49 protein-coding genes are annotated in these 56683 nt (G+C 69.8%); 26 read left to right on the forward strand and 23 right to left on the reverse strand.

What is annotated here, in order from left to right:
• Nucleotides 1-217 precede the first annotated feature (217 nt).
• The 5 genes from J3S89_RS05875 (at nucleotide 218) to J3S89_RS05895 (ending at nucleotide 5961) form a co-directional block, all read left to right on the forward strand.
• Complete coding sequence (locus tag J3S89_RS05875) at nucleotides 218-1027, forward strand: class II glutamine amidotransferase (protein ID WP_217926536.1); 810 nt, start codon at nucleotides 218-220, stop codon at nucleotides 1025-1027.
• Between the two features lie 135 nt (nucleotides 1028-1162).
• Nucleotides 1163-2323, forward strand: coding sequence for a polyphosphate kinase 2 (ppk2, locus tag J3S89_RS05880; protein ID WP_230489251.1), 1161 nt, complete (start codon nucleotides 1163-1165; stop codon nucleotides 2321-2323).
• 104 nt (nucleotides 2324-2427) lie between these two features.
• Nucleotides 2428-3042 (forward strand): HAD family hydrolase, encoded by a 615-nt coding sequence (locus J3S89_RS05885; RefSeq protein ID WP_217926537.1) that lies wholly within the window; start codon nucleotides 2428-2430, stop codon nucleotides 3040-3042.
• 94 nt (nucleotides 3043-3136) lie between these two features.
• Entirely contained in the window at nucleotides 3137-4954 is a 1818-nt protein-coding gene (locus J3S89_RS05890; RefSeq protein ID WP_230489250.1) for a cation:proton antiporter domain-containing protein, read from the forward strand.
• 107 nt (nucleotides 4955-5061) lie between these two features.
• Nucleotides 5062-5961 (forward strand): PfkB family carbohydrate kinase, encoded by a 900-nt coding sequence (locus J3S89_RS05895; protein WP_217926538.1) that lies wholly within the window; start codon nucleotides 5062-5064, stop codon nucleotides 5959-5961.
• Nucleotides 5962-6056: 95 nt separating this feature from the next.
• Here the strand turns inward: J3S89_RS05895 and J3S89_RS05900 are convergent, their stop codons facing one another.
• From J3S89_RS05900 to J3S89_RS05910, 3 genes are all read right to left on the reverse strand, one after another.
• A complete protein-coding gene (locus J3S89_RS05900) occupies nucleotides 6057-6758 on the reverse strand; it encodes a cytochrome b/b6 domain-containing protein (RefSeq protein ID WP_217926539.1) in 702 nt (233 codons plus the stop codon).
• Nucleotides 6759-6766: 8 nt separating this feature from the next.
• A complete protein-coding gene (locus tag J3S89_RS05905) occupies nucleotides 6767-7204 on the reverse strand; it encodes a c-type cytochrome (RefSeq protein WP_217926540.1) in 438 nt (145 codons plus the stop codon).
• Nucleotides 7205-7333: 129 nt separating this feature from the next.
• Nucleotides 7334-8929, reverse strand: a complete 1596-nt coding sequence (locus J3S89_RS05910) for a peptide chain release factor 3 (protein ID WP_217926541.1) — start codon at nucleotides 8927-8929, stop codon at nucleotides 7334-7336.
• 141 nt (nucleotides 8930-9070) lie between these two features.
• On the opposite strand from J3S89_RS05910, the gene J3S89_RS05915 reads away from it, so the two are divergent.
• On the forward strand, nucleotides 9071-9865 hold the full coding sequence (locus tag J3S89_RS05915) for an ArsR/SmtB family transcription factor (protein WP_238483832.1): 795 nt from the start codon (nucleotides 9071-9073) through the stop codon (nucleotides 9863-9865).
• A gap of 35 nt (nucleotides 9866-9900) precedes the next feature.
• Here J3S89_RS05915 and rpoH read toward each other — a convergent pair whose 3' ends face one another.
• Entirely contained in the window at nucleotides 9901-10785 is an 885-nt protein-coding gene (rpoH, locus tag J3S89_RS05920) for an RNA polymerase sigma factor RpoH (RefSeq protein ID WP_217926542.1), read from the reverse strand.
• A gap of 200 nt (nucleotides 10786-10985) precedes the next feature.
• Nucleotides 10986-12074, reverse strand: a complete 1089-nt coding sequence (locus J3S89_RS05925) for an RluA family pseudouridine synthase (RefSeq protein WP_217926838.1) — start codon at nucleotides 12072-12074, stop codon at nucleotides 10986-10988.
• A gap of 110 nt (nucleotides 12075-12184) precedes the next feature.
• On the opposite strand from J3S89_RS05925, the gene J3S89_RS05930 reads away from it, so the two are divergent.
• Nucleotides 12185-12544: a DUF6476 family protein gene (locus tag J3S89_RS05930; RefSeq protein WP_217926543.1), complete on the forward strand. Its 360-nt coding sequence runs from the start codon at nucleotides 12185-12187 to the stop codon at nucleotides 12542-12544.
• On the opposite strand, the gene J3S89_RS05935 is transcribed toward J3S89_RS05930, so the two are convergent.
• Entirely contained in the window at nucleotides 12528-14576 is a 2049-nt protein-coding gene (locus tag J3S89_RS05935; protein ID WP_217926544.1) for an acyltransferase family protein, read from the reverse strand. The genes J3S89_RS05930 and J3S89_RS05935 overlap by 17 nt on opposite strands.
• Before the next feature lie 378 nt (nucleotides 14577-14954).
• On the reverse strand, nucleotides 14955-16856 hold the full coding sequence (locus J3S89_RS05940) for a propionyl-CoA synthetase (RefSeq protein WP_217926545.1): 1902 nt from the start codon (nucleotides 16854-16856) through the stop codon (nucleotides 14955-14957).
• 262 nt (nucleotides 16857-17118) lie between these two features.
• Between J3S89_RS05940 and J3S89_RS05945 the strand changes: the two genes are divergently transcribed.
• Nucleotides 17119-17880 carry a sulfite exporter TauE/SafE family protein gene (locus J3S89_RS05945; RefSeq protein ID WP_217926546.1) on the forward strand — a complete coding sequence of 254 codons (762 nt, stop codon included), beginning with the start codon at nucleotides 17119-17121 and terminating at the stop codon, nucleotides 17878-17880.
• 111 nt (nucleotides 17881-17991) lie between these two features.
• Here the strand turns inward: J3S89_RS05945 and J3S89_RS05950 are convergent, their stop codons facing one another.
• Nucleotides 17992-18171, reverse strand: coding sequence for a YdcH family protein (locus J3S89_RS05950; RefSeq protein WP_217926547.1), 180 nt, complete (start codon nucleotides 18169-18171; stop codon nucleotides 17992-17994).
• A gap of 322 nt (nucleotides 18172-18493) precedes the next feature.
• On the opposite strand from J3S89_RS05950, the gene J3S89_RS05955 reads away from it, so the two are divergent.
• From J3S89_RS05955 to J3S89_RS05980, 6 genes are all read left to right on the forward strand, one after another.
• Nucleotides 18494-18700 carry a YdcH family protein gene (locus J3S89_RS05955; protein ID WP_217926548.1) on the forward strand — a complete coding sequence of 69 codons (207 nt, stop codon included), beginning with the start codon at nucleotides 18494-18496 and terminating at the stop codon, nucleotides 18698-18700.
• Nucleotides 18701-18813: 113 nt separating this feature from the next.
• A complete protein-coding gene (gene purE, locus J3S89_RS05960; RefSeq protein WP_217926549.1) occupies nucleotides 18814-19311 on the forward strand; it encodes a 5-(carboxyamino)imidazole ribonucleotide mutase in 498 nt (165 codons plus the stop codon).
• Nucleotides 19304-20407, forward strand: a complete 1104-nt coding sequence (locus J3S89_RS05965) for a 5-(carboxyamino)imidazole ribonucleotide synthase (protein WP_217926550.1) — start codon at nucleotides 19304-19306, stop codon at nucleotides 20405-20407. The genes purE and J3S89_RS05965 overlap by 8 nt, the downstream gene beginning before the upstream one ends.
• A gap of 307 nt (nucleotides 20408-20714) precedes the next feature.
• Complete coding sequence (rpsU, locus tag J3S89_RS05970; RefSeq protein ID WP_217926551.1) at nucleotides 20715-20945, forward strand: 30S ribosomal protein S21; 231 nt, start codon at nucleotides 20715-20717, stop codon at nucleotides 20943-20945.
• A gap of 241 nt (nucleotides 20946-21186) precedes the next feature.
• The gene (locus J3S89_RS05975; RefSeq protein WP_217926552.1) at nucleotides 21187-22035 is read left to right on the forward strand and encodes a tetratricopeptide repeat protein; all 849 of its coding nucleotides are present in this window, start codon (nucleotides 21187-21189) and stop codon (nucleotides 22033-22035) included.
• A 252-nt stretch (nucleotides 22036-22287) separates the two neighbouring features.
• A complete protein-coding gene (locus tag J3S89_RS05980; protein ID WP_217926553.1) occupies nucleotides 22288-22557 on the forward strand; it encodes a bacteriocin in 270 nt (89 codons plus the stop codon).
• Nucleotides 22558-22709: 152 nt separating this feature from the next.
• Here J3S89_RS05980 and J3S89_RS05985 read toward each other — a convergent pair whose 3' ends face one another.
• The 8 genes from J3S89_RS05985 to J3S89_RS06020 form a co-directional block, all read right to left on the reverse strand.
• Entirely contained in the window at nucleotides 22710-24113 is a 1404-nt protein-coding gene (locus J3S89_RS05985; RefSeq protein ID WP_217926554.1) for an NAD(P)(+) transhydrogenase (Re/Si-specific) subunit beta, read from the reverse strand.
• A gap of 2 nt (nucleotides 24114-24115) precedes the next feature.
• Nucleotides 24116-24580 (reverse strand): proton-translocating transhydrogenase family protein, encoded by a 465-nt coding sequence (locus tag J3S89_RS05990; RefSeq protein ID WP_217926555.1) that lies wholly within the window; start codon nucleotides 24578-24580, stop codon nucleotides 24116-24118.
• A 29-nt stretch (nucleotides 24581-24609) separates the two neighbouring features.
• The gene (locus J3S89_RS05995; protein ID WP_217926556.1) at nucleotides 24610-25743 is read right to left on the reverse strand and encodes a Re/Si-specific NAD(P)(+) transhydrogenase subunit alpha; all 1134 of its coding nucleotides are present in this window, start codon (nucleotides 25741-25743) and stop codon (nucleotides 24610-24612) included.
• 244 nt (nucleotides 25744-25987) lie between these two features.
• Nucleotides 25988-26122: an aa3-type cytochrome c oxidase subunit IV gene (locus tag J3S89_RS06000; protein ID WP_217926557.1), complete on the reverse strand. Its 135-nt coding sequence runs from the start codon at nucleotides 26120-26122 to the stop codon at nucleotides 25988-25990.
• A 174-nt stretch (nucleotides 26123-26296) separates the two neighbouring features.
• On the reverse strand, nucleotides 26297-27661 hold the full coding sequence (locus tag J3S89_RS06005; RefSeq protein WP_217926558.1) for an ABC1 kinase family protein: 1365 nt from the start codon (nucleotides 27659-27661) through the stop codon (nucleotides 26297-26299).
• A 78-nt stretch (nucleotides 27662-27739) separates the two neighbouring features.
• Nucleotides 27740-28168 carry a type II toxin-antitoxin system death-on-curing family toxin gene (locus J3S89_RS06010; RefSeq protein WP_217926559.1) on the reverse strand — a complete coding sequence of 143 codons (429 nt, stop codon included), beginning with the start codon at nucleotides 28166-28168 and terminating at the stop codon, nucleotides 27740-27742.
• Nucleotides 28165-28389: an AbrB/MazE/SpoVT family DNA-binding domain-containing protein gene (locus J3S89_RS06015; protein WP_217926560.1), complete on the reverse strand. Its 225-nt coding sequence runs from the start codon at nucleotides 28387-28389 to the stop codon at nucleotides 28165-28167. The genes J3S89_RS06010 and J3S89_RS06015 overlap by 4 nt, the downstream gene beginning before the upstream one ends.
• A gap of 93 nt (nucleotides 28390-28482) precedes the next feature.
• Entirely contained in the window at nucleotides 28483-30330 is a 1848-nt protein-coding gene (locus J3S89_RS06020) for a M3 family oligoendopeptidase (protein ID WP_217926561.1), read from the reverse strand.
• 228 nt (nucleotides 30331-30558) lie between these two features.
• Between J3S89_RS06020 and J3S89_RS06025 the strand changes: the two genes are divergently transcribed.
• From J3S89_RS06025 to mepK, 3 genes are all read left to right on the forward strand, one after another.
• On the forward strand, nucleotides 30559-32130 hold the full coding sequence (locus J3S89_RS06025) for a sigma-54-dependent transcriptional regulator (protein ID WP_217926562.1): 1572 nt from the start codon (nucleotides 30559-30561) through the stop codon (nucleotides 32128-32130).
• 108 nt (nucleotides 32131-32238) lie between these two features.
• Complete coding sequence (locus J3S89_RS06030) at nucleotides 32239-34476, forward strand: L,D-transpeptidase family protein (RefSeq protein WP_217926563.1); 2238 nt, start codon at nucleotides 32239-32241, stop codon at nucleotides 34474-34476.
• Nucleotides 34477-34885: 409 nt separating this feature from the next.
• Nucleotides 34886-36793 (forward strand): peptidoglycan L,D-endopeptidase MepK, encoded by a 1908-nt coding sequence (mepK, locus tag J3S89_RS06035; RefSeq protein ID WP_217926564.1) that lies wholly within the window; start codon nucleotides 34886-34888, stop codon nucleotides 36791-36793.
• A gap of 82 nt (nucleotides 36794-36875) precedes the next feature.
• On the opposite strand, the gene J3S89_RS06040 is transcribed toward mepK, so the two are convergent.
• Together J3S89_RS06040 and J3S89_RS06045 are read right to left on the reverse strand one after the other, a co-directional pair.
• The gene (locus J3S89_RS06040) at nucleotides 36876-37139 is read right to left on the reverse strand and encodes a DUF2312 domain-containing protein (RefSeq protein ID WP_217926565.1); all 264 of its coding nucleotides are present in this window, start codon (nucleotides 37137-37139) and stop codon (nucleotides 36876-36878) included.
• 120 nt (nucleotides 37140-37259) lie between these two features.
• A complete protein-coding gene (locus J3S89_RS06045) occupies nucleotides 37260-38093 on the reverse strand; it encodes an N-formylglutamate amidohydrolase (RefSeq protein WP_217926566.1) in 834 nt (277 codons plus the stop codon).
• A gap of 101 nt (nucleotides 38094-38194) precedes the next feature.
• Between J3S89_RS06045 and J3S89_RS06050 the strand changes: the two genes are divergently transcribed.
• The 3 genes from J3S89_RS06050 to pyk all read left to right on the forward strand — a co-directional run bounded on the left by J3S89_RS06050 (nucleotide 38195) and on the right by pyk (nucleotide 41228).
• On the forward strand, nucleotides 38195-39121 hold the full coding sequence (locus tag J3S89_RS06050; RefSeq protein ID WP_217926567.1) for a DMT family transporter: 927 nt from the start codon (nucleotides 38195-38197) through the stop codon (nucleotides 39119-39121).
• A gap of 79 nt (nucleotides 39122-39200) precedes the next feature.
• Nucleotides 39201-39686 (forward strand): DUF1036 domain-containing protein, encoded by a 486-nt coding sequence (locus J3S89_RS06055; protein WP_217926568.1) that lies wholly within the window; start codon nucleotides 39201-39203, stop codon nucleotides 39684-39686.
• Between the two features lie 105 nt (nucleotides 39687-39791).
• Nucleotides 39792-41228, forward strand: coding sequence for a pyruvate kinase (pyk, locus tag J3S89_RS06060; protein ID WP_217926569.1), 1437 nt, complete (start codon nucleotides 39792-39794; stop codon nucleotides 41226-41228).
• A gap of 11 nt (nucleotides 41229-41239) precedes the next feature.
• On the opposite strand, the gene J3S89_RS06065 is transcribed toward pyk, so the two are convergent.
• The 3 genes from J3S89_RS06065 to ykgO form a co-directional block, all read right to left on the reverse strand.
• Nucleotides 41240-41608 (reverse strand): YbaN family protein, encoded by a 369-nt coding sequence (locus tag J3S89_RS06065; RefSeq protein WP_217926570.1) that lies wholly within the window; start codon nucleotides 41606-41608, stop codon nucleotides 41240-41242.
• Nucleotides 41605-42177 (reverse strand): tetratricopeptide repeat protein, encoded by a 573-nt coding sequence (locus J3S89_RS06070; protein WP_217926571.1) that lies wholly within the window; start codon nucleotides 42175-42177, stop codon nucleotides 41605-41607. Before J3S89_RS06070 ends, J3S89_RS06065 begins: the two co-directional genes overlap by 4 nt.
• 185 nt (nucleotides 42178-42362) lie before the next feature.
• Entirely contained in the window at nucleotides 42363-42488 is a 126-nt protein-coding gene (gene ykgO / locus J3S89_RS06075) for a type B 50S ribosomal protein L36 (RefSeq protein WP_217926572.1), read from the reverse strand.
• 604 nt (nucleotides 42489-43092) lie between these two features.
• Here ykgO and bcsA point away from each other — a divergent pair.
• From bcsA to bcsN, 5 genes are read left to right on the forward strand one after another with little or no spacing between them, the layout of a single operon-like run.
• Nucleotides 43093-45324 carry a UDP-forming cellulose synthase catalytic subunit gene (gene bcsA / locus J3S89_RS06080; protein WP_217926573.1) on the forward strand — a complete coding sequence of 744 codons (2232 nt, stop codon included), beginning with the start codon at nucleotides 43093-43095 and terminating at the stop codon, nucleotides 45322-45324.
• 44 nt (nucleotides 45325-45368) lie between these two features.
• On the forward strand, nucleotides 45369-47777 hold the full coding sequence (locus J3S89_RS06085) for a cellulose biosynthesis cyclic di-GMP-binding regulatory protein BcsB (RefSeq protein ID WP_217926574.1): 2409 nt from the start codon (nucleotides 45369-45371) through the stop codon (nucleotides 47775-47777).
• Nucleotides 47774-48913 (forward strand): family 8 glycosyl hydrolase, encoded by a 1140-nt coding sequence (locus tag J3S89_RS06090; RefSeq protein ID WP_217926575.1) that lies wholly within the window; start codon nucleotides 47774-47776, stop codon nucleotides 48911-48913. The genes J3S89_RS06085 and J3S89_RS06090 overlap by 4 nt, the downstream gene beginning before the upstream one ends.
• Complete coding sequence (locus J3S89_RS06095) at nucleotides 48904-50904, forward strand: hypothetical protein (protein WP_217926576.1); 2001 nt, start codon at nucleotides 48904-48906, stop codon at nucleotides 50902-50904. The genes J3S89_RS06090 and J3S89_RS06095 overlap by 10 nt, the downstream gene beginning before the upstream one ends.
• A gap of 1 nt (nucleotide 50905) precedes the next feature.
• Entirely contained in the window at nucleotides 50906-51868 is a 963-nt protein-coding gene (gene bcsN / locus J3S89_RS06100; RefSeq protein ID WP_217926577.1) for a cellulose biosynthesis protein BcsN, read from the forward strand.
• A gap of 208 nt (nucleotides 51869-52076) precedes the next feature.
• Here bcsN and J3S89_RS06105 read toward each other — a convergent pair whose 3' ends face one another.
• Nucleotides 52077-53219, reverse strand: coding sequence for a GNAT family N-acetyltransferase (locus J3S89_RS06105; RefSeq protein ID WP_217926578.1), 1143 nt, complete (start codon nucleotides 53217-53219; stop codon nucleotides 52077-52079).
• Nucleotides 53220-53298: 79 nt separating this feature from the next.
• Nucleotides 53299-54129 carry an IclR family transcriptional regulator gene (locus J3S89_RS06110; RefSeq protein ID WP_217926579.1) on the reverse strand — a complete coding sequence of 277 codons (831 nt, stop codon included), beginning with the start codon at nucleotides 54127-54129 and terminating at the stop codon, nucleotides 53299-53301.
• A 209-nt stretch (nucleotides 54130-54338) separates the two neighbouring features.
• Here J3S89_RS06110 and J3S89_RS06115 point away from each other — a divergent pair, with 209 nt between their 5' ends.
• On the forward strand, nucleotides 54339-56492 hold the full coding sequence (locus tag J3S89_RS06115) for a malate synthase G (protein ID WP_217926580.1): 2154 nt from the start codon (nucleotides 54339-54341) through the stop codon (nucleotides 56490-56492).
• Nucleotides 56493-56683 lie beyond the last annotated feature (191 nt).

Genomic DNA, 56683 nt, shown 5'->3' on the forward strand with positions numbered 1-56683 from the left:
GGGGAGAGAGGAGAACAATCTACAAGAAACAACTTTAGGATGCAATCACCGCCGATCGTACGGCGGCGCACCATGAAACCGCCGCAAAGAGATTCCATTTGCGCAAGGCGGCTCATCGTCGACGGGAATTTTCTCGTGGTTACTGTTTCGTAAACATCTGGTTCTCCATACTCTCCTTTCGACGCAATCCATCGGGCCAGCGAGGGCCACCCGTTCCATGTGTCGTATTCTCGCCTATACCGGCAGCCCGATCCTCCTCGAGGATCTGGTCTGTCGCCCCGAGCACTCCCTGGTGCATCAGGCGCTCTCCGCCCACGAGGGCAAGACGCCGACCAACGGCGACGGCTTCGGCATCGGCTGGTACGGGGAACGCCCCGTGCCCGGCTGTTACCGCGAGACCCTGCCGGCGTGGTCGGACGAGAACCTGCGATCGATCTGCGCCCAGGTGCGCTCGCCGCTGTTCTTCGCCCATGTCCGCGCCTCCACCGAGGCCGCCGTCGCCCGCGTCAATTGCCATCCCTTCGTCCACGGCAAGTGGATGTTCATGCACAACGGCCAGATCGGTGGTCACAAGAAGATCCGCCGTGGCGTCGAGGCGCTGATCCCCGACGCGCTCTACGAGCGCCGGGTCGGGTCCACCGATTCGGAGGCCTTCTTCCTCGCCGCCTTCGCGCAAGGGCTCGACACCGACCCGGTCGGCGCGGTCGCCCGCACCATCCACCACGTCCTCGATCTGCAGAAGGCCGCCGGCATCACCGAGGCCTTCCGCTTCGCCGCCTGCCTCACCGACGGCGAACGGCTCTGGGCCTTCCGCTGGTCGTCCGACCCGTTTCCGCCGACCCTCTATCTCTCGACCCGCGACGACGGCGCCATCGTCGTGTCCGAGCCGATCGACGAGGCCTGCGACAGTTGGGTCTCCGTGCCCAAATGCGGCTACGTCACGCTGACGCGCGGCCGCGCTCCGGAATTCGGCAGTCTCGATCGCGTCATCTGTGACTGCGATTGTCACGACGCGCGACTGGGTTGATCCGGCGCAATGTCTTCGTGACCACTGCGACCTATCGTAGCGGCAGGCGAAGAGTCGGCCGAACCGACGACGACGCGACGGTTCCCCGCGATCCGCCGTATCGTTCGCGCACCGAAACCCGAAACGAGGGGCCGCATGACCACCGCGATCGATACTGGCGATACCGAAGGCTCCGAGACCGCACCCAAGCAGGTCCCCTCTCCCCGATCCCGTCGCAGACCCGCCGCGTCGAGCCGCCCCCCCGCCGAGACGACCGCACCGCCCCCCGCCTCGCCCGAGCCCCCGGCTCCGCCGGTCCACGTCTCCGAGGCCCCGTCCGCCGAGGTCATCCCTCTCCCCGCGCCGGCCGAGCCCACCGCGACCGAGCCCGCGCCCGCCGCCCCGGCCGGGATCGAGAAGCGCGACGGCGGCGAGACCCGTCACATCCTCGCCGAGATGCGCCGCGACCCGGAAGCCATCGCCCATGTCTTCGAGAGCGGCGAATACCCCTACAAGACCAAGATGCGCGCCAAGACCTACGAGGCGCACAAGCTCGAGCTCCAGCGCGAGTTGCTGAAGCTCCAGCGTTGGGTCGAGGAGACCGGCGAGCGCGTCGTGATGCTGTTCGAGGGGCGCGACGCCGCCGGCAAGGGCGGCACCATCAAGCGCTTCACCGAGCACCTGAACCCGCGCACCGCCCGCGTCGTCGCCCTCCAGAAGCCGACCGAGCGCGAACGCACCCAGTGGTACTTCCAGCGCTACATCACCCATCTGCCGGCCGCCGGCGAGATCGTGATGTTCGACCGATCCTGGTACAACCGCGCCGGCGTCGAGCGCGTCATGGGCTTCTGCAGCCCGACCGAATATCTCGAGTTCATGCGTCAGGCGCCCGAATTCGAACGCATGCTGACCCGCTCCGGCATCCGCCTCTACAAATATTGGTTCTCGGTCACCCGCGAGGAACAGAAGCGCCGCTTCGACAGCCGCGAGCACGATCCGCTCAAGCAGTGGAAACTGTCGCCGATCGACCGCGCCTCGCTCGACAAGTGGGATGACTACACCGAGGCCAAGGAGGCGATGTTCTTCTACACCGACACCGCCGACGCGCCCTGGCACATCGTCAAGTCGAACGACAAGATGCGCGCCCGCCTCGAGTGCATGCAGCATTTCCTGCAGACCATGCCCTATCCCAACAAGGACTACGGCATCGTCACCGGGCCGGACCCGCTCATCGTCGGCTCGACCGAGCACGTCATCGGCCGCGACAACAAGATGCTGGTGAAGGCGCTCCACCCCGACCTGAAGCGCGGACGCTGAGCCGTCCCGCGATCGTCATGGACATGCGGCATCGTCCGCCCGGCCGTGAGCCACCCGCTCGCGGCCGCGTCCTTTCCCCCACCCCGTCACCTCGAGGATCCTTCATGACCGCGGTCACCAACGTCGTCTTCGACATCGGCAACGTGCTGATCCGCTGGGATCCGAAGCTCCTCTATTCCCGCCTCTTCCCCGACCCGGCGCTGCGCGACTGGTTCCTGAGCGAGGTCTGCAGCCCCGATTGGAACCTCGAGATGGATCGCGGCCGTTCCTTCGCCGAGGGCATCGCCGAGGGCATCGCCCGGCACCCCGAATGGGCGACCGAGATCCGCGCCTGGGATCTCCGCTGGCACGAGATGGTCCCCGGCGCGATCGAGGGAAGCGTCGCCCTGCTCGAGGCCCTGCGCGCCGCCGGTGTCGCGACCTGGGCGATCACCAATTTCTCCTCCGAGAAATTCGCCGAATGCCTGGAGCGCTTCCCCTTCCTCGGCGGCTTTCGAGACACCGTCGTCTCCGCTCACGAGAAGCTGGTGAAGCCGGATCCGGCGATCTACCGCGTCCTGCTCGAACGCAACCGGCTCGATCCGGCGACCTGCCTCTTCGTCGACGACAATCCCGACAACGTCCTCGGCGCGAGGGCCGTCGGCATGAAGGCGGTCGCCTTCACCTCGCCGGAGCGTTTCGCCGACGATCTCGCCACGCACGGCCTCACCGTCGCCTGAGCAGGGTCGCGGTTGCGGCCTACCCTCCCCACCTGCCATGGTCCAGTCTGCACGGGAGTATTGCAGTGCGAGATTCGAAGGGGTCGATAGAGTCATGGCCGGAGCGGCGATCGAACTGACGGTGATGAAGGATGCGTTGGTGGTGCTCGGCACCGCCGGCGTCGTCGTGCCGTTGATGCATCGCCTCAAGGTCGGCTCGGTGCTCGGCTTTCTCCTCGCCGGCGCGGTGCTCGGGCCGCACGGCCTCGCCCGTTTCGCCGACGTCGTGCCGCCCCTCGGCTGGATCACCATAGAGAAGCGCGGCGAGATCGCCGGGATCGCCGATTTCGGCGTCGTCTTCCTGCTCTTCGTGATCGGGCTCGAGCTCTCTCTCGCCCGCCTCTCCGCCCTGAAACGTCTGGTCTTCGGCCTCGGCGGTCTCCAGGTGGTGCTCTCCGCGATGCTGCTCGGCGCGCTCGCGCTGCGCCTCGGCCAGCCCCCGGCCGCCGCCCTCGTCCTCGGCTCCTGTCTCGCGCTCTCCTCGACCGCGGTGGTGATCGAGGTTCTCGCCGAACAGAAGCGCCTCGCCTCGATCACCGGCCGCACCGCCTTCGCGGTGTTGCTGTTCCAGGATCTGGCGGTGGTGCCGATCCTCATCATGGTCGAGCAGCTCGGCGGCGGCGGTTCCGGTCATTCGGTCTGGCTCGATCTCGGCGTCGCCCTGTCGAAGGGCGTCCTCGCCGTCGCCGCCATCGTGGTGATCGGCCGGCTGGCGCTGAAGCCGCTCTTCCGCGTCGTCGCCGAGACCCGATCGGTCGAGCTCTTCATGGCGACGATCCTCTTCGTCGCGGTCGGCACCGGCGTCGTCACCGCGCTGGTCGGCATGTCGATGGCGCTCGGCGCCTTCGTCGCCGGCCTGCTGCTCGCCGAGACCGAATACCGCCGCGCCATCGAGACCATGATCGAGCCCTTCAAGGGCCTGTTGCTCGGCGTCTTCTTCTTCTCGGTCGGCATGACCGTCGATCTCGACTTCCTCGCCGCCCACCCGATCCTGATCGCTGCCGGCGCCGTGACGCTGGTGCTCGTCAAGGGCCTCGTCACCGGCCTCGGCGCCCGCGTCTTCGGCATCGACCGGGCGCACGCCCTGAAGACCGCGCTGCTGATCGGCCCGGGCGGCGAATTCGCCTTCATCGTCGTCGGCCTCGCCGAGTCGCTGAAGGTGGTCGATGCGGAGACCGCCACCTTCGTGGTCGCGGTGGTCGGCCTCTCCATGGCCGCGATCCCCTTCTTCGACACCGCCGGCAAGCGCGTGTCGCAGGAGATCGTTCGCCGCTCGCCGCCCGACCCCGTCGCCCTCGTCACCCCGCCGGAGGATCACGCCGCCCGCGCCGTGGTGGTCGGCTTCGGCCGCGTCGGCCGCCTCGTCGCCGATCTCTTCGACGAGCATCGCATCTCCTGGATCGCCGCCGACCTCGACACCGCCAACGTCGCCGAGGGGCGCCGCGCCGGCCGGCCGGTCTATTTCGGCGACGTCACCAATCCGCTCTTCCTCCGCAGCTGCGGCGTCGCCGACGCCGAGGCCGTGGTCGTCACCGTCGACAGCCCGACCGCCGTCGATTCCATCGTCGACGCGGTGCGCGCGGAACGCCCCACCGTGCCGCTGGTTGTCCGCGCCCGAGACGCCGGCCACGCCCGCCGTCTCTACAAGAAGGGCGTCACCGACGCCGTCCCCGAGACCATCGAGGCGAGTCTCCAGCTCTCGGAAGCCGCGCTGGTCGGCCTCGGCATCGCCATGGGACCGATCATCGCCTCGATCCACGAGAAGCGCGACGTCTTCCGCCGCGAGCTCTCCGAGGCCGCCGAAGCCTCCACCCAGGCCTCGCCGCTGGCGCGCAAACCGGCGCTGCGCACCCGCCGCCGCGACCCCGCCTGATCCGTCGGAGGACTTACGCAAGGCTCCCGACGGGAGAGAATGACTCTCGAAATCGTAATCGCCGCCGTGCTAGAAATTTCTTGCTGAATTGGGAGTGAGATTTCGACATGCCGACCGTTCTCGTCGCCGGCGCCGCCGTGCAGGACTTCATCTACCGCTTCGACGCGGCGCCCGCGCGCGGCACCAAGGGTCGCGCCAAGGACTTCATCTCGATCGGCGGCGGTTCCGGTGCCAATGCCGCGGTCGCGGTGGTCCGTCTCGGCGGCAAGGGCCAGGTTCTCGCGCCGCTCGGCGACGATCTGATCGGCGAGATGATCATCCGCGGCCTGCACGCCGAGGGCGTCGACACCTCCAAGATGCTGCGCATTCCCGGCCGTGAATCCCCGGTCTGTTCCTCGATCGTCGACGGCGACGGCGAACGCACCATTCTGACCTGGCATCCGCCCCAGGTCGCGCCGCCCGAGATCGACGACCCCGACGCCCTCGTCGCCGACGTCGACGCGGTGATGACCGACGACCGCTATCCCTCGATCGCCGTGCCCCTGCTCGAGGCCGCCAAGAAGCGCGGCATTCCCGGCGTGCTCGACGGCGACCGCGCCGAGGGCGATGCGCCGCAGATGATCCGTGCCGCCTCGCACGTCGTCTTCGGCACCCCGGGCCTGCGCGGCTCCTCCGGCCTCTCCGACCCGACCAAGGGCCTCTTGGCCATGCGCAAGGTCACCGACGCCTTCATCGCCGTGACGCTCGGTTCCGGCGGCGTGCTCTGGCTCGACGGCGAGCGGGTCCGCCGCCTCCAGTCCTTCCCGGTCCATGCGGTCGACACGCTCGGCGCCGGCGACACCTTCCACGGCGCCTTCGCCCTCGCGCTCGCCGAGAAGATGCCCGAACCCGAGGCGCTGCGCTTCGCCTCCGCCGTCGCCGCGATCAAGTGCTCGCGCTTCGGCGGCCGCGCCGGCGTGCCGACCCGCGCCGAGGTCGAGGAATTCCTCGCCGCCCATCCCGCGTGATCGAAACGACGATCGCGAAAGGAAGATGGGCGCGAAAGGAAGACGGGGGCCGACGGCCCCCGTTTTCGTGTCTGTCGATGCGCGTTCGCCGCCCGTCAGCGGGCGATCCAGATCCCGCCCCAGACGATCAGTCCGGCCGCGACGAGACAGCCGATCGCCAGCCCGATCGACCCCGGCGTCGCCGCGGCCATGTCGGCATAATCACGCGCCGGCTTGCGGCCGGTCACCATCGCCGGCGCCAACCGCTCCTTCTTCACGACGGAGTGGAACGCCACCGCCGCCAGATGCAGGACGATCGCGATCAGCAGGAGATCGAAGGCCTGATGATGGATCCGATGGGCGAGAGAGACCGCCGCATCGGAGAGCTTCGCCGAGAGCGGACCCTCGATGATCATCCGATCGGTGTCGGCGTTGAAGAGACCGGAGAGCCCCATCACCGCCGCGAGCCCGAGCAGTACCATCACCATCCACCCGCCGAGCGGATTGTGGCCGAGGTAGTGGGCCTCGCGCCCGCGCAGGAGATCGAGCCCGTAGCGGATGGTCGCGAGCGGCGCGCGCAGGAACCCCGCGAACCGCGCCGTCGATCCCCCGACCAGTCCCCACAGCAGCCGGAACACCACCAGCACCAGAACCGCGTAGCCGTTCCAGACGTGCCAGGCGACGTTGCCGGCGCCGTATTTGTTGGAGACCCAGGCCGAGACCACCGTCGCCACCAGCGCCCATTTGAAGAGGCGCGTCGGCCCGTCCCAGGCGAGAACCTGCGGCGCGGCGGACGACGAAACGGTGGCGTCGGTCATGGCTCGCCTCACTTCTTGACGCGATAGTCGTCGTGACAGGCCTTGCAGTTGCCCAGCACCTTGGGGAAGTTCGCCTTGAACGAGGCCTGATCGGTGATCGCCGCCGAGGCGGTCTCCGAGTCGGTCTTCAGCTTGGCGAAGATCCCGTCGAACTTGGTCTTCTCGTCCCAGATCTTCGGCGACGCCTCGGTCTTGCCGGTGCGGGAGTTGTCGGGGAAGAGGCCCGGCAGCTTGGCCGCCCCCTCCGCGTAGGTCGCCAGCGTCGCCTTGACCTTGGCCAGGTCGAACGGCGCCTCGCCCTTCATCATCGCCACCACCGGCCGGGTCTCGTCGCCGAAGCCCTTGAGGATGGTCTGGCGCTCGCCGAGCGCGTCGGCCGCGAAGGCCGCACCGACCGAGACGCCGGCCGTCAGGCCGACCAGGGCGAGAATCTGCAAGGTCTTCATGAAACACACCTCTCCGTCGACGCCACCGTGCTCTCTGCGGGGCGCCTTCCACCCATGCTGCATCGCACACGGGACGAGGGGGCTCCAATGAACTCTGCGTGAGTCGACCGCGTCCCGTGGTCGCGGGATTTACCCTTTCTGGTAGTCCTTGACGTCGGTGAATCTCAGCATGTCCCAGCGATCCTGCTCGTATTTGAGCGCGAAGGTCGAAGTCGCCAGATAGACCGGGTCGCCGTCGAGATCGGTGCACATGGCCGAGGTGTCGCGCCGGCCGAACTCGTCGACCTTGGCCGGCTCGTCGGACGTGACCCAACGCGCCACCGCGAAACGGGTCTGCTCGAACGAGATCTCGAGCCCGTATTCCGCCCCCATCCGCTCCTTGAGCACGTCGAGCTGGAGGTTGCCGACCACGCCGACGATCGGCTGCGAGCCGTCGCGCGGCTGGAACACCTGGACGACGCCCTCTTCCGCCATCTGCTGGAGCGCCTCCTTGAGCTTCTTCGCCTTCATCGCGTCGGCGACGCGGACCCGGCGCAGGATCTCCGGCGCGAAGGACGGCACGCCGCGGAACACCAGATCCTCGCCCTCGGTCAGCGTGTCGCCGATGCGCAGCGTGCCGTGGTTGGGCAGGCCGACGATGTCGCCGGCGAAGGCCTCGTCGGCGATCGAGCGATCCTGCGCGAAGAAGAACTGCGGCGCCGTGAGCCCGATCGTCTTGCCGGTGCGCACGAGCTTCACCCGCATGCCGCGCGTGAGCTTGCCCGAGCAGACCCGCATGAAGGCGATGCGGTCGCGATGGTTCGGATCCATGTTCGCCTGGATCTTGAAGACGAAGCCGCTCATCTTCGGCTCCTTCGCCTCGACGACCCGGCTCGCCGCGTGTTGCTCACGCGGCGGCGGCGCGAAGCGGCCGACCGCGTCGATCAGATCCTGCACGCCCATGTCCCTGAGCGCCGAGCCGAAATAGACCGGCGTCATGTGCCCCTCGAGGAAGGACTGGAGCACGAAGGGCTTGGCCGCCCCTTGCGCCAGCTCCACCTCGTCCTTGAACTGGGCGAAGTCGTGCGGCGGCAGCAGCGCCTCGATGCGCGGATCGTCCGGCCCGGAGACCGGAATGCTCTCTTCCGCGTCCTTCAGGCGAATGGTGTTCGTGTCGAGATCGTAGGTCCCGGCGAAGGCCTTGCCGCGCCCGATCGGCCAGCACTTCGGCGTGGTGTCGAGGGCGAGCGAATTCTCGATGTCGTCGAGAAGCTCGAACGGATCCATCGTCTCGCGGTCCATCTTGTTGATGAACGTGACGATCGGAATGTCGCGCAGACGGCACACCTCGACCAGCTTCAAGGTCCGCGCCTCGACGCCCTTGGCCGCGTCGAGCACCATCACGGCGGCGTCGACGGCGGTGAGCGTCCGGTAAGTGTCCTCCGAGAAGTCCTCGTGACCGGGCGTGTCGAGCAGGTTGAAGACGTGGCCGCCATATTCGAAGGTCATGACCGAGGTCACGACCGAAATGCCGCGCTCCTTCTCGATCCCCATCCAGTCCGACCGCGTCTGCCGCCGGTCGCCCTTGGCGCGCACCTGTCCCGCGAGCTGGATCGCGCCGCCGAAGAGCAGCAGCTTCTCGGTCAGCGTCGTCTTGCCGGCGTCCGGATGCGAGATGATCGCGAAGGTGCGGCGACGGGCGACGGGATCGGCGGCGCTGTCGTGCGCCGGAAGATGAGCGGACATGGGCGTTCTCGGGAGCATCGAGGGCGCGCGCGGCCGTTCCGCGCGTACGTGGGTGGGAATGCCGGGGATGGGCGCTCCTGTCAACCGATCGCACCCGCGCGTCGTCGATCCGCGACCGGAGGCGGCTTGACATGTGACCATATGGTCACCTATCGTCTCCCCATGGACGACGTCTTCGACGCGCTCGCTCACCCGATCCGCCGGGATCTGCTCGACGCCCTTCGCGAGAAGGACGGGCAGACCCTCGGCGAACTCGAGCGCCGCCACGCGGTCACCCGCTTCGCGGTGATGAAACACCTGCGCCTGCTCGAGGAGGCCGGGCTGGTGACGTCCCTCAAGACGGGGCGCGAGAAGCGTCACTATCTCAACCCCGCGCCGATCCAGAGGATCGTCGATCGATGGGTCTCGCGTTACGCGGCCCCCTTCGTTCGCACCATGGTCGATCTCGCCGAAACCTTCGAAAGAGGTGCCGCAATGTCGCGTCCCGGTCCGAAACACGTATGGGAGATCTTCGTCCGCGCCGCGCCCGAGGAAATCTGGACGGTCCTGACCGACGACGCCCGGACGCCGCTCTGGCAGCATTTCGACATGACCTCGAAGACCGATTGGCGGCCGGGCGGCGCCATCACCTTCTTCGTCGGCGACCGACCGATGATCGTCGGCGAAATCCTGGAGCTGGAACCGCCGCGCCGGCTGGTTCATTCCTTCTCCGCCCGCTGGGCGCCCGACGTCGCCGCCGACGCCCCCTCGCGCGTGACCTGGGAGTTGCTCCCCATCGGCGCGACGGCCACCAAATTGGTCCTGACCCACGACGATTTCGAAGGCGAGACCGCCACCAGCCGCGCCGTCGGCGGCGGCTGGCCCGAGGCCCTGTCGCGTCTCAAGACCCTGGTGGAGACGGGCGAACCCTTCCTCATGCCGCCGCAGCACGGCTGAACGCATCGGCGCGCGACGAACGCCGCGCGCCCCGGTCACGCCGGCGCGAGGGCCTTCGCCGCGCCCTTCTTGACCGCCTCCTGCACCTTCTCGAAGGCGCGGACCTCGATCTGGCGGACGCGTTCGCGGGAGATGCCGAATTCGGTCGAGAGATCCTCGAGCGTGATCGGATCCTCGGCGAGGCGTCGCGCCTCGAAGATGCGGCGTTCACGGTCGTTGAGCACATCGAGCGCCGAGGCGAGCAGCGCCTTGCGCCCGTCGAGCTCCTGGCGATCGGCGAGCTGGGTCTCCTGGTCGTCGGCATGGTCGACCAGCCAGTCCTGCCACTCCGCGCCTTCCTCGTCGGAGCGGACCGGCGCGTTGAGCGAGGCGTCGCCGCCGAGACGGCGGTTCATCGAGATCACGTCGTTCTCGGTCACGCCGAGTTTGGTGGCGATGGTCTTGACCTGATCGGGATGGAGATCGCCCTCGTCGAGGGCGTGAATCTGGCTCTTCACCCGCCGCAGATTGAAGAAGAGGCGCTTCTGATTGGCGGTGGTGCCCATCTTCACGAGGCTCCACGAGCGCAGGATGTACTCCTGGATCGCCGCCTTGATCCACCACATCGCATAGGTCGCGAGCCGGAAGCCCTTCTCGGGCTCGAACCGCTTGACCGCCTGCATCAGGCCGACGTTGCCCTCCGAGATCACTTCCGAGATCGGCAGGCCATAGCCGCGATAGCCCATCGCGATCTTGGCGACGAGACGGAGGTGGGAGGTGACGAGTTTTTCCGCCGCGGTCGGGTCCTCGTGCTCGCGCCAGCGCTTGGCGAGCATGTATTCTTCCTGAGGCTGGAGCATCGGGAAGCGACGGATTTCGTCGAGATACCGCGACAGGCCGCCTTCGAGAGAGGCGAGCGCGGGAAGTGAAGCACGGGCCATGGAGCAGCGCCCTTTCCGATCTCTGTGGGGGACGTATCCCCCGAGGAACCCCCGACCCTTCGGCGGGTTCCGGCCTTCGGCGCCCCTTCCTGGGCACGCCGGGGTGAGATCATACGGCAACTCTCGGCGAAAATGCGACCATCTTCGCCATCACGTCCGCTCGAGGAGCCCGTGACCCGAGGTCGCGCCGGCCGAAAGACTCAATCGAGAGTGCGCAGCGCCTCGACCAGACGCTCCATGTCCTCGGGCATCTCCGCCTCGAAGCGCATCACCTTCTTCCGGCCCGAGGGATGGGCGAAGGCGAGCAGAAAGGCATGGAGCGCCTGCCGGTTCAGCGCCTTCAGCGCCTCCGCCGCCTCCGGCGCGATCCGCTCGAGCTTGTCGAGCTTGGTGCGGAAGCCCGAGCCGTAGAGATCGTCGCCGAGGAGCGGATGGCCGATCTCGGCCATGTGGACGCGGATCTGATGGGTGCGCCCGGTCTCGAGCGAGCACTCGACGAGGCTCGCCACCGGGCCGGCCTCCGCCTCGCGGATCTTGGCGCCGGGCCGCGGCGCCCCGAAGGTCTCGAGCACCCGGAAATGGGTGATCGCCTCGCGCCCGCCCGACTTCACCGCCGCCATCGCCTGACGATTGCGCGGATCGCGGCCGATCTGGGTGGTGATGGTGCCTTCCATGTACTTCGGCACGCCCCAGACCACCGCGTGATAGGCGCGCTCGAGCGGCCCGGTGCGGCCGTGATCGGCGAATTGCGCGGCGAGGCTCTGGTGCGCGCGGTCGGTCTTGGCGACCACCATCAGCCCGGACGTGTCCTTGTCGAGGCGATGGACGATGCCCGGCCGCTCGACCCCGCCGATGCCGGAGAGCGAGCCCTTGCAGTGGTGGAGGAGCGCGTTGACCAGCGTTCCCGAGGCATTGCCGGCGCCGGGATGGACGACGAGCCCGGCCGGCTTCATCAGCACCACCACGTCGTCGTCCTCGTGGACGATGTCGAGCGGAATGTCCTCCGGCTCCGGCTTCGCCACCGCCGGCGCCGGCAGATCGACGACGATCCGGCCGCCTGCGTTGATCTTGCGCGAGGCCTCGGTTACCAAGGTGCCGTCGAGCGTCACCCGGCCCTCGCCGATCAAGGCCTTCAGCCGCGATCGGGAGAGCGAGGGGATGCGTCGCGCCAGCGCCGCGTCGAGCCGTTCGGCCGAGGCTTCCGCCTCGATTTCGATGTCGATCGGTCCGGCCGTCGGCGCGGACGCCGCGCTCTCGTCCTCGGTCTCGTCGAGATCGTCGGCGGGCATCGCGGCATCCACCTCGGGCAGGCCGGCGGCGTCGGCCTCGTAGGCCGCGGCGATCCGCGCCATCCGCTCCCGCTTCGTCTCTCTCACCATTGCCGAGATCTCGCTCCCCGATGACCAATCCCAATTTCGAAGACGACGAAAAGCCCCTCGACGCCGCCCAACTCCGCCTTCAGGCCAAGTTGAAGAGACTGCTCCTGGGCTCCACCGCCGTGATGGTCATCGGGTTCGTGGCGGTCTTCGCCGCGATCTTCTATCGCGTCACCCGCGTCGATGTGAAGCCCGCCGTGACCTTCGATCACCCGATCATCGCCGAACTGCCGCTGCCGGAGGGCGCCCGCGTCACCGCGACCCGCCTCGACGGCGACCGTATGACGGTGACGCTCGAGAGCCCGAAGGGCGCCGCGATCCTGATCGTCGACATCACCACCATGAAGGTGATCCGCCGGCTCGATCTCACGGCCGGGAAGTGACGCCCACCCCCGTCGACGACGTCTCCGGCGACGGCGCCGCCGTCGGCCGGGCCAGCATCGCCGCGAAGAGCGGCGCGAGCCGCTTCGCGCCGAGCCGCGACACATGGTCGGAATCCATGTAGAGCGGCCCCTCCGGCGTCAGCACCGTGCAACGCTCCGCGTCACAGAACGTATCGGCCGGGTCGACCGACTCGACCCAGGTCCGCCCCTTCACCGCCTGTTCGAGCAGCGCCCGCGAGGTCGTCTGCCGCGCCGTGTGTTCGGCCCGCGTCGGCCCGAGCGGGACCGGCCGGCCGAGCCGCATCGCATTGGCGACGACGTTGGGCACGTCGAATTTGACCTCCGGCGTCGAGGCCATCAGATGCACCCGCCGGCCGGCGAGCGCGTCGAGCGTCGCCTCGAGCGAGGTCTCGAGCACCGCCCAGCGCTCCGCCTCGCCGAGCGTGCGCCCGTTCGAGCGGATGGCGTGGAGCCGGGCCGGCGAGCGGCCGTAGTCGTGTCCCGTGACGGTCCAGGCCCAGCGCGCCACGATGATCACGTCGGTGATGTCCGGCTGCGCCGCGATCTCGGCGAGCGCCGCCTTCACATGCGCCGCGCAGCGCAGATCGTTGCCGACCGTCTGATCGATGCCGACGAGCGGCGGACACCCGCCCTTGCCGAGATAGAGCCCCTTGCGTCCGGCCTCCCGCGCGACGTCGGCGATCGCTCCGGCGGTGGCGCGCGAATGGGAATCGCCCAGGATCGCGAAGCTGATCGGTTTCGCGGGATCCCCGGTCGCCCCGATCACGCAAGGCGCGCGTTCCCCGGCGATGCCCTCGTCGACGCCCGGACAGAGCTCGCCGATCGCCACGCCCTCCTGCTGCACGGCGGCGATCGCCGCCTGCGCCGGCGTCGTCCACCGGCCGAGGTTCTTGGTGTTGAAGGTGACGATGCCGGCGGCGACCACCGCCAGCGAGACGACGCCCGCCGTCGCGAAGAGGCGGCTGCGCCGCGCCAGCACGCCGCGCGAGCGGATCGGCGTCTCGAGCCACACCAGCGTGCCCCACGACAGCAGCACCGTCGCCACCGCGATCACGGCGCCCTCGACCGGCGTCACCGGGTGGAAGAAATAGACCTGGGTGAAGACGATCAGCGGCCAGTGCCACAGATACATCGGATAGGAGATCCGGCCGATGAAGGTGAAGGGCGCCGTGGCGAGGAGCCGCGCCGCCGGACCGACGCCCGAGGCGAGCACCAGCGTCGCGCCGATCACCGGGCCGGCCGCCACCCATCCCGGAAACGCCATGGAATCGTCGATCCGGAAGAGCGACAGGACGATCAGCCCGAGCCCGACCACGCCGAGCCCCGAGCGCACACGCTCCGAGGCGCCGTCGAGCGGCCGCAGCGCCAACAGCGCGCCCGCGCCGAGTTCCCAGAGACGCATCGGCAACAGGAAATAGGCGTCCGCATAGCCGAGGACGCCGCTCACCACGCTGGCGAGGAAGGAGAGGACGACGAGCCCGCCGACCAGCTTCACCCGGTCGATCGAAAAGCGCGCGGCGCCGAGCAGCAGCAGCGGAAAGACGATGTAATACTGTTCCTCGACGCCGAGCGACCAGGTGTGCAACAGCGGCTTGGTCGCCCCGTCCGGATCGAAATAGCCGGTCTGCCCCATGAAGACGAAATTCGAGGCGAAGAGCGGCGTCCACGACAGCGAGCGACCGAAATAGCGCAACTCCAGCGGCACGAACAACAGCCACGCCAGCGCCGCCGTGACGATCAGCACCAGGAGCAGCGCCGGATAGATGCGCCGGATGCGCCGCTCGTAGAAGGTGAGATAGGAGAAGCGCCCCTCGTCGCTCTCCCGCGCGATGATCCCGGTGATCAGAAAGCCCGAGATCACGAAGAACACGTCGACGCCGATGAAGCCGCCCGGCATCCAGCTCGCGCCGAGATGGTGCAACAGCACCGCCGTGACCGAGACCGCTCGCAGACCGTCGATATCGGGACGATACCCGGATCCCCTCGGGGTACTGGCTTCGATCGCGGTCATTCGCAGGGTCCATCGGCAAGGCAAGGAGAGGCACGATCGTCTCGGCCTCGGTTCCCGGAACCTATAGAGATCCGGAAACCTGGACACAACGAACCAGATACGTTTCCCGGCGACGAGCAACCGGCCCGCCGTGCCGGCACCGCGCGCCGGTGCGCTCGAATTCATCGAACGATCACAGTCACTTGTGCTGATCACCCGACCCTCGGCCGGCGCCGCGCCCGCGCCCACCGCCGTGCCCGGACGGACACACGAGGCCGGCTTCGACATCGCTCCACCCCGAAACGGTGAAGGGGCCCGACCGCTTCGCGGCCGAACCCCTTCGGTCTCCTCCCAGAGACTTGGTGGACGAGGGGCGCCTGTGACGCCCCTCGGTATTTCTCAGACGCCGATGCCGCGATCGCGGATCGCCGCCTCGATCTCTTCCAGCACCGCCGGATCGTCGATCGTCGCCGGCATGTTCCATTCCTGCTGGTCGGCGATCTTCTGCATGGTGCCGCGCAGGATCTTGCCGGAGCGGGTCTTGGGCAGGCGGTCGACGGTGATCGCCACCTTGAAGGCGGCGACGGCGCCGATCTTGGCGCGCACCAGCGCCACCAGCTCCTTCTCGAGCGTCTCCGCGTCCTTGGTGACGCCGGCCTTCAGCACCACGAATCCGCAGGGCATCTGGCCCTTCATCTCGTCGTGCACGCCGATGACGGCGCATTCGGCGACGTCCGGGTGCGAGGCCAGAACCTCCTCCATGCCGCCGGTCGACAGACGATGGCCGGCGACGTTGATGATGTCGTCGGTGCGCGCCATGATGAAGAGGTAGCCGTCGGCGTCCATGTAGCCCGCGTCGCCGGTCTTGTAGTAGCCGGGGAAGTCGACGAGGTAGCTGTCGATGAAGCGCTGATCGGCGTTCCACAGCGTCGGCAGGCACGACGGCGGCAGCGGCAGCTTGATGACGATCGAGCCCATCTCGCCCGGCTTCATCGGATGCAGCCCGTCGTCGACGATCTGCACGTCGTAGCCCGGCATCGGCACCGTCGGCGAACCGTGCTTGACCGGCAGGAGCCCGAGCCCGACCGGATTGCCGGCGATCGCCCAACCCGTCTCGGTCTGCCACCAGTGATCGATCACCGGCACGCCGACGTGGGTCTCGGCCCACTGCACCGTGTCCGGATCGGCGCGCTCGCCGGCCAGGAACAGGGTGCGCAGCGACGAGATGTCGTACTTCTTCAGGTACTCGCCCTCGGGGTCTTCCTTCTTGATCGCGCGCAGCGCGGTCGGCGCGGTGAAGAAGCCGGAGACCTTGTACTCCTCGATGATCCGCCAGAACGTGCCGGGGTCGGGCGTGCCGACCGGCTTGCCCTCGAACACGATCGTGGTCGCGCCGTAGAGCAGCGTCGCGTAGCAGATGTAGGAATGGCCGACGACCCAACCGACGTCGGAGGCCGCCCAGAACACCTCGCCCGGCTCGATGCCGTAGTGATTCTTCATCGTCCAGTGGAGGGCGACGGCATGGCCGCCGTTGTCGCGCACCACGCCCTTCGGCGAGCCGGTGGTGCCGGACGTATAGAGAATATAGAGCGGGTCCGTCGCCAGAACCGGCACGCACGGCACGTCGCGGTCCTTGTTCGCCTCGACCAGCGCGCCGAGATCGTGGTCGCGGCCGGGGAAGAGATCCGCCGGCACCTGCGGCCGCTGGGTGATGAACACCGCGTCCGGCTTGTGGGTCGAGAGCCCGATCGCCTCGTCGAGCAACGGCTTGTAGGCGATGACCTTCTTGCCCTCGATGCCGCAGGAGGCGGTGATGATCGCCTTCGGCTTGGCGTCGTCGATGCGGGTGGAGAGCTCGCGCGGCGCGAAGCCGCCGAACACCACCGAATGGATCGCGCCGAGACGCGCGACCGCGAGCATGGCGACGATCGCTTCCGGGATCATCGGCATGTAGACGATGACGCGGTCGCCCGCGACCACGCCGGCGTCGGCGAGCGCCGCGGCGGTCGCCTGCACCCGGGTCTTCAGCTCGGCATAGGTGATCTTCGCCTTCACGCCGGTGACCGGGCTGTCGTAGATGATCGCCACCTGATCCGCCCGTCCGTTCGCCACGTGGCGATCGACGGCGTTGAAGCACGTGTTCATCTTCGCGCCGGCGAACCAGCGGCCATAGGGACCCGACGTCGGATCGAAGACCTTCTCCCAAGGCTCGACCCAATCGATCCCCTTTGCGGCCTCCGCCCAGAAAGCCTCCGGATCGGATTTCCAACTCTGGTAGACTTCGGCGTAACGGCTCGTCATGGGGTCTCCTCCGCTCCGGATCCCGCCGTTCGGGGCGTGGATTTCGGCACACGTTCGCTTTCACATCGAGCCGCCGGGCTCGCAATGCTACGTTCGACTACGCCCTCCCCGCCGCGACGCCTTGCGGTGGATCAAATTCGAAATTTCGCGGCCGAGACGCTCACTTCGCGATAGGGCGGAGCCTCGCGCTCTCCCCTGTCGTTCCCCACCGCGACCCGATAGAAGTCTCGGACTTTCGCAGCATGCTCCCGAAGGAAGTCCCATGATCGGCGCCGACGTCGCCTTCTATCTCGCCGCCCTGCCCGCCGCGATGCTGGTCGGCCTCTCCAAGGGCGGCCTGCCGATCGTCGGCATGCTCGGCGTGCCGATCCTCGCGCTCGTCGTCTCCCCGGTCCAAGCGGCCGGCCTGCTCCTGCCGATCTTCGTCGTCTCCGACTGGTTCGGCCTGTGGGCCTATCGCAAGGAATTCTCCGGCCGCAATCTGGCGATCCTGGTCCCCGGCGCCGTCGTCGGCATCGGCCTCGGCTGGCTCACGGCCGCCCACGTCTCCGAGGACGCGGTCACGCTGCTGGTCGGCCTGATCGGCCTCGCCTTCGTCGCCGATCGCATCCGCACCGCCGGCCACGCGCGCCCAGCCCGCCCCGCCGACGTGCCGCGCGGCCTGTTCTGGGGCGCGATCACCGGCTTCACCAGCTTCGTCTCCCATTCCGGCGCCCCGCCCTATCAGATGTACGCCCTGCCGCAGCGCCTGCCCAAGATGGTCTATGCCGGCACTTCGACCATCTTCTTCACCATCGTCAACGCGGTGAAGCTGATCCCCTACTGGGCGCTCGGCCAGCTCTCGCTCGCCAATCTGAAGACCATGTTGGTGCTGTTTCCCCCGGCGATCGCCGCCACTTGGATCGGCGTCCATCTGACCCGCCGGCTGCCCGAGGTCCTGTTCTTCCGTCTGGTGATGACGGCGCTCGCGGTGGTCTCGGTCAAACTGACCTGGGACGGCGCCGGCGCCCTCCTCGCCGGTTGACCCCGGGCCGTTCCGCCCGGGCGACCCCACCGAAACGAGAGGTCCCGAAAACGAAGACGCCGCGGTCGTGGGCCGCGGCGCCGGATCAGGGGTGTCTCGTGGGCGGAGACTTCAGTGCAGCGTGGCGTCGCCCCGGAGGCGATTGATCTCGTCCTTCAGCTGCAGCTTGCGGCGCTTCATCTCGGCGATTTCGAGCGAGTCGCTGCTGGGGTGAGTGGTGGCCTCCTTGATCTTGGTTTCCAGAGCAGCGTGTCGACGTTCGAGTTCCGCAAGATGCGATTCGATGGACATTTCGCATGCCTCCCTTGTTGGGACCTCACTTCATCAGCATGTCACAAAACCAGATCCGCGCAACGGTCGCGCGCCGATTCGCGAAGCCGGCAAATCGAGGCGTGATCGACGTTTTCTCAATGCTGCGCCGCACATTCAACGAAAGTTGATTCCATTTCCTCGTCGGCGTCCCCTCGACCGGAACGACGGGGACGAGTCCCCTTTTTCCTCGCGATGATCTATTCTGTCCCCCGGCGAGGTCCCGTGCCCCGCCGCCCGGATCCTCGGCTCCCTCGACGTCTCCGTCGTCGCGGGGGCGCCAGAACGAAATCGGTCGCAGCCCATGATGGAAGACGAAGAGAACGACATTCGGGGTGAGCTCATCCATCTGCGTCAGGAGCACCGCGATCTCGATTTCGCGATCTCCGCCCTGATCGAAAGCGCCCGCGGCGATCACCTCACCATCCAGCGTCTGAAGAAGAAGAAGTTGGCGATCAAGGATCGCATCAATCGCCTCGAGGACCGACTGGTCCCGGACATCATCGCCTGAGCCCGGGACGCCCTCGCCGTGCCGCTCCCCCACGACCTCCGTCCGGCTTGCACGCGCGCCGACCATCCCCTATACCGCGCGCTCCCTTGTTGGATCTCGAGAAAGAGAGCTCGATGACCGCGTCTTCGCCTCCGGTCGCCATCATCATGGGCAGCCAGTCCGACTGGGAGACCATGCGCCATGCCGCCGAGACGCTCGACTCGCTCGGTGTCGCCCACGACGCCCGCATCGTCTCCGCGCATCGCACGCCCGAACGGCTCTACGACTTCGCCCACGGCGCCAAGGCGGCCGGGTTCCAGGTGATCATCGCCGGCGCCGGCGGCGCCGCCCACCTGCCCGGCATGACCGCCTCGATGACCGCCCTGCCGGTCTTCGGCGTGCCGGTCGAGAGCAAGGCGCTGAAGGGCAAGGACAGCCTCCTCTCGATCGTCCAGATGCCGGCCGGCATCCCCGTCGGCACGCTCGCCATCGGCAAGGCCGGCGCCGTCAATGCCGCGCTCCTCGCCACCGCCGTCCTCGCCCTCTGCGACGAGGCCCTCGCCGAACGGCTCGAGGCGTGGCGGCGCCGTCAGACCGAGGCGGTCGCCGAGCGGCCGGTCGACCATGTCTGATCCCGTCCCCTCTCCCTCGGCCGTGCGCACCGTCGGCATCCTCGGCGGTGGTCAGCTCGGCCGCATGCTCGCCCTCGCCGGCGCTCGCCTCGGCCTCAAGAGCGTCGTCTACTGCCCCGACGTCGACAGCCCCGCCTTCGACGTCGCCGCCGGCCGGGTGATCGCCGCCTATGACGACGAGGCGGCGCTGGCCGCCTTCGCCGAGACCGTCGACGTCGTCACCTACGAATTCGAGAACGTCCCGGCCGCCACCGCCGCCTTCCTCGACGCCCGCGTGCCGGTACGTCCCGGCACCCGCTCGCTGGCGGTGTCGCAGGATCGCCTGTCGGAGAAGACGTTCCTCGCCGAACTGGGCATTCCCACCGCCCCGTTCCGCGCCGTCGACACGCTCGACCACCTCCATGCCGCCATCGCCGAGATCGGCTTTCCCGCCGTCCTCAAGACCCGCCGCTTCGGCTACGACGGCAAGGGTCAGGTGAAGATCAGCGACCCCGACGATCTCGAGCACGCCTTCGAGGCGATGAAGGGCGCGCCCTCGATCCTGGAGGGCTGGGTGCCGTTCCGCCGCGAGATCTCGGTGCTCACCGCGCGCGGCGTCGACGGCGCCTCGATCACCTTCGACGTCCCGGAGAACGAGCACAGCCGCCACATCCTGAAGTTCTCCCGGGTGCCCGCCGATCTGCGCCCCGAAACCCGCGACGCCGCCATGGCGATCGGCGCTCGCGTCGCCGACGCGCTCGGACACGTCGGTGTGGTGGCGATCGAGCTGTTCCTGCTCGAGACCCTCGAGGGTGAACGCCTGATCGCCAACGAGATCGCCCCACGTGTCCACAATTCCGGCCACTGGACCGAGAGCGCCTGCCTCGTCTCCCAGTTCGAGGCGCACATGCGCGCCGTCGCCGGCCTGCCGCTCGCCGACCCGCGCCGCCATTCCGACGTCGAGATGGAGAACCTGATCGGCGACGAGGCCCGCGATCCCGAACGCTTCCTCGCCGAGGCCGGCGCGAGCCTTCATCTCTACGGTAAGACCGAGATCCGGCCGGGCCGCAAGATGGGCCACGTCAACCGGATCCGCCCGCGCGCCGACCGCCGCTGACGCGACGTCGGGACGCCCCCGGGCGGGCTGATTTCGAGGCGCGTTCCGACCCGCTCCGAAGGGCGCGCCGGCACCGCCCCGAGCGCTCGGAACGGGGCGTTTTCCCCCGCTTTCCGGCGTTTTCGAGTGTGGACATCGCGGATCGATTCTGCTATCCGTCCGCGACTTCGCGAGTGTCGTCTTCAGACGCCACCCGCCCGTGCCCTTCCGAAGACGTCGTCGCCTCCGGCCGGTTACCCCGACCGAGGATCGTCGTTTCCGGTTCGTCGCGGTGACATCAACGACTGATCAAGATGGGATCGAACGCGTGCAGGTTCTCGTTCGCGACAACAACGTCGACCAGGCTCTCAAGGCGCTCAAGAAGAAGATGCAGCGCGAGGGTATCTTCCGCGAGATGAAGCTCCGCGGCCACTACGAGAAGCCTTCCGAAAAGAAGGCGCGCGAGAAGGCCGAGGCGGTCCGCCGCGCCCGCAAGCTGGCCCGCAAGCGCGCCCAGCGCGAAGGCCTGCTGCCCGGCAAGCCCGTCGTCAAGCGCTGATCCCGCGCCTGCGGCCGGTCGTTCACGAGCCTCCTCGGACGGCGTCGGACGACCCCCTCGAACCGTGTCGTTCGCGACCCCTTCGAACCGTGACGCGGGATGCCGCGTGACGGTTCTTTGCGTTTCGACTACGATCGCTCCGGCTCGAGCGTGCCCCGACCGGATCGATTCGACCCCGTGTCGATCCTCGTCCGTCTCGACACTCGCCCGCCTCGACTCCGCCCCCCCGGGAGACGCTCGCATGTCGCCGCTTCGCCGCCTCGCCCTCGCCCTCGCCGGCACCTCGCTTCTCGCCCTCGCCGGCTGCACCGGCTCGGACGGCGGCTATTCGGCCAGCGGCGGCTCCGCGCTGGTCCGCTCCCAGGACGCCGGCGCCGGCTCGGCCGCCAACATCTCCTCGCTGACCGAGGTGATTCGCGCCAATCCCAACGACGCCAATGCCTACAACCTGCGCGGCACCGCCTATGCGCGCGGCGGCGACAGCCGCGCCGCCATGGCCGATTTCGACGCCGCCCTGAAGATCGACCCGAGCTTCTATCGCGCCTGGGCCAACAAGGGCCTGGTGCTGCGCCAGATCGGCCAGCTGCAGCCGGCGGTCGCCGCCTATGATCGCGCGCTCGAGATCAAGCCGGACTATTCCGCCGCCCTGCTCGGACGCGGCAACGTCTACCGCCACATGGGCCAGCGCGAACGCGCCATCGCCGACTTCACCCAGGCGATCCAGGTCGACCCGCGCAATGCCGGCGCCTATCACGACCGCGCCCTGACCAAACAGTCGATGGGCGACCGCACCGGCGCCCTCGCCGACTATTCCGCCGCGATCGAGCGCGACGCCACCGCCCCCGAGCCCTTCAACGCCCGCGGCCTGCTCAAGGCCTCCGGCGGCGATCTGCGCGGCGCCCTCGACGACTTCAACGGCGCCCTCAACAACGATCTCCAATACGGCGAGGCCTGGATCAACCGCGGCGTCGTCGAGGAACAGCTCGGCGATCGCAAGGACGCCCTCGCCTCCTGCCAGCGCGGCGTCTCCCTGGTGCCCCAGTCGCAACTCGGCCAGGAATGCGTGAAGCGGCTCTCCGGCCGCGTCTGACGCGCCCCTCCTCCACGCTCCGAGACGATGCGTCCGCGCCTGAAATTCAGGTTGCGGACGCATGACTCCACCTGTTCGACGTGTTCGCCGAACCACCTGTCCGCGTCGGCCAGTGTCCGCCCGCGCCGGGCGGCCACAACCCTCGGTGAATTAAGCAAATAGTGAATACACGGGCCGCGCGCGTCACAATTAGACCGCGAAGTCGTATCATCGGTCATCCACTCTCGGACTGAATCAAGGGGGAGATTTCCAATGATCAAGATCGCAGCTCCGATCGCGCTCGCGCTGATGCTCGCCGCCTGCTCGACCACCTCGCAGACCGACCGCACCCTCGGCGGCGCCGCCATCGGTGCCGGCACCGGCGCGCTGATCGGCGCGGCCACCGGCCACGGCCCGGGCGCCACCCTCGCCGGCGCCGCGATCGGCGGCATGGGCGGCGCGGTGATCGGCGCGGCCACCACGCCGAAGAACTGCATCGCTCGCGACCGCTACGGCCGCCGCTATCGCGTCGCCTGCCCGTGAGCCGAGGTCCGGTCTCGCCGCACCCGCCGCGAGACCGACCGCGCAATGCCAAACGAAACCCCGCGCTTCCGACGAAGCGCGGGGTTTTCTCGTTTCGAACGACCCGAGCATGATGCCGGCCGGGAGGGACGGACCCTCCCGGCCGGCATCGATCAATGGATCGCCTTCAGCACCTCTTCGGTGACCTTCTTGGCGTCGCCGAACAGCATCATCGTGTTGTCGCGGAAGAACAGCTCGTTCTCCACGCCGGCGTAGCCCGAGCCCATGCCGCGCTTGATGAACAGCACGGTCTTGGCCTTCTCGACGTCGAGGATCGGCATGCCGAAGATCGGCGAGGCCGGATCCGACTTGGCGGCCGGATTGGTGACGTCGTTGGCGCCGATGACATAGGCGACGTCCGCCTGTCCGAATTCGGAGTTGATGTCCTCCAGTTCGAACACCTCGTCGTAGGGCACGTTGGCTTCCGCCAGGAGCACGTTCATGTGGCCCGGCATGCGGCCCGCCACAGGATGGATGGCGTATTTCACCTCGACGCCCTCTTCCTTCAGAAGGTCGCCCATCTCGCGCAGCGCGTGCTGCGCCTGCGCCACCGCCATGCCGTATCCGGGCACGATGATGACCTTCTGGGCGTTCTTCATGATGAAGGCGGCATCCTCGGCCGAGCCGTGCTTGACCGGACGGCTCTCCTTGACCCCGGCCGGCCCCGCCGCTGCCGCGGCGTCACCGCCGAAGCCGCCGAGAATGACCGAGATGAACGAGCGGTTCATCGCCTTGCACATGATGTAGGAGAGGATCGCGCCCGAGGAGCCGACCAGCGCCCCGGTGATGATCAGCGCCGTGTTGCCGAGCGTGAAGCCGATGCCGGCCGCCGCCCACCCCGAATAGGAGTTGAGCATCGACACCACGACGGGCATGTCGGCGCCGCCGATCGGGATGATGATCAGGCCGCCGAGCGCCAGCGACACGAACACGATCATCCAGAACAGGAAGTGGCTCTCGGTCTTGACCAGGAGCGCGATAAGGACGAGCAGCAGGATGGCGAGGCCGATGTTGATGCCGTGGCGCATCGGCAGCATGATCGGCTTGCCCGACATGTTGCCGTTGAGCTTGGCGAAGGCGATGACCGAGCCGGTGAAGGTGATCGCGCCGATCGCCACGCCGAGCGACATCTCGACGAGAGCCTGACCGTGGATCGCGCCGATCGAGCCGATGCCGAAGGCCTCCGGGGCATAGAGCGCGCCGGCGGCGACGAAGACGGCGGCGAGGCCGACGAGGCTGTGGAAGGCCGCGACCAGCTGCGGCATCTCGGTCATGGCGATCTTGCGCGCGATGACCGCGCCGATGCCGCCGCCGATCGCCAGACCCGCCAGGATCAGCACGGCCGAGCCGAACGACGGCTTGGCCGCGACCAGCGTCACCACGATGGCGACGGCCATGCCGACCATGCCGTAGAAATTGCCCTGCCGCGACGTCGCCGGGCTGGAGAGACCACGCAAGGAGAGAATGAAGAGAACGCCGGATACCAGATAGAGGACGGCGGTGATGTCGGCACTCATGATCACCGCTCCTTCTTCTTGTACATGGCGAGCATCCGGTTGGTGACCAGGAACCCACCGAAGATGTTGACGCTCGCCATGACGAGGGCGAGGAAGCCGAACACCTTGGCCATGATCGAGCCGGAATCCATCGCCGGCACCGCGACGGCGAGCAGCGCGCCGACCACGATCACCGAGGAGATGGCATTGGTGACCGCCATCAGCGGGGTGTGCAGCGCGGGCGTCACCGACCACACCACGTAGTAGCCGACGAAGATCGCCATCACGAAGATCGACAGACGGAACACGAAGGGATCGATCGCGCCCTTGGTGGCGGCGGAGACGGCGTGGCCGGCCGCTTCCGCCAACTGGTCGACGTAGGATTGCGCGGCCTGAGCGGCCGCGGCGGCGTCGGAGGCGGCGGTCTGCGCGGCCTTGGCCGCGGCAGTCGCCTTCTCGAGCGCCAGATCGGGAGAGATGTTGGCCATGGATCGAATGTCCTAGGGAAAAGGAAACCTCAGGAGAGCAGCGCCGGATGAACGATCGCGCCGTCGCGGGTGATCAGCGTCGCCTTGACGATGTCGTCGTCCCATTTGGGCGCGAACGTCTTCGTCTCCTTGTCGACCAGCGTCTCGAAGAAGGCCAAGAGGTTCTTGGAATAGAGCGCCGAGGCCGAGGCCGGGATCTTGGCGGCGAGGTTGACGTAGCCGACGATCGCCACGCCGTTGGCGGTGTCGACCACCTCGCCCGGAACCGATCCCTCGACGTTGCCGCCGTGCTCGACCGCGAGATCGACCAGCACCGAACCGGGCTTCATCGAGGCGACCATCTCGGCGGTGACGAGACGCGGCGCCTGACGGCCCGGGATCAGCGCCGTGGTGATCACCACGTCCTGCTTCTTGATGTGCTCGGCGACCAGCTTGGCCTGCTTCGCCTGATATTCCGCCGACATCGGCTTGGCGTAACCCGCCGCTGTCTCGGCCGCCTTGAACTCGTCGTCCTCGACCGCGATGAACTTGGCGCCGAGCGAGGCGACCTGTTCCTTGGCGGCCGGGCGCACGTCGGTGGCGGTGACCACCGCGCCGAGACGACGCGCCGTGGCGATCGCCTGGAGACCGGCGACACCGGCGCCCATCACGAAGACGCGCGCCGCCGGCACCGTGCCGGCCGCCGTCATCATCATCGGGAAGGCGCGATGATAGGCGTAGGTCGCCTCGACCACCGCCTGATAGCCGGCGAGGTTGGCCTGCGACGAGAGCACGTCCATGACCTGCGCGCGGGTGATGCGCGGCATGAACTCCATCGTGAAGGTCGTGAGCCCCGCTTCCGCCATCGCCTTGATGTCGTCCTTGTGGGCATGCGGATCGGCCATGGTGATGACCGTCGCGCCCTTCTTCATCAACGACCGCTCCTCGGCGAGCGGACGGCGCACCATCAGCACCACGTCCGCGTCGGCGAAGGTCGAGGCCATGTCCGGCGCCAGCGTCGCCCCGGCCGCGACATACTCGTCGTCGATGAAGCGAGAGGCGAGCCCCGCGTTCTTCTCGACCACCACGTCGAACCCCATGGCCTTGTATTTCTTGACCGTCTCCGGCGTTGCCGCCACACGCCCCTCTTGCGGGTAGCGTTCGACGGGAACCGCGATCTTCATGGACCTCTCCTCAACAATGACCCCACGCTCCCCCCGAATGGGCGCGCGGGCACTTCACAAACCCCGCCGCGACGATCCTTCGACGTCGCGTATCGTTTTGCTTCCCCCGGGCCGCCCGCCATGTATGACGACGACGACCGGCGCGTCGACCGCCCGTCCACTCCGAGGTGATCGGCGTGGTCCGTGCGGTCGCAACCCCTCTTCGACCCGCCGTCCCCGCGCGCGAGGACGCAATCGGATCGATTCAATGCGGAAGCAGGAAGATGCCCATCAGGCACAGGACGACGACCACCGTCACCGTTCCCCATTTGGCGAGCGCCAGGAACGACGCATAGGTGGCTTCGTGCGCGGCGATGTCGTTCGTCTGATGTCCGGCCATGACGTCCTCCCTGAAACGGCTTCGGCGGCTCTCGTCTCGGAGCCTTCGAACCAGTATCAAAGCGGTAGTCTCCGCCGGATGCAACGCCGATGTCGCCCACTTCCGTCGGAACGACGCGCGCACGCGCCTTTCCTCATGCTTCACTTGGTATTTTCGCCAGCCCGCACGATGCTGTCACTGCATCGAAGGAAGTAATTCGCAGCTGCGAAGCGCGGCAGATTGCCGCTCGTGCAGAGCCTCCCGCTGGAAGCCTTCGATCGCCGTCTCGAACAGGCGGTGGAAGTTCAACTCCGCGTCGAGATGGAGGAAGACACCGCCGAGGCCGAGCGCCGCGCGATCCATGAACAGGAACTCGCGCGGCGGCGTCACCGGCCCGTGCGTCCTGAGCGCCTCGGAGACCGCCATCGCCTGGGCGCGTCCGAATTCGATCGGCGACACCCCCTCCGCGATCCGCCGGACGCGGTCGGTGAGGAGCGGCCCGTAGACGAAGCGCGCCCAGATGTCGAGCGTGTCGATCAGATCCTTGGTGAGGTTGCGGAACCCCCACGCCTCGTAGGCCGCCACCACCCGTTCGCGATCGTCGTGGAGGAGGCCGCGATAGTGCTCGATCACCGCCTCGACGAATTTCGCCGGGAAGATCCGCACGCAACCGAAATCGAGCAGATTGATGCCCGCCGCCCGGCCCTCCTCCTCGAAGACCGCGTAATTGCCGAGGTGGGGATCGCCGTGGATCACCCCGAAGCGGCAGAACGGATGCCACCACGCCCGGAACATCGCCTCCGAGATCCGATTGCGGTCCTCCTGCGCGACGCCCTTGTAGGCGAGCAGCGGCCGCCCCTCGAGCCAGGTCATCGACAGGAGCCGCCCGGTCGAGAGCGCATCGACCGGCTCGGGAATGCGCACCCCCGGATCCGCCTCGTGGATCGTCCCGTAGAGCCGCATGTGGCGCCGCTCGAGGCGGTAGTCGAGTTCCTCGCGGATCCGCTCGCCGATCTCCTGGGCGATCTCGCGGGTGTCGATCTGCGGCCGGAGCCGGCGCATCAGCGCGAAGATCGCCGAGAGCTGTGAAAGGTCGGCTTCCACCGCCGAGGCCATGTCGGGATATTGCAGTTTGACGGCGAGGGGCCGCCCGTCCGGCGCCACCGCCCGATGCACCTGCCCGAGCGAGGCGGCATGCGCCGGCTCGTGCTCGAAACTCTGGAAGCGGCTCGCCCAATCGGCTCCGAGTTCGGCGACCATCCGCCGCTTGACGAAGGCCCAGCCCATCGGCGGCGCATGCGCCTGGAGCCGCTGCAACTCGGCCGCCCATTCCGCCGGGATGGCGTCGGGAATGGTGGAGAGGAATTGCGCCACCTTCATCAGTGGCCCCTTGAGGCCGCCGAGCGCGTCGGCGATGAGCTTGCCCTCGCGCGCCGGATCCGCCCCGCCGGTGAGCCGACCACCGGCGATCCGCGCGGCGGCGGTGCCGACGTCGACGCCGATCCGCGCATGGCGCAGAACCCGCCCGGTCAGACTGTTGCGTTCGTCGTCCTGGGCCATGCCGGGCAATCCTCGAGGGGGCGCGAAGTCGTCCCCCTCATATGGCGCGCCCGACCGGGACGGAAAAGAGGCCGCGCCTCAGACCGGCCAGCGATCGCGGATCCAGCGGGCGAGGCTCTCCTCGGACACGGACCCGGCGGCGAGGTCGAGAATGATCCGTGTCGCCTCGGCCTGGGGCGGCGCGAACCGTACGCCGTTCTTGCGCAGGAAGAGCATCATGGTGACGAAGGCGGCGCGCTTGTTGCCGTCGACGAAGGGATGGTTGCGGGCGATGCCGAAGGCATGCGCCGCCGCCAGCATGGCGAGATCCGGGCCCTCGTAGTCCCACTTGTTGCGCGCCCGCCCCAGCGCCGATTCCAGCGCCCCGCGATCGCGCAGGCCCGCCGGACCGCCGAAGCGCACCAGCTGCCGCTCGTGCAGCGCCACCGCCTCCTCGACGCTCACCCAGATCGGCGCCCACGGCTCCGGCGCCCGATCGGAGAACCCGAACCCGGGCTCGCCGATCATTTCGCCAGTTCCTTCAGCGTGTCGCGGTACTCGTCCATGATCTCGTCGACCAGCGCCATCGAGCGCTCGAAGTCGGGATCATAGGGCGTCAGCCGGACCCCGCCGGCCGCGTCCGGCACCACGTGGAGCTCGTCGCCCGGCTTCAAACCGAGCTTGACCAACAGCTCCTTCGGCAGGATCAACCCGGTCGAATTGCCGATCTTCTTGACTTCGAGCTTCATGGGCCGCCTCCGCGTCGTACGAAACGTATAACGAAAAAGGCCGTTGTACGCAACGTACAACAGCCTCCCGATCCGAGCGGCCGGAGCCGCGCCTCACCCTTCCATCGCCTCCAACTCGTCGATCAGCCCCTCGATCACCGAGAGCCCGATCGACCAGAAGCCCGGATCGGTGGCATCGAGCCCGAAGGGGGCGAGCAGCTCCTTGTGATGCTTGGTGCCGCCGGCCGAGAGGAGCGCGAAGTACTTCTCCTGGAAGCCGGCCGGGTTCTTCTCGTAGGCGCCGTAGAGCGAGTTCACCAGGCAGTCGCCGAAGGCATAGGCATAGACGTAGAACGGCGAATGGATGAAGTGGCCGATGTAGACCCAGAAGGTCTCGTAACCCTCGGCGAGCCGGATCGACGGACCGAGGCTCTCGCTCTGCACCTCCATCCAGAAGCGGCAGATGTCGTCGGCGGTGAGTTCGCCCTCGCGCCGGGCGGCGTGGACCTTGCGCTCGAACGTGTAGAAGGCGATCTGGCGCACCACCGTGTTGATCATGTCCTCGATCTTCGAGGCCAGCATCGCCCGCTTCTCGTCCTTGGTCTTCGCGTCGGCGAGCAGTGCGCGGAAGGTCAGCATCTCGCCGAAGACCGAGGCGGTCTCGGCGAGCGTCAGCGGCGTCGGCGCCATCAGCGCGCCGTTCGGGCCGGCGAGCACCTGATGCACTCCGTGCCCGAGCTCATGGGCGAGAGTCATCACGTCACGCACCTTGCCCATGTAGTTGAGGAGCAGATAGGGGTGCGCCGAGGGCACGGTCGGATGGGCGAAGGCGCCCGGCGCCTTGCCCGGCCGGGTCGGGGCGTCGATCCAGGGATTGTCGAAGAAGCGCTTGCCGAGCGTGGCCAGATCCGGCGAGAAGCGGCCATAGGCGGAGAGCACGATGTCGCGCGCCTCGTCCCAGCCGATCACCCGGCTCGGCGCCGAGGCGAGCGGGGCGTTGCGGTCCCAGTGATCGAGCTTCTCCTTGCCGAGCCACTTGGCCTTGAGCGCGTAATAGCGATGCGACAGACGCGGGAACGCCGCCCGCGCCGCCTCCACCAGCGCCGCCACCACCTCCGGCTCGACCCGGTTGGCGAGATGGCGCGAGTCCGCGAAATCCGAGAATTTGTGCCAGGTGTCGGAGATCTCCTTGTCCTTGGCGAGCGTGTTGGTGATCAGCGTGAAGGTGCGCAGGTTGGCCTTGAAGGTGGTGGCGAGCGCCTCCGCCGCCTCGCGCCGCTTGGCCTCGGTGCCGTCCTGGAGCCGGGCCAGCGTCGGCTCGAGCGTCAACTCCTCGTCGCCGACCCGGAAGCGCAAGGCAGCCACCGTCTCGTCGAAGAGTCGCGTCCAGGCCGCCGCGCCGGTCACGTATTTCTCGTGGAAGAGCTGCTCGATCTCCTGCGAGAGTTGATGCGGCTTCTCCTTGCGGATGTCCTCGAGCCACGGCCGATAATGGGCGAGCGTCGCATCCTTCGCGATCAGCGCGTCGATCGCCGCATCGTCGATCCGGTTCAGTTCCAGCTCGAAGAAGAGCAGCCGGGTGGTCGCCTTGGTGATGCCGTCCTGGACGTCGCCGTAGAACTTGGCCCGCTCCGGATCGGTCGTATCGCCGGAATAGACGAGGCCGGCGAAGGAGGCGACCTTGCCGAGCAGATCCTGGATCGCCTCGTAGTCCTTCACCAGGCCCGCCAGCGCGGCCGCGTCGCCGGCCGCCGCGATCCCGGCGAGCCGCCCCTCGGCGCGCGCCTGGAAGTCGGCGCAGAGCCGCTGCCCCCGCTCGAGATCGGCCTTGACCTCCGGCCCCGTCATCGACGGATAGAGATCGCCGAGATCCCATTCCGGCAGCCGGCCGAAGGGGCCGTCGCCGCCTCCGTTCGCGGTGTGGTCGAAGACGGCGGACGAAGCGGCGGTGATGGCGGTCATGCGAGGTGAACCCCTCTCCTGGGACGGCGCGGTCCGAGGGCGGAACCGCTCGGCCGAAGCTCTCGTCTCCTCCATATCGGGTTCCCCGCCGCCGCTTCAACCGATCGCGCGAAGGATCGATCGGGAAATCGGGGACGGCGCCATGTCGTTAACCAGTGGTCAACCTCCGCCCCCCACGATCGACCCGATTCGAGACGAACGAGTTAAAGCGGAGTCCCCGAGAGGATCATGGCCGAGCGCATTCTGGTCTGTGACGACGATCCCGTTCAGCGTCGCCTGCTCGAGGAGGCCGTACGCCGCTTCGGTCACCATCCCGTGGTCGTCGACAACGGCACCGAGGCGGTCGCCCGCATGACCGGCCCCGAGGGCCGCGCCATCGCCCTGGTGATCCTCGATCTGGTGATGCCCGATCTCGACGGGATGGGCGTGCTCCTGAAGCTGCGCGAGGCCGGGGTCTCCGCGCCGGTGATCGTCCAGACGAGCCACGGCGGCATCGACGTGGTGGTCTCCGCCATGCGCGCCGGCGCCTTCGACTTCGTGGTGAAGCCGGTGTCGCCGGAACGGCTCCAGGTGTCGATCCAGAACGCGCTGAAGTTCGGCGCCCTCGAGGACGAGGTCGCCCGCGCCCGCCGCACCGCGACCGGCACCCTGACCTTCGAGGATCTCGCCACCTCCTCCCCGTCGATGGAACGCGTCATCCGCCTCGGCCGCCGCGCCGCCGCCTCCAACATCCCGATCCTGATCGAGGGCGAGAGCGGCGTCGGCAAGGAGCTGATCGCCCGCGCCATCCAGGGCTCCTCGGAGCGCCGCGCCAAACCCTTCGTCACGGTGAACTGCGGCGCCATCGCCGAGAACCTGGTCGAATCGATCCTGTTCGGCCACGAGAAGGGCGCCTTCACCGGCGCCGTCGACCGCCACGTCGGCAAGTTCCAGGAGGCCCACGGCGGCACGCTCTTCCTCGACGAGGTCGGCGAACTGCCGCCCGAGATCCAGGTGAAGCTCCTGCGCGCCATCCAGGAGGGCGAGATCGATCCGGTCGGCTCGCGCAAACCCGTGAAGGTCGACTTCCGCCTGATCTCGGCGACCAACCGCTCACTCCTCGACATGACCAAGGAAGGCCGCTTCCGCGAGGATCTCTATTATCGGCTCAACGTCTTCCCGGTCTGGGTGCCGCCCTTGCGCGACCGCCGCGAGGACATCCCCGAATTGGTGAAGACCTTCGTCGCCCGCTTCGCGGCCGAGGAAGGGCGACGGCGGCTGATCGGCGTCACGCCGGAGGCGATCGCGCTGCTCGAGAGCTACGATTGGCCGGGCAACATCCGCCAGCTCGAGAATGCCGTCTTCCGTGCGGTCGTCCTCTCCGACGGCCCCTGGTTGACGGTCGAGGAATTCCCCCAGATCAGCGCCCAGGTCGGCGCCGCCCCGGTGTTGCCGCGACACCACAGGCTGGTCGCGATCGAGACGCCGGAGCTCCCGGCCCCGGTCCGTCGCGACACCCTGCCGAGCTCGATTTCCACCGCGACGGTCGAGACGGCGATGACCGGCTGGTCGCCCGCCGCCGGCGGGCTCACCGCCGGAAGCGGCCCGACACCCTTCGGATTTCTGCGATCTCTCGACGCCGACGGCCATGTGCGCGATCTTGCCGCCATCGAGGAAGAGATGATTCGTGTCGCCATCGACCACTACGGTGGCCGCATGACGGAGGTGGCTCGGCGCCTGGGAATCGGGCGCTCGACCCTCTATCGCAAGCTCAAGGAATATGGTTTGGAGGAAGGGAGCGGGATCGAGGCTGCGGAATGAACGAACCGGCGCAGAGCGCCGGTTTCGGTGCGTTCCCCGGCCGGTCGGGTCGTTCCCCTTCACCTTTCGCCAGAGACGATGACGCGTGACTTTCGGAGTGGTGCGAAGATGAAGACGTCCGACTGGTCCTCCCTCGTCGTCGGCCTGATGCTGACGACCGCCGCCTCCGGCCTCGTCCGAGCCGAGACCGTCGGCGAGGGCCGTCGCGCGCTCGAAGCGACCCTGCGCACCGCCCCGGTCGATCCCGCCGGCGTCACCGGCTCGATCGCCCCGGCCCAGGCGCCGATCCGCTCCACCCTGGCGCCGCTGACCGCCCGCCCCTCGACCGGCCTCACCGACGTCGACGGCGCGCCCCGCGCCCCCGCCCGTCCGGACGTCGCCGCCACCCGGCCCGCCACCGAGACCACGGCTCCCGCCGCCCCGGCCGCCTCCGAGACGCCCACGCCCGCCCCGGCGCCGGCCGCAGCCGCGCCGGTGGTCACTACGCCGGCCGCCGCCGCGCCGGTCGAAGCCGCGACGGTGCCCACGCCCGCGCCCGCCGCCGATGCCTCCTCGCTGATCGACGCCGCCGCTTCGGCGCTGCCGGTGCCCGAGGCGATCGACCTGAAGGCCGCGCCGGCGACCACCGCGACCACCACGCCCACGCCCACGCCCACGCCCACGACGATGCCGGCCACCGCCGCCTCGACGCCCGCCGCCGCGCCGGTCTCCTCGCCTCTCCTCGTCACGCCCGCTCCCGCCGCCGCCGCGGCGCCGGCTCCGACCGCCACGCCCGCCGTTGCGGCACCCGAGACCGCCGCCGCGCCCGCCCCGGTCTCCACCGACGCCGCTGTCGCCGCCTCGCTCGAGGATCAGCTCGTCGCCGAGGCGATGGAGAAGGCGGGCAAGGTCGCCGTGTCGCGCGCCGGCTCCGCCGACGAGCGCGCCGAACGCTCCGCCCTCGCCACCTTCTATCGTGATCGCGGCTGGCGCCCCTTCTTCGTCGGCGCCCAGGATCTGACCCCCGAGGGCCGCCGGCTCGCGAAGGCGATCGCCGCCTCCGATCGCGACGGTCTCGATCCGGCCGACTATGCCCTGCCGCAGAGCCGCGCCGGCACGCCCGAGGCGCGCGCCGAGGCCGAGTTCGCCGTCGGCGAGACCGCGCTGCGTCTCGTCCGCCACCTCGCCTCCGGCCGTTTCGCGCCGTCGCGGGTGTCCGACCTCGTCACCCCGCATCCGCCCAAGCCGAAGCCGGCCGAGGTTCTCGCCGAATTCGCCGACGGCCGCGATCTCGACGCGACCATCGCCGGCTACGCGCCACCGCACGAGGGCTATCGCCGCCTCAAGGCCGAGCTCGCGCGTCTGCGCGGCGAGCCCGAGACCCCGGTCGTGCGCCTGCCCGACGGCCCGCTGCTGAAGCCCGGCCAGAAGGACGAGCGCGTCGCCCTACTGCGCGAGCGCCTCGGCGTGGCGAGCATCGCCTCCGACGCCGATCCCGAGACCTACGATCCCGCCCTCGCCGAGGCCGTGAAGGCCTTCCAGCGCGAGCGCGGCCTCGCCGCCACCGGCAAGATCGGTCGCTCCACCGTCTCCGCCCTGAACGCCGAGGCCCAGGGCAACGCCGACCGCATCGCCGACGTGATCGTCAATATGGAACGATGGCGCTGGCTGCCGCGCGATCTCGGCGAACTCTACGTGATCGTCAACGTGCCCGACTTCCACCTCGACGTGATGAAGGCCGGCAAGTCGACCCACCACGCCCGCGTCATCACCGGGCGGCCGGAGAACCAGACCCCGATCTTCTCCGAGACGATGGAATACGTGGTCGTCAATCCCTATTGGAACGTCCCCTATTCGATCGTGAAGAAGGAGATGATGTCGAAGCTCCAGGCGGGCCGCCTCGGCGGCAGCTACGAGGTCGAGGTCGGCAACCGCACGGTCGACCCCTCGACCGTCGACTGGGCGACCGTCTCGCCCGGCAACGTCTCGATCCGCCAGCGCCCCGGCGACGGCAATGCCCTCGGCAACATCAAGTTCATGTTCCCGAACCAGCATTCGGTCTACATCCACGACACCTCGTCGCGCAGCCTTTTCTCGCGCGACTATCGCGCCCTGTCGCACGGCTGCGTGCGCGTCCACGAACCCTTCTCCTTCGCCGACGCGGTCCTGTCGGAGGAGCCCGAGACGCTCGACGGCTCCCGGCTGAAGAAGATGCTCGGACGCGGCGAGAAGACCGTCATGCTGAAGCGCCACGTGCCGGTTCACATCGTCTACTTCACCGAGTTCGTCGACGACGCCGGTCAGGTGCAGACCCGCCGCGACATCTACGGCCACGACGCCCGGATGCGCCGCATTCTCGGTCTCTGAGACCGAGCTCGCCGAGGTTCGAGCCCTTCGAGACTCGGCGAGCGAAGGCGAGCCCGAACGGGCTCCGGCCGGAAGGGCCGAGACTTCGGGAAATCCGGACGAGCCGGAATGCCCGAGACGGGTATGAGCCGAGGCCCGGGCCGCGCCGGTAGCCCGTTGCCCGAACACCACACGCCACTCTTCGTTGCATCGCGGTACAACGAAGAGCTGCGACATTTGCGCGCACTTCGTGATTCCCCCCAGGGTGAACACATTCCTTACGCAGAAGCGGTAGGGTAAAAGCTTCATTAACCGTTCTGGTCCAATGTCGGAGCCTGGAGACGGAATGTCCCGATGAGGACACGATGATCGCTTTCATCTGACGACGTTCCGTGGAATGACACCTTCGGGTCTCTCGAGGCGCAGGTAGATGGTAGAACGCCGTGACGTGGCGAGACTTCTCGCCGGGACGTTTCTTCTGGCCGGAACGGCCGGCGCCTCTCAGGCGGAAACGCGGGCTCTGAGCCTTTACAACACCCACACGCAGGAGCGTGCCACCGTCGTCTTCAAGCGCGACGGCGGCTACGACTCCCAGGGTCTCCAGGAACTGAACCGTCTGCTGCGCGACTGGCGCCGCAACGAGGTGACCCGCATGGATCCCATGCTGTTCGACCTCGTGTGGGACGTCTATCGCCGCGTCGGCTCGCATCAGCCGATCCACATCGTCTCCGGCTATCGCTCGCCCGCCACCAACAATGCGCTGCGCACCCGCTCGCGCGGCGTCGCCAAGTTCTCCCAGCACATGATGGGCAAGGCGATGGACTTCTATCTGCCGGACGTGCCGCTCTCCAAGCTGCGCGAGACCGGCATGAAGCTCCAGATGGGCGGCGTCGGCTTCTACCCGACCTCCGGCTCGCCCTTCGTCCACATGGACACCGGCTCCGTGCGCGCCTGGCCGCGCATGACCCACGATCAGCTCGTCCGCCTCTTCCCCGACGGCAAGACCGCCCATCTCCCCTCCGACGGCGCGCCGCTGCCCGGCTATCAGACCGCGCTCGCCGAGGTCGAGGCCCGCAAGGCCCGAGGCGGTGCCCCGGTCGAGAGCTCGTCTTCCGGCGGCGGCGGCCTGCTCGCCGCCCTGTTCGGCGGCGGCTCGTCGTCGAGCTCGTCCTCCTACACCGCCACTCCCGGCGACGACGAGGAGGAGAGCGCCCCCGTCCGTGCCCCGGCGCCGCGCAAGGCCCAGGAACTGCGCCAGGGTCCGCTGCCTCCCGGCGCCAATCCGCGCCTGATCGCCCGCGCCGGCGAGATGCCTCCCGGCGTCTCCGGCGGGCCGAGCGCGCCGCAGGACGCCGGGCGCTCGCGCGCTCCGGCCCAGGTCGCGCTCGCCGAGGAGGTTCCCCTACCGCCGCGGCCGCCGGTGCCGACCGCCACCGCCGGCGGTTCGCTGGTCGCGATGCCGGTCACCCCGCCCTCTGCCGGCCCGACCCGTCCGGCCGTCGTCGCCTCGGCCGAGCCGATGCCCTCGCGCTACGGCCCGGCCGCCGCCGCCACGGCCGGCGGCCTGCCCCCGGGATGGATCCAGGGCCCGAGCGGCCGCTCCGCCGGCCAGGACGAGCGCGCCCGCGGGGCCGAGACTCGTCCCGCCGTCGTCGCCTTCTCGCCCGGCTTGAAACCGATCGCCGCGCCGCTGCCGCAGGACCGCCCCGGCGCCCGGCCGATGGAGATGCTGGCGCTCGCCCAGCTCGCCGCCGCGCCGACCACCGGCACGCCGATCGCGGTCGCGCTGCCGAAGCCGCGCCCGACCGGCGCCATGCGCGTCGCCGAGGCGATGATCGCCCCGGCCGACGCCCACGCCGCCCTCTCCGCCTTCACCGGCGAGACCGACCGCACCGTCGCCCTCGGCTATGCCTCGGCCGCACCGATCGCCGCGCCCGAGGAGTCGATCCGCACCGCCGCCCTCGGCCCCGCGCCGAGCCCGACCCGCGCCGCCGCGACCGAAGGCCGCTCGGTGCCCGAGAGCCGCTTCTCGCCCTCCGCCGCGCAAGCCCGCGGCAAGGCCGACCGCATCGGCGCCAACGGCCATCCGGTCGCCCATTCCGCGCCGAAGACCGACCGCGCCGACGTCGATCGCATCTTCGACCCGTCGAACGAGGCCACCGGCGAGGCCTTCGCCGCCCTCAAGCATCCCGATCAGAACGCGCTCGATCCGCTCCTGATCAAGCCGCGCATGTCGCTGGCGGCCGGCTTCGCCACCGCCTCCCTCGACGAGGGCTTCGGCGCCCACACCTTCTCCGGCCCCGCCGTGATCTCGCTGCCGGTCATCCTGACCCAGTGAGCCGCCGCCGCGCGACCTCCGGAAACGACGACGGCGCCCGCGAGGGCGCCGTTCGTGTTTCAAGAACCCGGGCGCGGCCGGCTCAGCTCTCGACGCGGCCGTAGCCCATGCCGAGCGCCTGCATGTAGAGATCGAGCATCGCCTCCATCTCCTCGCGCTCCGACTTGTCCTGCTTGCGGATGCGAATCACCTGCCGCAGGATCTTGACGTCGAAGCCGTTGCCCTTGGCCTCGGCATAGACGTCCTTGATGTCGTCGGCGATGGTCTGCTTCTCCTCCTCGAGCCGTTCGATCCGCTCGACGAAGGACTTGAGTTGATCGGCGGCGACGCCGGCGGGATCGGTCATGAGGGTCTCCTGGGAGTGAACGGCCGCAGCCGAAACGGCGCGGCCCGAAAGGGGGATCGAAGAGCGGCGGATGAAGCCCCAAACCGCCCCGCCGGTCAAGACGCGGCGGAGGGCGCGTCGTCAGCGATCCGCCTCGACCGGCCCGGTCCGCGAGCCGTAGAGGCGCGGCTCGGCGAGATCCTCCCGCCGCATCGCCTCCTCGAGGATCGGCGCCAGACGGGCGACCCAGTCCACCACCCCGGCCGCGTCGGCGATCAGATCCTGACGCACCTCGAGAATGGCGTGGGCGAGGCCGCGCCGCGTGCCGTGGCGATACATCGTGTCCCCGGCGAGCGCGCCGTCGTAGGGCTCGTTGTCGCCCACCACCAGGGTCGGATCGGCGCGCAGCCGCTCGAGCAACAGCATCGGCAGGCGCGGATCGGCATCCCACAACACGCCGCAGTGCCAGGGCCGGGGATGGCCACGCCACACCGGCGTGAACGAGTGGAGCGAGAACACCACCGGCGCCCGCCCGGCCGCGAAGCCCGCGTCGATCGTCGCCCGGATCGCCCGGTGGTAGGGCCGCCAGAAGCGGGCGAGGCGCGCCTCGCGCTCGGCCGCGTCGACACCGGCGTTGCCCGGCACCACCGCGCCGTCGGAGAGCCGCATGATCAGGGTCGGGTCGTCGTCGCCGCGATTGGGATCGATCACCAGCCTCGAGAAGCGCGACAGGACCGCCGGCACGCCGAGCCGCGCCGAAAGGCCCCGCGTCAGCGCCGCGACGCCGATGTCCCAGGCGATGTGGCGGCGAAATTCGCTCGCCGGCAGGCCGAGATCGGCGAGGTCCGGCGGCACCCGGTTGGAGGCGTGATCGGCCAGCAGGATCAGCCCGGCCCCCGCCTCGCCCGGCAGGATCTCGTAGGCGTCTTCGTCGAAGCCGGCGGGACCGGACGGTTTCGGGGAGGCGGCATGCATGCGCGACGTGGACCTCGCTCGTGGGATCGACTAGGAGACGTTAGGCCGTCCCGCTCGGCCTGACCAGTCCGCGCGCCGCCCCGCCCAACTCCGAGCCCTCGATGTCCACTCCTTCGTCGTCCGAGGCATCCCACACCGCGGCCACGATCGCGCTCCTCGCGCTGGTCGCCTCCGCCTTCGCCATGGGCATCTCGCCGGTCTTCGTGCGCGAGGCCGGCGTCGGCCCGTTCACCTCGGCCTTCTACCGGGTTCTCCTGGCGCTGCCGCTGCTGTGGGGCTGGGCGCGCTGGAGCCTCGCCCGCGATCGCGCCGTCGCCGATCCCGGTTGGACGCGCGGCATCGTGCTGGCCGGCGTCTTCTTCTCGGTCGACCTCTTCTTCTGGCACCTTTCGATCCTCCACACCACCATCGCCAACGCCACCCTCCTGTCGTCGATGGCGCCGGTCTGGGTGATGCTGTTCTCGCTGGTGATCGGCGAACGAGTGACCCGAACCATGGTCGCCGGCCTAGGCCTGTGTATCGTCGGCGCGATCGCGCTGATCGGCTCCAGCTGGCAGCTCGCCCCGGAACGTCTCCTCGGCGATCTCTACGGCATCGGCACCTCGCTCGGCTTCGGCCTCTATTTCCTCGCCGTCCGCGTCGCCCGCCGCAACGCCTCCGCCAGCGTCGTGCTCGCCCGCTCCTCGGTGGTCACCGCGATCGTGCTCGGCGTCGTCGCCGCCGCCTTCGAGAACGCCTGGATCCCGTCGAGCCTCGGCGGCGTCGCCGCGCTGGTCGCCATGGCGACGATCAGTCACGTCGGCGGTCAGGGCCTGCTCGCCTATGCGCTCGGCCATCTCTCCGCCGCCTTTTCCTCGTTGGTGATCTTCCTCGAGGCGCTCGCCGCCGCCCTGTTCGGGTGGATGTTCTTCGCCGAGACGCTCGGCCCCTGGCAGATCGCCGGCGGCCTCGCCATTCTCGCGGGGATCTGGGTGGCGCGGCCGCGCGAGCCACGGCGCGCCCGCGCCGCGAGCAAACCCGCGACGTGAGGGAAACCCCTGTCGCGATTGACATCTCGCCCGGCGTCGGTTGACTCTTGCGCCGGTTTCGACGATCCACGACGGTGACATGCAGACGAGCCCGGACCCCCGCCGAGAGACGACTTCCGCCCCTGCGCCGCGCGCTCGGTTGTCCTCGCTCGCCGTCCTGATCGGCCTCGGCGTGCTGACCCTCGCCGGCCCCGCCCTCGCCGATCTGCGCGTCTGCAACAAGACGCCGAGCCGCATCGGCATCGCCGTCGGCTACAAGGACGAGGAAGCCTGGAAGACCGAGGGCTGGTGGAACATCGCCGGCAATGCCTGCGAGACCCTGCTCGCCGGGCCCCTGGTGTCGCGCTTCTATTATCTCTACGCCGTCGACTACGACCACGGCGGCGAGTGGAGCGGCCGCTCCTTCATGTGCACCCAGGAAAAGACCTTCACGATCAAGGGCATCGACGACTGCCTCAAGCGCGGCTTCGAGCGCACCGGCTTCTTCGAGATCGACACCGGCGAACAGCGGACCTGGACGGTGCAGCTGACCGAGCCCGGCCGCGCCGCCCCCGGGACGCCCTGACGCCGTCGCCTCGAATCGCAAGAATTTGCGCCGGGCGGTGATTTTGCGCTTGGGCACGTCCGCGCCCGGGTCTAGAAACGACGAACCAAGAACCATGGTGACGTCATGAAGCGCGACCGGCGAGTGAAGATCCTGGCGACCCTCGGGCCCGCCTCCTCGGACCCCGAGACCATCGAGAAGCTGTTCCGGGCCGGCGCGGATGTATTCCGCATCAACATGAGTCACACGAATCACGAGCGCCTCGCCGCGCTCGTCGCCACCATTCGCTCGATCGAGACCCGCGTCGGCCGCCCGGTCGGCATTCTCGCCGATCTCCAGGGCCCGAAACTGCGCCTCGGCGCCTTCGCCGACGGCCCGGTCGATCTCGCCGCCGGCGCCCTCTTCGTCCTCGACGGCGACCCGACCCCGGGCGACGCGAAACGCGTGCGCCTGCCCCATCCCGAGATCCTGGAGGCTGTCGAGGTCGGTCATCACCTGTTGATCGACGACGGCAAGGTCAAGCTGCGCTGCGTCGAGAAGCGCGGCCACACCATCGTCGCCACCGTCGTCGTCGCCGGCCGCGTCTCCGATCGCAAGGGCGTGTCGCTGCCCGACACCGACCTGCCGATCGGCGCCCTGACCGAGAAGGACCGCGCCGATCTCGACGCCGCCCTGGCCGAGAAGGTCGACTGGATCGCCCTGTCCTTCGTCCAGCGCCCCGAGGATCTGGCCGAGGTCCGCAAGATCGCCAAGGGCCGCGCCGGCATCATGGCCAAGATCGAGAAGCCGCAGGCGATCGAGCGCCTCGGCGAGATCATCGAACTGTCCGACGCGATCATGGTGGCGCGCGGCGATCTCGGCGTCGAAATGCCGCTCGAGCAGGTGCCGGCGCTGCAGAAGCGCATCTCGCGCGCCTGCCGCAAGCTCGGCAAGCCGGTGGTGGTCGCCACCCAGATGCTGGAGAGCATGATCAACGCGCCGGTCCCGACCCGCGCCGAGGTCTCCGACGTCGCCATCGCCGTCTACGAGAGTTCCGACGCGATCATGCTGTCGGCCGAGAGCGCCGCCGGCAAATACCCGGTCGAGGCGGTGGCGATGATGAACGCGATCGCCGAGGCGACCGAGCGCGACCCGACCTGGCGCCAGATCGTCGCCGCCCAGCGCACCGAGCCGGAGGCGACCGGCGCCGACGCCATCACCGCCGCCGCCCGCCAGATCGGCGAGACCCTCAACGTCGCCGCCATCGTCTGCCTGACCCAGTCCGGCTCGACCGGCCTGCGCGCCGCCCGCGAGCGCCCCTTCACGCCGGTCGTGGCGCTGACCGCCTCGCCCGCCATGGCGCGTCGTCTCGCCCTCGTCTGGGGCGTCCACTGCGTGGTCGCGGCGGATGCCCGCGACGTCGACGACATGGTCGATCGTGCCTGCCGCATCGCCCATGGCGAGGGCTGGGCCCGCCCCGGCCAGCGCGTCATCGTCGTCGGCGGCGTGCCCTTCGGCACGCCCGGCTCGACCAACATGCTGCGCATCGCCTTCGTCGGCGCCGACGGCTCCGGGGCGCTCTGAGCCCGCGGGAATCACGCCGCCGGTGGTTCCGGACGGGTCCACAGGAACACCGAGACGGCGACGAAGACCGCCGCCTGCACGCAGAGCAGCCACGCCGGCAGCCCCGCCACGGCGCCTACGACGAGCGTCGCGAGCATCACCAGCGCCGCCGTCCGCTTGGCCGAACGCGCCACCGCGCCGCGCTCGCGCCAATTGCGGATCGTCGGCCCGAATCGCCCATGCGCCAGCAGCCACGCCTCCGCCCTCGGCGACGACCGCGCGAAGGCCCAGGCCGCCAACAGCAGGAACGGCGTCGTCGGCAACAGCGGCAACACCGCCCCGGCGATCGCCAGACCGACCGAGCCGACGCCGATCCCCGCATAGAGCCCGCGCCGGATCACAGCGGCCGCCCCTCGACCTCGAGCGTCAGCCGCTCCACCGTCTCGCTCACCCCCGGCAACTGCGGATCGGCCGCCTGCGCCCGGCGCGCGAGATCGAGCGCCGCCGCCGGCTCGCCCGCCCGCTCCCGCAGCGCCGCCGAGACGAACAAGGCCGTCGCGTCGCTCGGATCGAGCCGCACCGCCGCGTCGAGATCGACCGCCGCCGGCCCGAAGGCGCCGCGTTCCACATGCACCAGACCGCGCAGACGCCGTCCCGCCGCCCAATGCGGCGCCACCGCGATCGCCGCGTCGAGAAGATCGAGCGCCGTGCCGACGTCGCCGGCCGCCCGCGCCGCGCCCGCCCGCGCCGTCAGGAGATCGGCCGCCGCGCTGTTCGAATGGAGACGCAGGATCTCGAGCCGTCGCCGCAGAGGCGCCGCCACCTCGGCCGTCTCCGCCTCGGCCAGGGCCCGGCGCAACGCCTCCGCCTCGACCGGCTGCTCGATCGCGGCCGCCGGCCGGTCGATCGGCGGCGCCGCGCCCGCCGGCATCCCGCCGCCGATCGCAAGGAAAGAGACGAGCACGGCCACCGCCGCGCGTCTCTTCCGCGCGGCGCGAAGGCAACCGCCGGAGAGCACGACGCGAACCGGCGGAGAGAATCGAAGGCGAGGCAGAAACGAAACGAGCCGCATGAAGGGAGAATGCTCCCCTTCATGCGGCTCGTCGAGATCACCCGGGATCCGGCGCGAAATCTCGCGCCTCGATCGCGCGCGGCTCAGCCCTGACGGGCCTTGAAGCGCGGGTTGGTCTTGTTGATGACGTAGACGCGGCCCTTCCGGCGCACCAGACGATTGTCGCGGTGACGGGTACGGAGCGACTTCAGCGAGTTCTTGATCTTCATCGTCTGATACCGAACGGTTGATCGACATGGAGGCCGTGACCCCCACCCCGATGCCGTCGTCGCCGGACGCCCCCTTCGGAGCCTCCTCGTCGACGGCGAGGAACATGCGAGAACGAGCGCGGTCGCCCGCGCTCGCTCGTGAATTCGAGCGGGACCATAGGGATGCCGCCGCCGCCTGTCAATCGGTCCCGCACGCGATCCCGGGCTTTCCCGCGACGAAACGAGGCCTCCGGACCCTCCGCCCGCCGGGCGGACCGCTGCCCTCGCCCACCCCCGTCCGAAGGGCCACGCCGGGAGCCGCTTCGGCCCCGATTCCCGCGTCCGCGGGCCGAAATTGTTAACAGCCCCTCGCCGCCGCGTCTCCGTGATTTCGTCTATTCATCCTTCGTAAACCATCATATGGCGCCCGAAATTCGAATGAAAACAACGCCGAGCGGATCGATAACAGAAACAGATCTCAACGAAATATGAAGTACACGATTCGTTAACCAAGGCTGTTTACTGATTTTTTCCTGTAAAATTCGAAGGAAAATATTGCCGACTGCCTCGACGTCAAGTTCACGGTAGACCTGGGCTGGGACTACACCAACCGTGGATCGAAGCGATGCCGCCCATCACCACTCTGCTCACCTGGTCGATCGCGACGATCGCCGTGCTCGCTCTGGCGACCAGCCCGGTCGGCGTCGAGACACAGTTGGTCTGTGGCGTCGCCGTGGTGGCCGCCATGGTGATTCTCCGCCGCACCGCGCCGACGCCGGTGCGCCGCCAGATCTATCTGGCGCTCGGCACGCTGGTGGTGTTGCGCTACGTGTGGTGGCGCACCACCGAGACGCTGCCGTCGATGTCGGACCCGGTCGGATTCGGCTTCGGCCTCGCGCTCTGGGCGGCCGAGATGTTCTGCGTCGGCATGTTGTTCGTCAGCCTGTTCGTGGTCGCCGCGCCCGTGCGCCGTCCCCCGACCCGTCGTCTCACCGCCGCGCAGAGCCCCAAGGTCGACGTCTACGTTCCGACCTACAACGAATCGGCCGACCTGATCGCCGCCACCCTCGCCGCCGCCGTGTCGATGGACTATCCGGCCGACAAGCTGCGGGTCTATCTGCTCGACGACGGCGGCACCGATCAGAAGCGCAATTCCGCCGACCCCGTCGCCGCCGCCGCCGCCCATGCGCGCCATGCCGAGATGAAGGAACTGGCCGCCCGCCTCGGCGCCACCTATCTCACCCGCGAGCGCAACGTCCACGCCAAGGCCGGCAACCTCAACGCCGCCCTCGCCCACACCGACGGCGACCTGATCGCGGTCTTCGACGCCGACCACGCCCCGACCCACGATTTCCTCCAGGAGACGGTCGGTCACTTCGCCGACGACCCCAAGCTGTTCCTGGTCCAGACCCCGCACTTCTTTCTCAATCCCGACCCGATCGAGAAGAATCTGTCGACCTGGGCGCGGATGCCGTCCGAGAACGAGATGTTCTATTCGGTGATCCAGCGCGGTCTCGATCGCTGGGACGCCACCTTCTTCTGCGGCTCGGCCGCGGTGCTGCGGCGCTCCGCCGTCGACGAGGCCGGCGGCTTCTCCGGCGTCACCATCACCGAGGATTGCGAGACCGCGCTCGACCTCCACGCGCGCGGCTGGCATTCCCGCTTCGTCGACAAGCCGATGATCGCCGGTCTCCAGCCGGAGACGCTCGCCTCCTTCATCGGTCAGCGCTCGCGCTGGTGCCAGGGCATGATCCAGATCCTGCTCCTGAAGAACCCGCTGATGAAGCGCGGCCTCAGCCTGCCGCAGCGCATCGCCTATGCCTCGAGCGCGCTGTTCTGGCTGTTCCCGCTGCCGCGCCTCGCCTTCGTGGTCGCGCCGCTGCTCTACATCTTCTTCGGCGTGAAGCTCTACGTCGCCAACGTCCACGAGTTCATCGCCTACACGGTCTCCTACATGATCGTGAACATGCTGATGCAGAACTATCTCTACGGCCGCGTGCGCTGGCCCTGGATCAGCGAGCTCTACGAATACGTCCAGATGCCCTATCTCGCCGGCGCCATCCTGTCGGTGATCCGCAATCCGAGGAAGCCGACCTTCAACGTCACGGCCAAGGGCCTGACCACCGAGAAGGCTCAGCTCTCCGAATTGGCGCCGCGCTATTTCGCCATCTTCGGCGTGCTCGCCGTCGCCTCCGCCGTCGCCTTCCAGCGCTTCTTCGTCGACCCCGAGGCCAACGACCTGATGCTGGTGGTCGGCCTGTGGAACACGTTCAACCTGATCATCGCCGGCGTCGCCCTCGGTGTCGTCGCCGAGAAGCCGGAGCGCCGCCGCAACCAGCGCCTCGACATCACCCGCAAGGCCGAGCTGCTCGTCGCCGGCGACAGCGTCCAGGTGGTGATCGAGGACGTCTCGATCGGCGGCGTGCGCCTGCGTCCGCTCGGCGCCACCCTCGGCGGCCCGCGCATCAACGGCGCCGTCGCCACCCTCCTGGTCGATCGTCCCGGCCGGCCCCAGCCGACGCCGATCACCGTCATCGTCCGCCGCGTCGCCACCGACGAGAGCGGGCAGTTCCTCGGCATGGAGTTCAGGGAGCTGACCAGCGCCGGCTACGTCGCCGTGGCCGAGCTGATGTACGGCCAGGCCGCCGTGCTCGACAGTTTCCGCGAGCGCCGCCGCTCCGGCCGCAGCCTCTTCGCCGGCACGCTCCAGTTCCTCGGCTGGGCGGTATCCCAGACCGGCCGTGCGGTGAAGATCGCCGCCAAGGAACGCGCCGAGCCGACCCCGGTCGAGATACCCGTCGCCGTCGAGGAGCCCCGGCCGATCCCGGTGCCCCTCGAGAAGACCCGCTTCGCCTGATGGCGACCGAGCCCACCACGGCCCGACCGATGAGAGGATCCGCCATGCCGGTTCGCCCGCTCCGTTCGCCCCTGCCGCGTGCCGCCGTCGCCGCCGTTCTCCTCGGCGCCCTGGCCTCGATCGAGGCCGCAGCCGCGCCGCGGGGCGAGCCCGCGCCGTCGCCGGTCACCACCGGCTCGTCTGCCGCCGGTCAGTCGATCGTCACGGTCGCCACCGAGACCGGCACCCTGCGCCGTCTGCCCTCGATCGGCCGCTCCACCAAGCTGACCGGCGAGAACGACCACCTCACCTGGCCTGTGTGGCTGACCGCGGCCGAGGCGGCGAGCGCCCCGCGCCTGCGCCTCACCCATGTCGCCGCCGTCTCGGTGATGCCGGAGGGTTCGCGCCTCACCGTCTTCGTCGACGGCAAGTCGGTCGGCTCCTTCCCGATCGCCACCAACGGCGGCGCCAAGACCGTCGAGCTGACACTCCCCGCCGGCACGCTCCACGCCGGCTGGAACGATCTGCGCGTCGAGGCCGAACAGCGCCACCGCGTCGAATGTTCCGCCGCCTCGACCTATGAACTGTGGACCGAGATCGACCGCGCCCGCACCGGCCTCGTCTTCCCGCAGACCTTCGCGCCCGAGCGCCGCAGCCTCGCCGACGTCGCCGACGTCGCCCCCGACGCGAGCGGCCGCGTCCGCATCCGCCTCGTCACCGCGACCGATCCCGACCCGGCCCGCCTCGCCCGCGCCCTGCGCCTCGCGCAGGCGGTATCGCTCGCCGGCGGCTTCCTCGACCCCGTCGTCTCGGTGGTGCGCGCGCCCGAGAAGGGACCCGGCATCGATCTCCTGATCGGCGCTCAGGCCCGCGCCGGGCTGGGCGCCACCGCCGCGCTGCCCGCCGACGTCGTCGCCCTGATCGACGATCCCGATCCGACCCGCCTCACCCTGGCGGTGCCGGAGGACGCGACCGCGATCGACCGCGTCGTCGCCGACTTCACCGCCGCCGCCGACCATCCGGAAGGCAGCCCCGCCGGCCTTCGCGCCCGCGCCGCGCTCGGCGGCCTGCCCGTCGCCGGCGGCGAGGGCCACACCCTCGCCGAACTCGGCGCCACCTCGACCGAATTCTCCGGCCGCCTGTTCCGCACCGCCGTCGACCTGCGCCTGCCGGCCGATCTCTATGCCGCCGACTACGCCAAGGTGTCGCTGAAGCTCGCCGGCGGCTACGCCCCCGGCCTCGATCGCGCGAGCCGCCTCACCCTGCGCGTCAACGGCCGTCAGATCGCCGGTATGCCGCTGTCGAACAAGGCCGGCGAGATCTTCTCCGACCGCGCCCTGAAGATCCCGCTCTCCGCCTTCCGCCCCGGCCGCAACCGGCTGGAGATCGAGGCGAGCGTGCCGCACGGCGACGACGAGACTTGCGATCCCGCCCTCCAGATCGATGCCGCCAAGCGTTTCCTCTTCGTCGACCGCAGCGAGATCGTCTTCCCGGCCTTCGCCCGGATCGCCCATCTGCCCGACCTCGGCGCGACCGGCGCCGGCGTCTTCGCGAGCCTCGACGCCGAGACCCGCCCGACCGTGTGGATGCCGCGCCCCGATCGCGGCACCGTCTCGGCGCTCGCCACGCTGCTGACCCGCATCGCCACCGCCGACGGCCGCGTCGGCGTGCCCGAGATCGCCTATCGCAACCCGCCCGCCGACGCCCCCTCGGCCTGGGTCGTCGGCGCCTTCGCCGACCTGCCCGGCACCATCGCCGGCGCCGTCGGCATCGAGCCCGTGGCGATCCGCGACGCCTGGAGCCGGCGCCCCGCCGCCGATCGCGTCTCCGAGGCGGCCCCGGCCGCGTCCGATCCCCTCGCCCGCCGCGTCGACGCGCTGCGCCTCGCCGCCCTCGAGGAGGCCTTCGATCCGATCGTCACCGGCACGCTCCAGTTCCGCCCGACCGCCCCCGCCGACGGCAAGACCGACCTCGTCGACCAGTGGCGCCGCTCGATGGAGAGCCCGTGGTCGCCGGCCGCCTTCGTGCGCGGCGCGGAATCCCAGATCCGCCGAGCCCTCGGTCCGGTCCTGGGCGGCGAGCCCGCCGGCCCCGCCTTCGCCCCCACGGCCACCACCGGCGTCGTCTTCGCCCAGGCTCTTTCCGGCGGCGGCGGCGTCTGGACGCTGACCACCGCCGCCACCGCGACCGCCCTCGCCGAGGGCGTCGAGATCCTCACCGAGGCCGAGCGCTGGGGCGAGCTTTCCGGCAAGGCCGCCGCCTGGGACCGGGTCGACGAAAAGCTCCAGACCGCCCCGACGGATGCTCGCGCCTTCTTCCCCACCACGGCCGCGAACCCCGGCAACTTCCGCCTGATCGCCGCCGGCTGGGTCGGCGAGCACCCGATCGTCTTCGTCGCCTTCGCGCTCCTCGCCGCCGGCCTGCTCGGTTTCTCCACCGCGCGCCTCATCCCCCACGTGGGAGTGCGCTCGTGACGTGGACCCCGTTCGGTGCCCGCCCCCTCGTCCGTCTCGCGCCGGTCGCCGCCCTGGTGCTGGCGATCGTCGCGGCGCTCTCGCTGGTCGGCCGGCCCGAGACCACGCGCGCCGTCGCCGCGCCCCGGGCGACCGACGTGACCCTGCGCGGCGCCCTGCCGGTGCCCGGCCTGTGGACCGCCTATGCGGCCCGCTTCGTCACCCCCGAGGGACGGGTCGTCGACGACGTCAACGGCGGCATCAGCCATTCCGAGAGCCAGGGCTACGGCCTGATCCTCGCGCTCGCCGCCGACGACCGCGACGCCTTCCGCCGGATCTGGACCTGGACCCGGGCCAATCTCTATCTGCGCAAGGACGGCCTCGCCTCGTGGCGCTGGCAGCCCGGCCCCGCCCCCAATGTGCGCGACCCCAACAACGCCACCGACGGCGACCTCCTCGTCGCCTGGGCGCTCACCGTCGCCGGCGAGGCGTGGTCCGAACCCGCCTTCACCCTCGCCGGCCGCCGCATCGCCCATGCCGTCTACGACCGGACGGTGATCCGCACCGGCTTCGGCCCCGCCCTGCTGCCCGCCGTCGACGGGTTCCGCGCCGGCGACCGCAAGGACGGCCCGGTGGTGAACCCGTCCTACTGGGTCTTCCCCGCCCTCGCCGACCTCGACCGCGCCGTGCCCGATCGCGACTGGAAGGCCGTGGCGGCGACTGGCCACGCGATCCTCGCCGCCACCCGCATCGGTTCGACCGGCCTGCCGCCCGAATGGGCCTCGCTTTCCGGCAAGGACGTCGCCGCCGCCGACGGCTTCCCGGCGGTCTTCGGCTACAACGCGCTGCGCGTGCCGCTCTACATCGCCTGGACCGCCGAGCATCGCCGCGAGAGCCTCGCCCCCTTCATGGCCCGCTGGTCGGTCGAGGGGACGGCGCGCCCCCCTCTCGCCGTCGTCGACCTGACCAGCGGCCGTGATCTCGAGCCCTTCGCCGACCCCGGCTATCGCGCCGTCGCCGCTCTCGTCGCCTGCAGCCTCGAGGGCACCCGCGTGCCCGACGACCTGCGCACCGCCGACGTCGACCACTACTACCCCGCGACCCTGCGCGCCCTCGCGCTGGTCGCGGTCAACATGAGGCATCCGACATGCTGGTGACCGCCCGTCGTCTCGGCTCCACGCTCGCGCTCCTCGGCTCCTTCGCCGCCGCCCCCGCCGTCGCGCTCGACCGGGCCGGCTGGTCGCAGGCGACGCTCGACGCCGGCGCCATGACCCGCGAGGACGCCGATCGCGCCTTCGCCGCCCCGCCGGTCGACCCGGCGGTGTCGCGCAGCGACGCCCGCGTCGACGAGAGCGCGCTGCGCTATTACGCCTCTCAGCACGCCACGGCCCGGGTCGAGGCCGAGATCCGTCGCCTGCGCGCGCTCTATCCCGGCTGGGAGCCGCCGGCCGATCTCTATCGCCCCGGCGCCTCCGACGAACAGGCCCTGTGGGACCTCTACGGCAAGGACCAGATCGACCAGTTGAAGCTCGAGATCGAGCGCCGCGGCGCCCGCCAGCCGGGTTGGCGCCCGTCCCAGGACATGGTCGACAAGCTCCGCCGCAAGGAACTGCGCAACGAACTGGTCAAGGCCTCCGACGCCGCCGATTGGGCCGAGGTGCTGAAGACCGCCGAGCGCGATCCGCTCCTGGTCGGCGCCGACGATCTCGACGTCACCTGGCGTCTCGCCGAGGCCTCCGCGAAGACCGGCGCCCGTGACCACGCCCTCGAGCTCTACAAGCTCGCGCTCGCCGGCGCCAAGACCGCCGAGGAACGCTCCGGCACCGTGCGCAAGGCCCTCGCCGTGCTCGGCGCCGACGCCGCCGGCCCCCTCTTCGCCGACGAGCGCAAGGACCCCGACGGCAAGGGCGAGTTCGAGGCCCTGCGCGTCGACGTCGCCCGCGCCGCCCTCGGCGACTGGCTGAAGGCCGACGCCGGCAAGCCCGTGCCCCCGGCCGACCTCGACCGCCTGACCAAGACCGCGTCCGCCACCGACGGCACCGCCGACGATGCCGCCCTGCTCGGCTGGGTCGCCCATCGCCGCAAGGACTGGAAGACCGCTCAGCGCTGGTTCGATCTCGCCGCCGACCACGGCGGCGGCGCCAAGGCGGTGCTCGGCGGCGTGCTGGTGCGCGAGGCGAGCGGCCGCCACGCCGAGGCCCTGACCCTCGCCATGACGCAGATCGACGATCCGGAAGTCGGCGCGCTGTTCCTCGACCTGATGGGCGCCGACCTGACCCGGCCGAACCCCGGCACCGTCCCCGCCGATCGCCTCGCCCGCTACGCGGCGCTGACCGAGAAGCTCGAATCCGGCGACGCCGCCCAGGCGCTCGCCTGGTACGCCCACGGCGCCCGCCAATATCGCGCCGCCGCCGCCTGGTTCGCCAAGTCGATGGCCTGGCGCCCGTCGGTGAAGTCGGCCGAAGGCCACCTCCTGGCGCTCGCCGCCCTCGGTGAGAAGAAGGACTTCGCCCGGCTCGAGACCGATTATCGCGGCCGTTTCCCCGACCTGCCGCGCCTCGTCACCTCCGATCCGAACGCCCACCGCGCCGTCGCCAAGGCCGCGCCGGTCGAACCGAAGCGTTCCTGCTCGACGCTGGTCGCCGAACGAATCCTGCGCTCCTCCGGATCGCCCGCCGACGCCCTCGCCGCCGGCTGGTGCCTGATGGATCAGAAGCGCGCGGAAGAGGCCGCCGTCGCCTTCGAGGCGGCGCGCCGGGGCGATCCCCGCATCGCCGCGGAAGCCGCCTATGGTCAGGCGCTCGCCCACCTGCGCTCGGGCCGCACCGACGACGCCGCTCGGGTCGCCGCCTCGGGCGGCCTCACCCCGGCGCGCCGCGACGAGATCGGCCGCATCGTGCTCGCCCAGCAGGCGATCGCCAATTTCGACCGTCAGGCGTGGAGCGCCACCCTCGACGTGCTCGACCGCCGCCGCGCCCATGTCTCCGAGCCGCGCGACCTGATGACCATGCGCGCCTGGTCGCTCTATCACCTCGGCCGGCGCGCGGACGCCTTCGAGATCTTCACCCTACTCGACCGCCAGCTCTCCACGCGCGAGAGCCGCGCCGGCCTCGCCGCCACCGGCCCCCTCGCCTATGGGAGGAGCTGACATGCTCAGGCTCTCGTCCGCCCTCGTCCTCACCGTCCCCGCCGCCCTGGCCGGCCTCGCGCTCGCCGGCTGCTCGGTCGCGCCGACGACCGGCCTGACCACCGCCTCGACGCCGGCCTCGACCCTCGGCGTGGCGCTGACGCCCGATCGGGCGCTCGCCGCCCTGCCGCCGGAGGCCGGATCCGTGGTCTCGGTGGTCGAGCGCCGCACCGGCGGCGACGGCCTCGTCCAGACCATCACGCTCGCCGGCGACCCCGGCAGTCGCGGCGACGACCGCATCGAGGTCACCCGCCGCGAGGCCTCGGGCACGGCCACGAACACCCGCGTCGACGTCGAGACCATCGAGGCGGAAATGGCCGAGGCCCTGCCGGGCGTCGCCATGACCGTGTCGCCGCGCGTCGTCACCACGCCCACCGGCCCGGTCGGCGTCGCCACCGGCAGCGCCGGCGACGGCACCACCTGCCTCTATGCCTGGAGCAACGCCCGCACCCGCGCTCGCGCGACGCCGGCCGCGAGCTTCCTCGGCCTCCAAGTCGCCTCGGTGTCGAGCGACGAGATGACGGTGCGCGTCCGCCTGTGCCGGCGCGGCCTCGGCCCGGATCGCCTGATCGGCCTCGCCGAGGGCCTGCGCCTGCGCACCGACGGCGTCCTCGCCGATCCGGCCGCCGGCGGACGCCGCGTCGCCGGGAGCGATGCCCTCGCCAGCGCCGGTTACGGCGGCACCGTCGCCGGCGCCGGTTACGGAGGCTCCGCCGCCGGCCCCGAGGCGGCCCCGCTGCCGGCCTATGTGCCCTCCGCCCCTCGCCGCGTCGTCGACCGGACCCCGCCGAAGGCGACCGAGCCGAGACACGCCGTGGCGAAACCGCGCGCCGTCGAAGCCTCCGCGAAGCCGGCGCCCGCGAAACCCGCTCCCGAGACGCCCGCCACGGTTGCCGCGCCGATCCCGCTCCCCTCCGGCGGCTGACCGCGACGCCTCCACGCGACCGGCGCCACACGCGACCGACGCCGCCGCCGCGACGCGCGACGCCGGTCGTGCGTGCGACGAGGGATCCCGTCTTCGAATGATCGAGGGGCTGCGCCTGCGCGGCCGACGCGGCCGGTGCGCACCGCCGGTCACCGCGCGGATCGCGGGCGAGAAGCCGCCGCCGTCCCGTCCGGACGGCCGCGACGGGTCAGGAGGTCGGCGTCTCGGAACTCGCCGCCACTTCGCCCCCGCGCGAGAGGCGGCGACGCGTCGTCGCCACGACCCGCCGAGCGACCGCCCGCAGGCGCCGCGCGAAGGCGCGCAGGCGCAGATAGGCGAGACCCTTGAAGGTCAGCGGCGTCTGCAACTCGTAGAGCTTCTCGACGTCGACACCGAAGTCGGTCTTGTAGGGCTCGTCGCCGATGGTGAAGTCGTAGACGGTGACGCCGCGCGCGCACAGGAGCGCGATCGAGCTCTCGATCGCCAGGAGCCCCGGCGACCAATTCTTGAAGTCGCCGTCGTGCGCGACCACCAGGAGCTGGAACGTGTCGTCGGTGAGCGTGCCGAAGCAGCCCGCCAGAAGTCGCCCGTCGAGGGTCAGCCGGCCCACGCGGGCGATGTCGGTGTGGAGGCACAGCGAGCGATAGAACGCCCCGATCCGCGCCGCGTTCTCCGGGTCGGCCCGTTCGGCGAAACGATTGCCGCGCCATTCCAGGATCCGGTCGAGGGTCGGCAGCGCCTCCGGCCCGGAATCGAGCGCGAATTCGAGGCTGCCCTTGTTCTGCAGCTTCTTGCGCTTCTTGGCGAGCGTCCGGCGATGGGTCGGATTGAACCGCGTCGCGGCGAATTTCTCGAAGTCGCCGTCGGCCGGCAGCGGCAAGGGATGGCGGGTGAATTTCGAGGCCTTGAGCCCGTCGACCTCCATCAGCGGATTGCCGATGTCGCCGACCACAGAAGGGAGTTTCTCGAGCTCCAGCAGGTCGGCCTTCGGCAGGGCGTGGAGCAGATCGGTCCACAACACCTTCATGTCGTCGCGCGTCGGCACGAAATTCTTCGACAGAACCGGCGCGTTGTAGTCGGAGACGCCGGAATCCCAGGCCTTGAGACGTACGATGCCGCCGCGGTTCTCCACCACCAGCGGCAGCACGAAGACCGGCTCGCCGGTCCGCGAATCCTCGATCGAGGCGGCATAGATCTCCGATGGCGCGGCCGCGAAGGACCCGAACCACGTTTCCAGCCATTGCGCGCGCTGGAACGGCGAGCGCTCCAGATCGGCGCGATCCACTCCGACGAGCCGCGCGATCTCTGCCGGGTCCTTGCGGACCGAGACGCGCCAGTTCGAATTCGACATCGGTGAGAGCCCCCTTCCCGTCGCTGCACTCTATCCGATCGATCGCTAAGAATTCGCCAAGGGCGGAGGGCGCATGTCGTCACGGCAGATCGATCGCCGCGCGCGGCACCACCCCGCCGATCGCCCGGGTGACGCGCGCCGCCGCCGCCGCCACCACCGGCCCCAGCGCCGCGAGCCGCTCCGGCCCGATCCGTTGACACGGACCCGAGATCGAGAGCCCCGCCACCGCCTCGCCGGTCTCGTCGTAGATCGCCGCCGCGATGCAGCGCATGCCGGGATTGCGCTCCTCGTCGTCGAGCGCGAAGCCGCGCGCCCGGATCTCGTCGAGAGCGGCGATCAGGCGCGCCGGTTCGGTGATCGTCGCCGGGGTGAAGGCTTCGAGCCTGCGTCCGCGCAACCATCGTGCCACCCGCTCCGGCGCCTGCGCCGCCAGGAGCGCCTTGCCGATCCCCGAGGCATGAGCCGCCCGCCGCTCGCCGGAGCGGAAGAAGGCGCGGATCGGCTCGCGGCTCTCCACCTGTTCGATGAAGACCACGTCGCCGCCCTCGAAGAGGCCGATGTTGGCGGTCTCGCCGGTCTCCTCCATCAGATCGCGCATCACCGGCCGCGCCGCCGCCGCCGGCTTCGACCGGCGCTGGAACGCCTGACCGACCCGGAACGCCTCGACCCCGATCGCCCAGGTGCGGTCGTCGTCGTTGGTCTCCACGAAACCATGCGCGGCGAGCGTCGCCAGCAGACGATGCGCCGTCGAGGGCGGCAGCCCGACCCGCTCGGCGATCGCCGTCAGCGTCGCCCCGTCGCTCTCCGCGATCGCCGCCACCAGCCGCAGCGCCCGGTCGAGCGACTGCACCGCCCCGCCGGTCTCGCCCCGGTTCGACCCGCTGCCCTTCGGCCTGCCCCTCGGCGCCATCTCCACCTCCCCCGAAAAGCGAGTCGCACGCGACCCCGCGCGAAGCTCTGGAAATCCGATTTCTCATTCATGATCATGGAATTGACCCGTGTCGACGGGAAAATGAAAAACATTTCCAGAAAAATTGACCCGCGCCCGCTCCTCCGCCATCTTGGGGACCGACACGACACGCCCGCGCCGCTCACGCGCCGCCTCTCGGGGAAACCGCCATGGCCCACCTCCGCATCGAAGATCTCTCCATCGACGACCGCCTCGTCGCCTTCGTCGAGACCGAGGCCCTGCCCGAGACCGGCATCGCCCCCGCCGCCTTCTGGGCCGGCCTCGCCGCCCTTCTGCGCGACCTCGCCCCGAAGAACGCGGCGCTCCTCGCCACCCGCGACGCGCTCCAGGCGAAGATCGACGCCTGGCACGCCGAACGGCGCGGCCGTCCCCACGACGCCGCCGCCTATCGCGCCTTCCTCGAGGAGATCGGCTACCTCCTGCCCGAGCCGACCGCCCACCCGGTCGAGACCGCGAACGTCGATCCCGAGATCGCCACCCTCGCCGGGCCGCAGCTGGTCGTTCCGATCGACAATGCCCGTTACGCCCTGAACGCCGCCAACGCCCGCTGGGGCAGCCTCTACGACGCGCTCTACGGCACCGACGCGCTCGGCGACGCGCCGACCGCCAAGGGCTTCGACCCGGCCCGGGGCCTGCGCGTCGTCGCCGCCGCCAAGGCCCATCTCGACACGATCGCGCCGCTCGCCGCCGGCGGCTGGGCCGACGTCGTCGGCTTCGCGATCGAGGGCGGCGCGCTGCGGCTCTCGCTCTGCGACGATCGCGAGACCGACCTCGCCGACCCCGCCGCCTTCGCCGGCTATCGCGGCGAGCACGAGCGCCCGACCGCCCTGCTCTTGCGCCACCACGGCCTCCACGCCGAGGTGATCGTCGACCGCTCGACCCCGGTCGGGGCGACCGACCCGGCCGGAATCTCCGACGTGATCCTGGAATCGGCGCTCTCCACCATCATGGACATGGAGGACTCGGTCGCCGCCGTCGATGCCGCCGACAAGGTCGCGGTCTATCGCAACTGGCTCGGCCTGATGAAGGGCACCCTCGAGGACACGTTCGAGAAGGGCGGCCGCACCATCCTGCGGCGCCTCAATGCCGACCGCGTCTGGGGCCGTCCCGACGGCGGCACCCTGACCCTTCCCGGCCGCTCGCTGATGCTGGTCCGCAACGTCGGCCATCACATGATGACCGACATGGTCCTCGACGCCGACGGCCGCGAGGTCCCCGAGACCATGGTCGACGCCGCGATCACCGCCGTGATCGCCCGCCACGACCTGTTCGGCGCGCACGAGACGAAGAACAGCCGCGCCGGCTCGGTCTACATCGTCAAGCCGAAGCTGCACGGCCCCGCCGAAGTCGCGCTCGCCGACGGGCTCTTCGCCCGCGCCGAGGCGATCGCCGCCCTGCCGCGCGACACGCTCAAGATGGGCATCATGGACGAGGAGCGCCGCACCACGGTCAACCTCGCCGCCGCGATCGACGCCGCCCGCCGCCGCGTCTTCTTCATCAACACCGGCTTCCTCGACCGCACCGGCGACGAGATCCACACCGCCATGGAGGCCGGCCCGGTCGTCCGCAAGAACGCGATGAAGGCCGAGCCCTGGATCGCGGCCTATGAGAACGCCAACGTCGACGTCGGCCTGATGATGGGCCTGCCCGGCCATGCTCAGATCGGCAAGGGCATGTGGGCCGCGCCCGACCGGATGGCCGACATGCTGACCCAGAAGGCGGCGCACCCGATGTCCGGCGCCTCGACCGCCTGGGTGCCCTCGCCGACGGCGGCGACGCTGCACGCGCTGCACTATCACGAGGTCGACGTCGCCGCCCGCCGCGCCGCCATCGCCGGCCGGCCGCGCGCCGCGCTCGACGACATCCTGACCCTGCCGCTGGCGACGTCGAACTTCGCACCCGACGCGGTCCGCGAGGAACTCGACAACAATGCCCAAGGCATCCTCGGCTACGTCGTGCGTTGGGTCGATCTCGGCGTCGGCTGCTCCAAGGTCCCGGACATCCACGACGTCGGTCTGATGGAAGACCGCGCGACGCTGCGCATCTCCTCCCAGCACATCGCCAACTGGCTCGCCCACGGCATCGTCTCCCGTGACGAGGTGATCGCCGCCCTGAAGCGCATGGCCGTGGTGGTCGATCGTCAGAACGCCGGCGACCCCGCCTATCGGCGGATGGCGCCCGCCTTCGACGGCCCCGCCTTCCGCGCCGCCGAGGCGCTGATCTTCGAGGGCCGCGCTCAACCCAACGGCTACACCGAGTTCGTGCTGACCCGGTTCCGCCGCGAGGCCAAGGCGCGCGGCTGATACCGAGTTCACGACGTTTCGACCCGTTCGAAACGTCGTGAACGAAGGCAAGCCCGACCGGGCGTCGGCCGGTCGGGCCGAAACCTCGGGCGATCCCGACGAGTCGGGATCGCCCGAGACTGGTATGCGGCCACGAAACGATTGGAAAAGCGCGAGCGGGCGGCACGATTTCTCGGGCCGCCCGCTCGACG

The sequence above is a fragment of the Pinisolibacter aquiterrae genome (genome assembly GCF_019160155.1).
GTDB classification, from domain to species: Bacteria; Pseudomonadota; Alphaproteobacteria; order Rhizobiales; family Ancalomicrobiaceae; genus Pinisolibacter; species Pinisolibacter aquiterrae.

Bases quoted from the DNA above. Each gene is read 5' to 3' on its own strand.
- J3S89_RS05875 (WP_217926536.1), top strand. From the start codon at position 218: ATGTGTCGTATTCTCGCCTATACCGGCAGCCCGATCCTCCTCGAGGAT.
- ppk2 (WP_230489251.1), top strand. From the start codon at position 1,163: ATGACCACCGCGATCGATACTGGCGATACCGAAGGCTCCGAGACCGCA.
- J3S89_RS05885 (WP_217926537.1), top strand. From the start codon at position 2,428: ATGACCGCGGTCACCAACGTCGTCTTCGACATCGGCAACGTGCTGATC.
- J3S89_RS05890 (WP_230489250.1), top strand. From the start codon at position 3,137: ATGGCCGGAGCGGCGATCGAACTGACGGTGATGAAGGATGCGTTGGTG.
- J3S89_RS05895 (WP_217926538.1), top strand. From the start codon at position 5,062: ATGCCGACCGTTCTCGTCGCCGGCGCCGCCGTGCAGGACTTCATCTAC.
- J3S89_RS05900 (WP_217926539.1), bottom strand. From the start codon at position 6,758: ATGACCGACGCCACCGTTTCGTCGTCCGCCGCGCCGCAGGTTCTCGCC.
- J3S89_RS05905 (WP_217926540.1), bottom strand. From the start codon at position 7,204: ATGAAGACCTTGCAGATTCTCGCCCTGGTCGGCCTGACGGCCGGCGTC.
- J3S89_RS05910 (WP_217926541.1), bottom strand. From the start codon at position 8,929: ATGTCCGCTCATCTTCCGGCGCACGACAGCGCCGCCGATCCCGTCGCC.
- J3S89_RS05915 (WP_238483832.1), top strand. From the start codon at position 9,071: ATGGTCACCTATCGTCTCCCCATGGACGACGTCTTCGACGCGCTCGCT.
- rpoH (WP_217926542.1), bottom strand. From the start codon at position 10,785: ATGGCCCGTGCTTCACTTCCCGCGCTCGCCTCTCTCGAAGGCGGCCTG.
- J3S89_RS05925 (WP_217926838.1), bottom strand. From the start codon at position 12,074: ATGCCCGCCGACGATCTCGACGAGACCGAGGACGAGAGCGCGGCGTCC.
- J3S89_RS05930 (WP_217926543.1), top strand. From the start codon at position 12,185: ATGACCAATCCCAATTTCGAAGACGACGAAAAGCCCCTCGACGCCGCC.
- J3S89_RS05935 (WP_217926544.1), bottom strand. From the start codon at position 14,576: ATGACCGCGATCGAAGCCAGTACCCCGAGGGGATCCGGGTATCGTCCC.
- J3S89_RS05940 (WP_217926545.1), bottom strand. From the start codon at position 16,856: ATGACGAGCCGTTACGCCGAAGTCTACCAGAGTTGGAAATCCGATCCG.
- J3S89_RS05945 (WP_217926546.1), top strand. From the start codon at position 17,119: ATGATCGGCGCCGACGTCGCCTTCTATCTCGCCGCCCTGCCCGCCGCG.
- J3S89_RS05950 (WP_217926547.1), bottom strand. From the start codon at position 18,171: ATGTCCATCGAATCGCATCTTGCGGAACTCGAACGTCGACACGCTGCT.
- J3S89_RS05955 (WP_217926548.1), top strand. From the start codon at position 18,494: ATGATGGAAGACGAAGAGAACGACATTCGGGGTGAGCTCATCCATCTG.
- purE (WP_217926549.1), top strand. From the start codon at position 18,814: ATGACCGCGTCTTCGCCTCCGGTCGCCATCATCATGGGCAGCCAGTCC.
- J3S89_RS05965 (WP_217926550.1), top strand. From the start codon at position 19,304: ATGTCTGATCCCGTCCCCTCTCCCTCGGCCGTGCGCACCGTCGGCATC.
- J3S89_RS05975 (WP_217926552.1), top strand. From the start codon at position 21,187: ATGTCGCCGCTTCGCCGCCTCGCCCTCGCCCTCGCCGGCACCTCGCTT.
- J3S89_RS05980 (WP_217926553.1), top strand. From the start codon at position 22,288: ATGATCAAGATCGCAGCTCCGATCGCGCTCGCGCTGATGCTCGCCGCC.
- J3S89_RS05985 (WP_217926554.1), bottom strand. From the start codon at position 24,113: ATGAGTGCCGACATCACCGCCGTCCTCTATCTGGTATCCGGCGTTCTC.
- J3S89_RS05990 (WP_217926555.1), bottom strand. From the start codon at position 24,580: ATGGCCAACATCTCTCCCGATCTGGCGCTCGAGAAGGCGACTGCCGCG.
- J3S89_RS05995 (WP_217926556.1), bottom strand. From the start codon at position 25,743: ATGAAGATCGCGGTTCCCGTCGAACGCTACCCGCAAGAGGGGCGTGTG.
- J3S89_RS06000 (WP_217926557.1), bottom strand. From the start codon at position 26,122: ATGGCCGGACATCAGACGAACGACATCGCCGCGCACGAAGCCACCTAT.
- J3S89_RS06005 (WP_217926558.1), bottom strand. From the start codon at position 27,661: ATGGCCCAGGACGACGAACGCAACAGTCTGACCGGGCGGGTTCTGCGC.
- J3S89_RS06010 (WP_217926559.1), bottom strand. From the start codon at position 28,168: ATGATCGGCGAGCCCGGGTTCGGGTTCTCCGATCGGGCGCCGGAGCCG.
- J3S89_RS06015 (WP_217926560.1), bottom strand. From the start codon at position 28,389: ATGAAGCTCGAAGTCAAGAAGATCGGCAATTCGACCGGGTTGATCCTG.
- J3S89_RS06020 (WP_217926561.1), bottom strand. From the start codon at position 30,330: ATGACCGCCATCACCGCCGCTTCGTCCGCCGTCTTCGACCACACCGCG.
- J3S89_RS06025 (WP_217926562.1), top strand. From the start codon at position 30,559: ATGGCCGAGCGCATTCTGGTCTGTGACGACGATCCCGTTCAGCGTCGC.
- J3S89_RS06030 (WP_217926563.1), top strand. From the start codon at position 32,239: ATGAAGACGTCCGACTGGTCCTCCCTCGTCGTCGGCCTGATGCTGACG.
- mepK (WP_217926564.1), top strand. From the start codon at position 34,886: ATGGTAGAACGCCGTGACGTGGCGAGACTTCTCGCCGGGACGTTTCTT.
- J3S89_RS06040 (WP_217926565.1), bottom strand. From the start codon at position 37,139: ATGACCGATCCCGCCGGCGTCGCCGCCGATCAACTCAAGTCCTTCGTC.
- J3S89_RS06045 (WP_217926566.1), bottom strand. From the start codon at position 38,093: ATGCATGCCGCCTCCCCGAAACCGTCCGGTCCCGCCGGCTTCGACGAA.
- J3S89_RS06050 (WP_217926567.1), top strand. From the start codon at position 38,195: ATGTCCACTCCTTCGTCGTCCGAGGCATCCCACACCGCGGCCACGATC.
- J3S89_RS06055 (WP_217926568.1), top strand. From the start codon at position 39,201: ATGCAGACGAGCCCGGACCCCCGCCGAGAGACGACTTCCGCCCCTGCG.
- pyk (WP_217926569.1), top strand. From the start codon at position 39,792: ATGAAGCGCGACCGGCGAGTGAAGATCCTGGCGACCCTCGGGCCCGCC.
- ykgO (WP_217926572.1), bottom strand. From the start codon at position 42,488: ATGAAGATCAAGAACTCGCTGAAGTCGCTCCGTACCCGTCACCGCGAC.
- bcsA (WP_217926573.1), top strand. From the start codon at position 43,093: ATGCCGCCCATCACCACTCTGCTCACCTGGTCGATCGCGACGATCGCC.
- J3S89_RS06085 (WP_217926574.1), top strand. From the start codon at position 45,369: ATGCCGGTTCGCCCGCTCCGTTCGCCCCTGCCGCGTGCCGCCGTCGCC.
- J3S89_RS06095 (WP_217926576.1), top strand. From the start codon at position 48,904: ATGCTGGTGACCGCCCGTCGTCTCGGCTCCACGCTCGCGCTCCTCGGC.
- bcsN (WP_217926577.1), top strand. From the start codon at position 50,906: ATGCTCAGGCTCTCGTCCGCCCTCGTCCTCACCGTCCCCGCCGCCCTG.
- J3S89_RS06105 (WP_217926578.1), bottom strand. From the start codon at position 53,219: ATGTCGAATTCGAACTGGCGCGTCTCGGTCCGCAAGGACCCGGCAGAG.
- J3S89_RS06110 (WP_217926579.1), bottom strand. From the start codon at position 54,129: ATGGCGCCGAGGGGCAGGCCGAAGGGCAGCGGGTCGAACCGGGGCGAG.
- J3S89_RS06115 (WP_217926580.1), top strand. From the start codon at position 54,339: ATGGCCCACCTCCGCATCGAAGATCTCTCCATCGACGACCGCCTCGTC.